Consider the following 55953-nt stretch of genomic DNA (forward strand, 5'->3'; position numbering starts at 1 on the left):
GGCCGAGGACCCGAAGCCGCGTGCGGCTTCCTCCGCCCGACGCGCGAGCGACACCCGGCCCGCCGACCCTCGAATCGCCGACCCCCGGACCGCCGGGCCCGCCTCCGCCGCCCCCGACCCGCACCCCGCGATCCTCGCCGCCGCGCAGGCCGGACGGCACGAGGAGGCCGCGGACATCGCGGCGATGTGGGAGAGCGACGCGCTGCGCGTACACGGAGCGGGGTCGCCGCAGGCCATCCACTGGCTGGAGGTCCGCGCCGACCTCGCCCGCCTCGCCCAGGACCCCGCCCGCAGCTGCGAGCTGTGGATCGCGGTCGCGCGGGCCCGGCTCGCGCGCGGCGAGGAAGCGGCCGACGACGTCGAGGCGGCCGTCGACCGCGCCCACCACCAGTGGGAACAGCTCGGTGACCCGGTGCGCGCCCGCGCGCACGCGTCGGCCCTCACCGCGCTGCGCCGACAGGTCCCCGGCCGTCGCCCAGGAGCCCTGGAGGCGATCCAGCGCCGCCTCGACGCCCTGCGCGGCGCGACGACCACATCCTGAACCCCTGAACCCCTGAACCGGGGACGAGAAGCCGGGTGGCAGGCCCCCCGGGTGGCGGGCCTCAACAAGCCTGCCGCACGTACCCCTTCTCGCCCTCGGGCCGCACGTCACGGTCGCGCAGCACGATCGACAGCCGTCCGCTCCAGGCGCGGCACGCGCGCGTGAAGTCGGTCTTGCGGTACTCGATGACGAAGACCCGGTCACCGTACGCCGAGGCGTACGCACCGCACTCCTCGTAGCGCGCGCACTCCTCGGCGACCGCGAAGTCGAACCCCGTGGCCGCGTGGCGCGACAGCAGCCCGGCCGCGTTCTTCTGGCCCACGGCGAGCCCCGCGGCGTGCGCCCGCCCGGCGATCAGACGAGCGAAGGCGACCGCGTCCGCCGCGTCGATCAGCCCGCCGGAGCGCTCGTAGGAGTCGAGGTTGTCGGGTTCGACCGCCTGGAAGCCGTCGTGGGCGCAGCCGTCGATCCAGCCGCCGACGATCCGGGCCAGCCGGGCCCGTTTCGCGGCCGTCCTGATGTCCAGGAGCGGCTCGTCCCAGTCCTGGTCGATCACCAGGCGCCCGTGCGCGTCGCGCAGCAGCAGCTCCGGGTGGGCGCGCCGCCACCAGTCCAGCGCGTCCGGCTGGGCCTGGAAGGCGTTGACGTAGCAGACGTTGTAGAGCCCGCGCGCGGGAGCCGCGCCCCGGTCGCGGGAGAGCGCCCGCACGCCGGACGGCGGCTTGTACGCGCCGCCGATCTGGTAGTCGAATCCGACACCCGGCGACGGCCGCACGACGTGCGCCGCCCGGCCCGCCGAGGAGCCGGAGGACGGCGAGGGCCGGTCCGCCGACGAGGACGAACAGCCGACAAGCACCAGCGCGAGAACGGCCGTGAGTGCGAGACGGCGGACGAGCGGGAGGCGCGGAGTCCATGCGGCGACGATCACCCCATGACCCTACGCGGCCCCGTCCGCACGCCCCGACGCGCGGCAGAGGCACCCGGCCCGGTCCGCCCCGCCGCGGCCGCGGGAGACGGTTGGTCGGGCCGGGAACAACGCTGCCCCGATGCCCGTTGACATCACTGTGGACACGGACGGAACAGTGTCCTCGGGCCTCATCACTTCGCCCGCGGGGACGATCGTTCGGCTGAAGCCCCGTGGAGCCTCCCGCCGGAGGCGACCGCCCTCCGTGTCCACCTCGAAGCCGCCCCGGCCGTGGTCCCCCGTCGCGGCCGGGGCTTCGGCCTGGAACGGCGGCACCACGACCCCGTATGGTCATGGACACGACGGCAATCACGGATTCGGTCCGCACCCTGGCATGATCGAGGGCATGGCAGAACGTGTGATCGCCGCGTGTGACGGCGCGTCGAAAGGAAACCCCGGGCCCGCCGCATGGGCCTGGGTCGTCGCGGACAGCGACGAGCAGCCGGTGCGCTGGGAGGCCGGTGCGCTGGGCACCGCCACCAACAACGTCGCCGAACTCACCGCCCTGGAACGCCTGCTGAGCACCGTGAGCCGCGACGTGCCGCTGGAGGTGCGGATGGACTCGCAGTACGCGATGAAGGCGGTCACGACCTGGCTGCCCGGCTGGAAGCGCAAGGGCTGGAAGACCGCGTCCGGCAAGCCGGTCGCCAACCAGGAGCTGGTCGCCCGTATCGACGCGCTCCTGCAGGACCGCACGGTCGAGTTCGTGTACGTGCCCGCCCACCAGGTCGACGGCGACCCGCTCAACGACCTCGCCGACCGCGCGGCGAGCCAGGCCGCGACGGCACAGCAGGACGCCGGCACCGCCTACGACTCGCCGCTGCCGCCGCCGTCCACCCCGTCCGCGCCGAAGGCGCGCAAGGCGACCGGCGCCCGAAAGCGCCCCGGAGCCTCGGCCGCGTCCTCGTCGTCCCCGTCGTCCTCACGCATGCTCAAGGCGAAGTACCCGGGCCGCTGCCGCTGCGGCCGCTCCTACGACGTGGGCGAGCAGATCGCCAAGAACCCGGACGGCTGGGGCCACCCGGAGTGCCGCGTGACCGCCTGAAGGCGCGTACCACCGCCCCAAGGGCGCGGACCCGCGTACTAGAGTTCGGGAAGTGATCACTCACCGGGACATGGGGGAGAACCGATGACAGCCCAGAAGCCGCGCTGTGCCGTACTCGACGACTACCAGGACGTCGCCCGCCGGCACGGCGACTGGGCGCGTCTGGCCGGGCGCGTCGACGTCCGTTTCCTGAACCGGCACATCACCTCGCACGACGAGCTCGTCGCCGAGATCGACGACTGCGAGATCGTCGTCGTGATGCGCGAACGCACCCCGTTCCCGGCCGAGTTGATCGCCCGCCTGTCGAAGCTGAAACTGCTGGTGACCTCCGGGCTGCGCAACGCGTCGATCGACGTGGAGGCGGCGGCCGCGCAGGGCGTGACGGTCTGTGGCACCCCCAGCAACTCCGAGCCGCCCGCCGAGCTCACCTGGGCGCTCATCCTCGGCCTCGCCCGCCACATCACCACCGAGAACGAGGCCCTGCGCACCGACGGCCCCTGGCAGAGCACCCTCGGCGCCGACCTCTACGGCGCCAGACTGGGCCTGCTCGGCCTCGGCAAGATCGGCACCAGGGTCGCCCGCGTCGGGGCGGCCTTCGGGATGGACGTCGTGGCGTGGAGCCAGAACCTGACCGCCGAGCGGGCAGCCGAGGCCGGGGTGCGCCTCGCCGCCTCCAAGGAGGAGCTCCTCGAGACCAGCGACTTCGTCTCCGTGCACCTCGTCCTCGGCGACCGCACCCGCGGTCTGATCGGCGCCGACGAGCTGCGGCGCATGCGCCCCACCGCCTACCTGGTCAACACGTCACGGGCGGCGATCGTCGACCAGGACGCTCTGCTGCGGGCCCTGCGTGAGGAATGGATCGCGGGCGCCGCGAGCGACGTCCACGACACCGAGCCGCTGCCCGCGGACCATCCGCTGCGCACCGCCCCGAACTTCCTCGGTCTGCCGCACCTCGGCTATGTCACCCGGCGTAACTACGACGGCTACTTCCAAGGGGCCGTCGAGGACATCGAGGCATACCTGGACGGCGCCCCGGTGCGCGCCCTGGGCCGACCCGCCTGACGGCGCGATACGAACGCGCCGAGCACGTGTGCGAGTTGCCGTGGCACACTGCACGCGACCGAACCGCACGGCCAGCGACGATGGAGCCCGCCCATGACGGCACCCGCACCCAAGCCCCGGATCGACACCAGCAAGGCGCACCCGGCCCGCGTCTACGACTGGCTGCTCGGCGGCAAGGACAACTACCCGGTCGACCAGGCCGTCGCCGAGAAGCTGCCGTCCGAGGCGAAAGACGCGGCCCGCCAGAACCGCGCGTTCATGCACCGGGCGAGCGCCTGGCTCGCCGCGCAGGGCGTCGACCAGTACCTGGACATCGGCACCGGCATCCCCACCGAACCCAACCTCCACCAGATCGTCCAGCGGACCGTCCCCGCCGCGCGTGTGGTCTACACCGACAACGACCCCATCGTGCTGCGCCACGCGCAGGCCCTCCTCGTCAGCAGCCCCGAGGGCACCACCGACTACATCCAGGCCGACGTCCGCGATCCGGCCGCCATCCTCGAACACGCCCGCAGGGTCCTCGACTTCGAGCGGCCGATCGCACTGTCCCTGATCGCGCTCATGCACTTCGTGCCGGACGACGCGGATCCGTACGGCATCGTGTCCACGCTCGTCGGGGCGCTGCCCTCCGGCAGCCTCCTCGTCATGACGCACGGGGCATCCGACGTGTTCCCCGACGTGGCGGACCAGGCCACCGACGAGTACACCAAGGGCGGCATGGTGCTGCGCTTTCGCAACCGCGACGAGGTGGCCCGGTTCTTCGACGGGCTCGACCTCGTCGAGCCCGGTCTGGTCACCGGGCCCGAGTGGTTCCACGACGAGCCCGCGCCGCGCCCCGAGCCGAGCGCCGTGTACGTGGGCGTGGCCCGGGTGCGCTGACCGGCCGCCGGGGCGGCCTACGCGAGCTGCGACCGGGCGGCGGCGACGGCCTGCTCGGCGTAGCCGCGGCCGAACAGCACCGCGTGCACGAGGAGCGGGAAGAGCTGGTGCAGGGGCACGCGGTCGCGCCACCCGGGGGCCAGTGGCGCGGCCTCCTCGTAGCCGTCGAGGATCGCGCCGAGGTGGGGTGCGCCGAACAGGCGCAGCATCGCCAGGTCGGTCTCCCGGTGCCCGCCGTGGGCCGCGGGGTCGATGAGCCGGACCCGCCCGTCCTTGCCCCACAGCACGTTGCCGTTCCACAGGTCGCCGTGGAGCCGCGCGGGCGGCTCGGCGGGCCCGGAGAGCGCGGGCAGCAGGTCGCAGACCCGCTCGACGTCCCCAACCTCGGCAGGGTGCACGAGTCCGGCGTCGAAGGCCCGGCGCAGATACGGCAGCACGCGGTGCTCGGCGTACCACGAGGGCCAGTCGCCGCCCGGGACGTTGCGCATGGGAGCGAGCCCGATGCGGGCCTCGCGCGGTCCGCCGGGCGGGGCGGCGCCGAACGCCGGGGCACCCGCGGCGTGCAGTGCGGCCAGCTCGCCGCCGAACCGGTGCGCCGCCGCCGAGCTCGCCGGACCCGTGGCCACCCGGTCGGTCACCAGCCAGTGCCGGTCGTGCCCGTGCACCCGCGGCACCAGCACGGCGCCCGCCCCACCCAGCCACCGCAGCCCCGCCGCCTCGGCTTCCGCCGCCCCGGCGGCGTCAGCGTGTTTCACCATCACGACACTCCCGTCGTCGAGAGGGACCTGCGCGAGCTGCCCCGACAGGGGCTGCGCGGCGACGGCGCGTCGGCCGGTGAACTGCGCGGCGACAGCTGAGGGATGCGGCATGCCTCTCAGCGTAGGGGGCGTGGGCAGGGCCCCGCCCGTGTCCGTATCGGCGGCCGGGTGCGTCCTCCCTCCGCACGGCGGCCGCGCCGCAGCGCCTTCGGCTACGCGCTCTGCGACGGTGTCGAGTCCGGCATCAGGTCGTGCAGCTTCGAGACGTCCACGGACTGGTCCGAGGGCGGCGTCTTGTCCGGGACCGGCTTGTCGTAGTCGCCGAGCGTCATCGTGATGTCCACGCCCGGCCCCTTCTCCGTCGCGCGGACCAGGCGGTGCGGGGCGTCGGACGTCACGTCCAGGGTCACCGTGGTCCTGCCCTGGTGGCCGGTCAGCGGCACGACCTTCTCGCCGCCCACCTCGGTCGGCTTGCCCTTCGTGAGATGGTCCTGCGCGTCGCGGCCCGAGCCCTGCTCCAGCCGGCCGCGGAAGGCGTCCAGGTCGCAGGTGTTCGCGAGGCCGCTGAGCGCCGGGTCGTCCGTCGTGCCGTGCAGATACCGTCCGTCGAAGACCTGGGCGGCCAGTTCGCCGGGGCGGCCCGGCACCTGCGTCTTCCAGAACGTCGTATCCGGCTTCATCCAGACCTGGTCGCCCCGCTTGACGAGCCGCACACTGCCGCCGTCCGCGCCGCCCGTGCCCATGCGCAGAAACCCCGTGCAGTCGCCTTTGTCGTCGAGGCGCAGGTCGAACACCCTGGGTGTGCGGGTGTCGCGGGGGGTGCGGGCGTGGTTGGTCAGGACCAGGTGGAGGGAGTGCGCCTTCAGGAGCGCGGTCCTCGCGTCGTCGGCCAGCTGCTGGGCCGACGGGTTCGTGTCGGCGCCCAGGGCGGCCGGGCCCGCCGTGAACACCGCGGCGCAGACGACTGCCGCGGTCACCGGAGCGCGGGCCGCCCTGCGCAGCGCGGTCGAGGTCGGTCGGGACATGGCGTCACCTCGCCCTCCCGGACGCGTCGAGCGCCCGAAACACCAGTAAATTGTATGTTTTTTCGGGAGGGCGTGTCGTGGCGGGGCCGATGCCCGGCCGCCACGATCAGGTCAGCTGCTCTTGCCGCACACGCGCAGCCCCACCGGTGTGCCGTACGGCAGGTGGCCGTGCGTGTCCGCCACTCCCTTGCCGGTGCCGCTGTCCACGGCGTACGCGAGGAAGCTGGAGGCCGGCGGGTCGGCGGGTGGCCGCCCGTACGTGTACGCGTACTCGATCGCCCGGTGCGCAGAGCCGTCGGAGTCCAGGCGGCCCGGGTCGGGGGCCCGCCCGCCGAGCGCGAGGAGGTCCGGCGGGGACGCGGCCTCTCACGTCATCCCGTGCGGCGACGGTACGCATGCGCGGGGCGGTGGACGCGCGCTGCGGGCAGCCTTCAACGACTGTCCGTCGGCCGTTCGACATCGGAGGGGAAAAGGGCAGTTCAGGACTCCGGGTGCGAGGTTCTCACTGGCCCTCGACCGCGGCCGTCATCATGAGGGCGACGGCGGCGAAGCCCGACAGTACGGCGACGGCGGGCAGGACGAGCGTGACCCGGTCGCTGCCCAGGCGCCACGCGATGGTGGCGACGCAGACGACGCCTGTCACCAGCAGGATCGTGGCGGCCCATATGAGCATGCTGCTGCCTCTCTCGTGCCCGGTCGTGCCGTGGGACTGAGCGCTTCCTCGGTCTCATCCTCGGGCGAGAGGCCGCCTCCCGCACGCCGGGGCCGACGACGAGACCGCGGGGCGGCGCGGCTCAGCAGGCCCGGAGCAGGCCCGCCTCCAGAGTCGGGGAAGGGCGCAGCGTCTCGGTCAGGCGGGTCGCCCGGATGACGCGCAGGTGCACGGGGTGGTCGCAGATCAGGCACCAGCGTCCGCCGTTTTCGCGCACTCGCGAGCGCAGCGCCACCAGCAGCCCGAGACCGGCGGCGTCCAGGAACGTGGCGTGGCGCAGATCGACCGCGAGGGCGGGGGAGGGGCCGGTGGCGAGCCTGATCAAGCGGGGGCGCAGCGCCAGGGTCGCGGCGATGTCGATCTCGCCGGCCAGCTCGACCACGGTGAAGCCGCTCTCCGGGTGCCGGTGCCGGCGGGCCCGGAAGGGGGCTTCGTCGGGATGTCGCACATCTCGCCGCATGATGATCCCTGCCCGACTGGGTGGCGCCGCGCATATGCGGCGTGACAAGTCCATTGTTGCCCAGACGGGATCGACAAGTGTGCGAATTTGACGTTGTGCGACGGGAATTGTGTACGCCGCTAAATTACTGAAGCGTAACCTTCATGGGGCTACCCACGGTAACGCCGGGTGGGTAGCGTCCGGCGACGCGTGGCAACGGTGGGACGCCGCTTGCCGCGCACCTTTTCCGAGTCGCCTGGAGGTTCGCCATGCCCGCATCCGTCCGTCTGCTGGCCGCGGCGACGGCCGTCGCCGCCTGTGTCGGAGTCCAGGCGGTGCCCGCCTCGGCCGCCACCACCGCACCGGCCGAGGTCTCCCGCGGGGTCGCCATCCCCGCCTTCTACGACCCGCCGCACCGGCTGCCCGACGCCAACGGCGCCCTCGTGCGCAGCGAACACCTGCCGCTCGCCCTGAGCCTGCCGGGTCTGTACGGACCGCTGCCGGGCACCGCCACACGCATCATGTACCGCACCACCGACTCCGGCGGCCGCCCCGCCGCGGCCACGGGCGCCTACATCGAGCCCACCGCCCGTTGGCGCGGCGCGGGGCCGCGCCCACTCGTGGTGCTCGCGCCCGGCACCATGGGGCAGGGCGACCAGTGCGCCGCCTCGCTCGGTCTGCAGCATCCGATCACCTTCAACGGCCGTACGCTGTCCGTCGGTTACGAGGACCTCGCGATCTACCGGCTGCTCGCCAGGGGTGTGGCGGTCGTGGTCACCGACTACATCGGGCTCGGCACGACCGACCGCCTGCACACCTACGTCAACCGTGTCGACGAGGGGCACGCCGTTCTCGACGCGGTGCGCGCCGCCCGCGCCCTGCCGCATGCCTCGGTCACCGCCGCCTCGCGCGTCGGCCTCTACGGTTACAGCCAGGGCGGCGGCGCCACCGCGTCGGCCGCCGAACTCCGGGCCTCGTACGCCCCCGATGTGCACCTGTCCGGCACGTACGCCGGGGCGCCGCCCGCCGACCTGAGCGAGACCACCAAGGGCATCGACGGCACCGATCTGGCGGGCGCCCTCGGCTGGTCCCTCAACGGGTTCCTGCAGTCCGACCCCGACCTGCGACCCGTCGCCGAGGCTCATCTGAACGACAAGGGCCGCGCTGCCCTCAAGGACCTGTCGACGATGTGCGTGGGCGACGCGATCCTCGCCTACCACTCCGTGCACAGTTCGTCCTGGACCACGGACGGGAAGTCCCTCGCCCAGGTCATCGCCGCCGAGCCGCGCCTGCGGGCGTTCCTCGCCGAGCAGCGCATCGGCCGGATCGAGCCGTCCGGGCCCGTGCGGGTCGCCACCGGTGTCCACGACAACCTCGTCCCGCACGCCCAGGCCCGCCGGCTGGCCGTCGACTGGTGCGGCAAGGGGGCGCAGGTCACCTACGTGCCCGTGCGCGTCCCCAGCCTCGGGCGGGCCCTGATCAACCACTTCGTCCCGCTCGTCGCCGACCAGGGGCCCGCCATCCGCTGGCTGACCGACCGCCTCTCCGGCAAGCCCGCCACCTCCGACTGCGCGAGTCTTCCCGCGCGGCCCTGAAAGCGTCCGGGAGACCGGCACGGGAGAATTGCCTGACTCAAGTCAGAGAACTGCTACCGTGGTGTCATGGACGCCGCGCACATCGACCGGGTACGCCACTTCAACCGGACCGTGACCGAACGGGTGGGCGTGCTGCAGAACACGTACCTGGGGCGGGATCGCCCGCTGGGCCAGGCCCGGCTGCTGTGGGAGATCGGCGAACAGGGGCAGGACGTGCGGCGGCTGCGCGAGCGCCTCGGCCTCGACTCCGGGTACGTGAGCCGCCTGCTCGCCGCCCTGGCCGCCGACGGGCTCGTGATCGTGGAGGCGCACCCGCGCGACCGCCGGGTGCGTACGGTACGGCTCACGGCGGCGGGCCGCGCCGAGCGGGAGGTCCTCGACGAGCGCAGCGACGACCTGGCGTGCGCGCTGCTCGAACCGCTCGCCCCCGAACAGCGCGAGCGGCTGGTGGCCGCCATGGCGGAGGTCGACCGGCTCCTCACCGCGTCCGCGGTCGTCGTGGAGCCGGCCGATCCCGGCCATCCGGACGCCAGGCACTGCCTGGAGCGGTACTTCGCGGAGCTGGGCGACGCCTTCGACACGGGCTTCGAACCGGAGCGGAGTCTGCTGCCCGACGCGGGTGAGCTGAGGCCCCCGCACGGTGAGTTCCTCATCGCCCGGCTGCACGGCGAGCCGGTCGGCTGCGTCGGGCTGAAGCTCGCCGATCCGCGGGCGGCGGAGGTCAAGCGCATGTGGGTCGCGCCGCGGGCCCGCCGCCTCGGGCTCGGCCGCCGCTTCCTGGTCGCCATGGAGGAACGGGCCGGGGCGGCGGGCCGCTCTCTGCTGCGTCTGGACACCAACAAGGCGCTGGACGCGGCCCGTTCGCTGTATCTCGCCCACGGCTTTCGCGAGGTCGCCCCCTTCAACGACGAACCGTACGCGCACCACTGGTTCGAGAAGAGCATCGCTCCCGGAGCGTGACGTGTGCCGCGTGCGCCGAGGTGGTCAGCGGCCGCGCCGCCTGCTGGCGTAGAAGACGGCACGCGCGGCCCGCACCCGCTCGGCCTGCCGGTCGCAATTGCGGGCCAGGGCCACGGCCGTGCGCAGGACATCGGGGTCGGCGAGGCGCCCGCTGCCGTCCGGCGGGACGCGCCACAGGAACGAGTGGTGCTGCACGCCCGTGATCCCGTCGGCGCCGGGCGAGGGCATGTGCAGGTCCTCGCCCGTGGACACCATTCGGGCGTCCTCCGCGTCCGGCCAGTCGGCCGCCGTGCCGGGCTCGGTGAGAATGTAGAAGACGGGGCGCGGCTTCGCGTGCTCCTCGAGCACCGGAACCTTCTCGGCGAGATCGCCCAGCTCCCACAGGACGGTGAGGCCGAGCGGCTGCGGCACCCGCAACGCGTCCCACGCCTTGCCCGCGGGCAGGCGGGCCAGATAGGGGGACTCCCGCCAGGCGGCATATGCGTCCTCGGGCCGCCTTTGGCAGGAGGCAAGCCACTGCGCTCCGTCCATCGGGTGACCGTACGTCATTTCCCCACTCCTGTCAGGGGATTTGGTCCCGTTCCCACTGGCGAGGTGCTGCGGCGCCATACCAGGAACGCTCTGAAGGTATGAGCCTATGGCAATTGCCAAGATCCTGAGCGGGTTTGACGAGATGTCAGTGAGGCGAGTGCCGCCATGGGTGCGCGGGGCGCCGTCGCGAGGCGCGTCGGCTCCGGCGCGTCCGGGGCCTTGACGGCGAAAAGGGCCCCACCGAAACTCGACCCCACCGCGCAGTGGCCAAGTGGTTCATCCACTTGTCCACTGCTCCTCCCCATCGTCTGCTCCCACCGTCCCCACGCGACCCATGAATCGAGGTCCCCGTGACGATCGGTCAGGACAGCCGGGCGTCGGCCACCGCTCCCTCACGACCACCCTCTCGCGCTGGGCCGCCGCCGCGGGCGCCTTCCTCATCGGATACGGCATCCACGCCACCGGCTCGCTCGCCCTCCCGCTGAGCCTGACGGCCGTCGTCTTCCTGCTCGGCATCGCCCTGATCCGTACGGCCCCGGAGACCCGCGACCAGGAACTGCCCGCCTGAACCACGGAGAAAGTCGCGAGACGAGGGGCCGCGCTGTCGCTGTGTCTGTGTAACAGCCATGTACGGGACGTGTGCCGGTCGGAACGGCTCGTACGCCCCAGAGGTCTCTCAGGTCGGAAGTGATCGTCAAGGCCCGCCCGGCACAGCAGCGAGCGGGCGCCGACCCTGAAGAGGCCCCATGCGCGTCAAGAAGCTCTCCCTCCTCGCCGTCGCCGCGGCCGCCGGTCTGTCCCTCACCGCCTGTCAGGGCGGCGGCTCCGACGGCAACGCCTCCGGTGCCGACTCCTCCGGCGGCACGAGTTCCACGCCCTCGTCGTCCTCGACGTCCTCGTCCTCCTCGTCCTCCTCGTCCTCGACGGGATCGTCGTCGGGGCAGAGCTCCAGCGGCGGCACCGCGTCCTCGGACCCGGCGAAGGCCGCCGGCACCCGCACCTGCACCACCTCCCGGCTCGGCTTCAGCAGCTCCGGCGGCATGGCCGAGGGTGAGCTCATCGTCAACCTGAAGAACACCGGGCCGACCGCCTGCGCCCTCAAGGGTTTCCCCGGCGCCGACCTCAAGGGCAAGGACGGCACCGTCAGCGCCGCCCGCAGCAAGCTCGCCCCGCCGCTGGTCACCGTGAAGCCCGGCGAGGAGACACGCTTCACGCTGCACTACCCGGCCAACAACTCCGGCGGAAGCGGAGTGACCTTCACCACCCTCGTCGTCACCCCGCCCAACGAGACCCACTCTCACAGCCTTCCCGTGCGCATCAACGTGCCGGTCACCGACGGCTCCGGGTCCGGCTCCATCACCGTCGATCCGGTCGGCACGGGCAAGTAGTTCTCAAGTAGTTCTCCTCCGCTGGTTCTCCTCCGCCTCTCCGTGCGCGCCAGAACCGCACCTCTTTGCGAATAGCTGAATTGCGAAAATTGGCAATTCATTGGAAGGTGTGGGGGCTGTGCGTGAGATCTCGGGAAGAGGTGGACGTAGTCGTGTCGGTTCCGCCGTACGAGGCCGAGGCCGGGCCCCAAGCCGGGCCGGAAGCCGGGGCCGGGTTGTGCCGGACGCCCGGTCGTCCGGCTCCGGCACATGTCAGGGTGCGCGACAGCGTCCCCCGCATGGCCGAGGTCTCCGGAGCGGAGGCGCTGTGGCTGATCGAGGGGAGCACGCTCGGACGCCTCGTCTACGTACGCCGGGACGGCGCCGCCGTTCGGCCCGCCCGCCACGTGTGGGGGACGGGCCGCCTGATCGTGCGCGCCCCCGCTGCCGCCGACACGCTGCCGCCCACCGTCTCCTACCAGGTCGACGAGGTGGACGCGGCCACCGGCGGCGGCTGGAGCGTCACGGCGACGGGCCCCGCCGACCTCGTCACCGAGCCGCACGAGATCGCCCACTACCGCCGCACTCTGCCCGGCTGGGCGCACGGCCCGCACGACACGCTGCTCCGCCTGCGCCCCCAGACGGTCACCGGATTCCGGCTCGCCCCCGCGCCCGGCGCCCGGGTCGGGGCACGGGCCGCGCGGACGGACGGGACCCGATGAGCGCCACGGCCGAGCCCCTGCCGAAACGCCACGCCCTCACCGTGCCCGCCGAGGGGCCGGCGGTCAGGACGGCGCGCGAGACCGCGCAGATGGTGCTCGCCGAGTGGGGTGTGGACGCCCGGCACCCGGCCGTGGACCTGGCACTGCTCATCCTGAGCGAACTCGTCACCAACAGCGTCCGGCACGCCGCCGACAGCTCCCCCATGGTGACGGTGGTCTTCGCGGGCGGTGCCGACTGCCTGGCCTTCGGCGTCCATGACCGCCACCCCCATGTCCCGCCCCTGCGGCCACCCGACGCCACCGCCCGCCGCGGCACCGGCCTGGTCACCGTGACGGAGCTGACGGCGGGCCTCGGCGGCACCGCCGTCGCGCGGCCCGACGACGACGGTGGCGGCAAGACCATCTGGATCACGCTGCCGCTGTGAGCCGGTGCCGGCGAGCGGGAACCCGCGGCCGTACTTGGCTACGCTCGCGCCCATGCCCGAATCCACCGTGTCGTACCTGACCGCCCGAGACGGAACCCGCCTCGCCTACCGGGAGACCGGCACCGGACGCCCCCTGATCCTGCTGCACGGCTTCATGGCGGACGCGACGCTGTGGCTGCGCGCGGGCCACGCCGACGCGCTCGCCGCCCACGGACACCGCGTGATCATGCCCGACTTCCGGGGTCACGGCGGCAGCGACCGCCCGCACGACCCAGCGGCCTACCCGAAGGACGTGCTCACCGACGACGCTGTCGCCCTCGTCGACCACCTGGGCCTGACCGACTACGACCTCGCCGGGTACTCCCTGGGCGCCCGCATCGTCGTGAGGATGCTGGTGCGCGGCGCGGCACCGGCCCGCGCGGTCGTCGCCGGACAGGGCCTGCGGCAGATCCAGGGGGCAGGGGGCGGCGCCGGTGAGCTGCTGCGCCGTGTCGTCAGGGCGACCGGGCCGTTCGAGCCGGGCTCCGCGGAGGCCAGGACGCAGTACTGGATGCGGGAGTTCGGAGCCGACCAGGTCGCCCTGGGGCATGTGCTCGACTCCCTGGCGGCCACGGACGCCGAAGATCTCGCCCGCATCCAGGTGCCGACGCTCGTGGCGTGGGGCTGCGAGGACGCACGGGCGGCGTCCGCGGCCGACCTGGCCGAGGCGCTTCCGCACGCCGAGCGGGCCGTCCTGCCCGGAGACCACGGCACGGCGGCCGCCGCGCCCGAACTGACCGCCGCGCTGATCGACTTCCTCGCCCGCGCGTGACACGGCACACGCCACGACCGGGACCAAGATCGGCCCCCGCAGTCTCCGGGACGGCGGGGACAGGCGAGAATGGCTCCATGCCGACGATGTACCGGACCCCGAGGAGGCACGGCAGGTGAGCGCACCGCTGTACCAACTCAAGGCGGAGTTCTTCAAGACGCTCGGGCACCCGGCCCGCATCCGGGTGCTGGAGCTGCTCAGCGAGCGCGAGCACGCGGTGGCCGAGATGCTTCCCGAGGTGGGCATCGAACCCGCCCATCTCTCGCAGCAGCTGGCCGTGCTGCGCAAAGCGAACCTCGTGGTCACGCGCAAGGAAGGCTCCACCGTCTACTACTCGCTGACCAGCCCGCACGTGGCCGAGCTGCTGCGGGTGGCCCGCACCATCCTGTCCGGCGTCCTGAGCAACCAGGCGGAACTCCTGGCCGACCTGCAGGCAGGCGGGGAGACCGAGAGGCGACGCTGACGCAGGGGGACGGGCGGGAACCGGGCGCCTGACCCGCCGGAAGGTTCCTGCCTGTGCCCCGCGCTTTCGGCCCTCCCCTCCGGCCGCGCCGTCAGCCGACGACGAACGGCAGCCGTGTCGCCGTCTCGCCCAGCTCACGGCGCTCGGGGTCGGTCGGGGCTCGGCGGCCCGTGCCGACCAGCAGCGCGTCGCGGTCGGTGAGGGCGGCGGGGAACGAGACACCGGCGATCTTCTCCAGCATCGCGCGGGCGCGGGCGAGAGGTTCGGTGGAGGGGCCCGGCATCCGGGGGAGGTGCGCGACCAGGTCGAGGTGGTGCAGCGTCCACTCCAGGACGTATGCGCAGAGGTAGTCGCCCGCGGTGAGCACCGTGTCCTGTGTGGACACGCGCATGGCCGGATCGGCGAGTGCGGCGGCTCGCCCGGCCGCCGAACCGACGTCGTCGAGATGGAACAGGAGCAGTCGCGGATCCTCGTAAGCGGCCGCGAGCCGGACGATCAGCGCGTCGAGCGGATCGTCGCCGCTCGGCGGCGCGTCGGTCAGCCGCCAGTAGGTCACCGCGTCGTGGGTGGGCTCCGCGTCGGTGGGGGTGGCCAGGGTGATGACTACGTCCTGGGAGTCGAGGACCAAGTGGCTGACGAGGTCCCGGACGAGCCAGCCGGCACAGCCCGATGGCCGGGCGAAGTCCTCGTCGGCGAGACCCGCGACGGCGCCGCGCAGGGCGGCCCAGGACGAAGAGAAGAGCTCCACGGCGCCACGCCAGCGTGGCGCCGTGCAGGCGGCCAATCGCCACCGACCAACTGTGCGGCTGCTCGGCTGGTCAGCAGCTCAACCGTTCGCTCCGGTCAGCAGGCGCCCTCGTCCGTCCAGGGGCCCCAGTCGGTGTCGGTGGGCGTCTCGTTCTGTGTCCACCACTTGGCCTTCCAGGCATGGCCGTTGTAGGTCACCTCGTCGCCCTTGACGTAGACGGCGCTCGCGTCCCAGGCGGCGGCCGTGCACCCGCCGGTGGGCGAGGGCGTGGCCGTGGGGGTCGGCGTGGACGTCGCGGTCGGGGTCGGGGAGGTGCTGGGCGGGGTGGCACCGGCGAACTGTACGGAGAACTTGGTGAACTCCCAGTCCGTCTGCGGAACGCTGCTGCAAGTGCCGGAGGTGCGGCCGTTGTTGTCCGGCGGGCTGCACTGCCGGTCGCGGTTGACGGACCAGAAGGTGAAGCGGTCCATGTGGTGCGACGTGGCGTAGTCGAGCACGGTCTGGAAGTCGGACGGCTGGAAGTACTCGCCGCTGTCGCTGCGGCCGTTCATGCCGGAGAAGCCCTCGTGGGCGTAGGCCTCCGACTCGGTCCAGCCGAAGGTGGACTGCAGTATCTGGTTGAACTTGGTGAGCGCGGCGGTCTGGGCCGAGGCGCCGGAGAAGCCGCCGTCGAACGGCATGATGGAGAAGTTGTTCGGCGTGAACCCTTGAGACTTGGCCTCGTTGAGCATCTGCTTGCCGAACCAGCCGGTGCCGTCCGTCGTGCCCGCCGTGGTCACCGAGACGTACAGGCCGGGGTTGTTCTGCTGGAGGATCTTCGCGGCGCCGATCTCGTGCGCGATCGCCGTCGAGTTCTCGTACTCCGGCTCTTCCAGGTCGAAGTCGATGGCCTTGAGCCCGTACTTGTCGATGACCTGCTGGTAGGCGGCGGCCGTGGAGGCCGCGTCGGAGCATGCCTGGCCGAGCTTGGTGCCGCCGTAGCCGCCGATGGAGACGGAGACGTCGCCGCCCTTGGCGCGGATGGTCTTGATGACGTCGCCCACGGCGGTGTCGGAGGAGACGGGCGCGGTGCCGCCCCAGGTGGGGGAGCAGCCGCCGCCGCTCGGCGCCAGGATGAACGCCAGCTGGAACGCCTTGATCCCGGTGGCGTCCATGACGGTTGCGGCGTCCGGCGGGTCGTTGTCGAGCGGCATCAGATAGGGCGCGGCGGCGTACCAGCGGCTGCTGAGCGCGTCGCCGGTGGCGGCCGTCGAGGTCGCGCCGGACGCCTGGGGGACGGCGAGCGCGGCGATCCCGGCGGCGGTCATGGCGGTGGCCGCGGCGGTACACAACGCCGTGCGCAGTCGTGGCTTGGGCATACGGAGTCTCCTGTCGCTGGGCGGAGGGGCCGTGCTGGTGGTCGTGCGAGCGGTGCTTCAGCTTTGGACGACTGCGTGGACACGTCAATCCGTTGGCCTAGACCATTACGAAGATTTGGTCTGAACCATTGGGGGGTGTGAGGTGACGACGAGCTGACCGGAAAGGTGGTCGCATCACCGGGCGCTCGGGCCTTCAGGCGCGCGAGGGGCGGAGGCCCGGAGCTCCGGCGATCGTCGCGATCGGCGAGGCGGGGTGGTCAGTGCGACCGGGCGACGCGCAGCAGGTGCAGGGCGGGCTCGGGCAGTTCACGCCCCTTCGGCCACACCGCGTGCAGCGTGCGGTGCAACGGGACCGACGGGTCGACCGCCACCTCGACCAGGCGGTTGCTCTCCAGGTCCTCCCGCACGGCCAGCGCGGAGAGCACCGCGGGGGCGACGCCACGGGCGGCGGCGCTGCGCAGCGGGGCGGTCGAACCGAGCTCCAGGACCGGGACCGCGATGCCGTCGTATTTACGAAGTGCCTTCTCCAGCGTCTCCCGTGTACCGGAGCCCGGTTCGCGCACCAGCAAAGGGGTGTCCGCGAGCTCGGGGCCGGTCAGCGGGGTGCGGCGTCGTGACCACGGGTGGCCCGGCGCGACCACGATGGCCAGCCGGTCCCTGCCGACCGCCGATCGGTGCAGATCGTCGGGGACGCGGGGCCCCTCCACGAAGCCCAGGTCGCAGTCGCCGCGCCGCACCGCCTCGATCACGCCCCAGCTGTTGGTCACGGTGAGCCCCACATGGGCGTCCGGCGCGTGCTCGCGCAACGTCACCAGCCAGCCCGGCACCAGCTCCTCCGCGACGGTGAGGCTCGCCGCCACGTGCAGCCGGTGATCCTGCCGTGACCGCAGCGCGGCGGCCCCCTCGACGAGAGCCGCCGCCTCCGCCAGGACGGAGCGCGCCCAGTCGGTGACCACGGAGCCCGCCGCCGTGAGCCGTGAACCGGACGTGGACCGGTCGACCAGGTGCAGGCCGAGCCGTCGCTCCAGCGTACGCATCCGGGCGCTCGCCGACGGCTGGCTGATGCGCAGCCGGGCCGCCGCCCGGCCGAGGCTGCCCGTCTCCGCGACGGCGACCAGCAGCTCAAGGGCGTGCAGGTCGGGCAGCGGGCGGGGCGCGTCGGCCGGCGGTCCCGGTCTCTCCATGCGGCCAGCATACGGGTGCGGCCATAGAGAAACCCTATGACCTGGTCATCACTTGGTGTCTACCGGCGCTGACGCGGCTCGCGGAGGCTGTGATCATGAGCTGGAAGACGGCCGGGGACACGGCCAGGCAGACGAGCGCGGCCACCGACGAGCGCGACGACGACACAGGGCCGCGCGCACCGGAGCCGCCGAAGACGGCTGTGGCCTCGGGGATGCGTGGCTCGGCCCTGGGAGCCGGCGGCACGGTCTCAGGGGCGGGTGGAGAGGCCGGCCCGCGTCGCACCCGCGCCGGGCTGCGGCGGAGCGCGCCCGGCCTCGGGCTCGCGGGCGTCGGCGTCGTGGCCGCCCATGCCGTGCATGCCCTGGTGCCCGCCGTCCCGGAGCTGACCGCGGCGGTCGTCCTGGGGATCGTCGCCGCGCACCTGCCCGGCGTACGGGGCCTGGTCACCGGCCCCGGCCGGCCCGGGCTGGCCGCCGCGGGCAAGCGGCTGATGCGCGTCGGCATCGTGCTGCTCGGCCTGAAGCTGAGCATCGGCGACGTGCTGGGCCTCGGCTGGCCCGCGGTGCTCATGGTCCTGGGCGTGGTGGCGGCCACGTTCTTCGGCACGCTCTGGCTGGGCCGCAGGCTCGGTCTGCCCGGCGACCAGCCATTGCTCATCGCCACCGGCTATGCCATCTGCGGGGCTTCGGCGATCGGCGCGGTCAGCGGCGTCCTCGGACGCGAGGACGGCAAGGAGCCGAGCGGCCGTGAGGCGCGCGGCTCGCACGTCGGCGACGTCGCCACATCCGTCGCCCTGGTCACTCTGTGCGGCACCCTCGCCATCGCCGTACTGCCGTTGCTGCGCGTCCCGTTGGGCCTTGACCCGACGGGCTTCGGGCGCTGGGTCGGCGCGGGCGTGCACGACGTGGGGCAGGTGGTCGCCACCGCGCAGACCGCCGGGCCCGCCGCCCTGAACGAGGCCGTCCTGGTGAAGCTGATGCGCGTGGCGCTGCTGGCGCCCCTGGTCGCCGGTGTCTCACTGGCGCAGCGCCGCAGCGCCCGCCGCGCGGGTGCGGACGAGGCCACGGCGACCGCCACCCGCAGGCCCCCGCTCGTCCCTCTCTTCGTGCTCGGCTTCCTGGCAGCGGTGGTGCTGCGCAGCGTGCTGCCGCTCGGCCCCGGCGTGCTGGAGGCCGCCGACGTCGCGCAGCAGATCCTGCTGGCCGCTGCCCTGTTCGGCCTGGGCAGCGCCGTGCACCTGCCCAGCCTGACGCGCTCGGGAGCCCGCACCGCGGTACTCGGCCTCGCCGCCTGGATCGTGGTCGCCACGGCCAGCTACGCGGGCGTCCTGCTCACCACCTGACGCGACGGACACCATGCACGCGCGCCATGCCGACGCGACAGCACGCCGATGCGGCGGCGCCGCATCAGACGGTGTAGCCGCCGTCGACGGCGAGGTGCTGACCGGTGATGAAACCGGCTCGGTCGGAGGCGAGGAACGCGACCGCCTCGGCGACGTCCTGGGCGCGGCCGAAGCGGCGCAGCGGAATGTTGCGGCGGGTCACGGCCAGCGCGTCCGCGTCCAGCTCACCGGAGTCGACCAGGCGGGCGGCGTTGCCGTCGGTGAGCATGCCGGGTCCCACGCAGTTGAACCGCACGCCGTACCGCCCCTCCTCGGCCGCGAAGGCCCGTACGAGCGCCTCGACGGCACCCTTCGTGCCGCTCGACAGCCCGTCGCGCACCGGATAGCGGTGGGTGGCGGCCGTGGTCACGGCCACGCCGCTCCCTCCGCTCTCGCGGAGCGCGGCCAGGGCCGGGTGGGCGAGGTTGTAGAACGCTTCCGCCTCGGCGTGGAGTTGTTCCCGGTAGCGGGCGGGCGGCACCCGGCTGAGGTGGATCAACGGCACGTGCGGTCCGGCCGCGTGGACGAGGGTGTGCAGGCCGCCGAACCGGTCGCACGTGTTCCGGACCGCGGCGTCGGCCTCCCGCTCACTGGTCAGGTCTGCGGCAACCGCGTGCACGGGCAGGCCGTCCGCCGTCAGCCGTGCGGCCAGGGCGTCGGCCGCTGACCGGTTCGACCGGTACGTGAAAACCACCGCACTGCCCCGCCGCGCCAAGGTGGCCACCACGGCCGCGCCGATCCCACCGGTCCCGCCCGCGACCAGCGCGGCCCCCGCCCGCCCCGCGAACTCCCCGGCGCGCTGCTCCCGCGCCGAACCGACCGCCACGCCCGGCACCTCCCCGCGTCTCTCGTTCCTCCCCGCCGCCCGCTCCTGCGTGTGTAGCGGCAACAGCCGAAGAGTTGAAGAGGCCCGTACCCGGCCGTCAGTACCCGGCCGTCACCCGGGTCGTCAGTACCGGGTCGTGCTTGAACTCCTCGGGGAAGCCCGGCCCGTCGAAGAGCCGTGCGCCGTCGTCGCCCGCGCGGGCGATCGGGGCCGCCCCTGTCCGGCGGCGCCGAACGCGAAGATCACGGTCACGGTCCTGGGGCCGGGTCTCCAGGAACGGCCCGAGTGGCGCAGCGCCATGACTCCGTTTCAGCGACTCGACCGGCATGGAACTTTGATCTGCTTTTACCAACATTTGTCAATGTGCTCGACGGATATCTTCACCGAAGTCCCAAGGCGGCCGGAACCGGCCCCTCACCTCGCGAGGAGCAGAGCCGATGACACGCGACAGAAGCCGGGCGCGACGACGAGCGGTGGCGCTCGCGGCCGCACTGATCGGACTCGGCGCCGGGTGCGCCGCCCCCGCGGGAGGCGGTCACGGCGGTGCTCACGGTTCGTCGACGAAGGCGGGCGCGAGCGGCCGCCCGGCGCCCGGGGCACCTCACGCCTTCACACTGGCCGCGTCCGGCGACGTACTGCCGCACACCTCGATCATCGACCGGGCCCATCGCGTGGGCGCGCAGCCGCGTGCCGCCCGGATCGACGGCGGTCACGGCGTTGTTCACCTTGGCGCGTACACCGCGGCGGTTCTTGGCGAATTTACGGTGGGCGTCCTGGGCCGAATACCCGAGGGCCTCGTACATGTCGGCGACGTGCACGTCGGTATAGACGAAGTCGACCTGGCGGAAACGGCTCAGGCCCCAGGCCGCCAGGTCGTTGATGCGTTGAGCCGAGAAATAGCTGTTGCCCGGGGACACCCCGATCACCGCGTGATCGCCTTCTTCGCAAATCACCTGGCAGTGCGGAGTGTAGGGCCGAACGTGGAACAGCCGGGCCGCGGAAGTGTCGTACGTGGTTCTTTCCTGCGGCGTGAACGGCTGGAGCTCGATGACGGTCGCAGCTGTCAACTTGGAGGAAATTCCATTCGTGTCGCTATCCCCGATGGAGCCTCGTGCCCCTGGTGCGGCGACGACTGAAAGTTGTAGCCCGGCTACGGAACGGAGTCAACGGTGATTTCCGGCGAAGTGGACCCGAGGAGATGAACACTTGGTGACGTCCGCGATCTCCACCCACGGCTCCACCCGCGGGTCCATGCGGCGAACGGCCGCCGTCAGCAGGCTTGATGCCATGACATCGACCGAGTGGATCACCGACATCGCCCTCGTCCTCATCGTCTTCCGGCAGCTGCGGGAAGGCCGTCTGGACCTGAAGTCCTTCCTCGTCCCCCTCGGGATCGTGGCCTTCGTGGCCTACACCTACCTGGACTCGATCCCCACCGAGGGCAACGACCTCGTCCTCATCGGCACCCTGACGGCCGCGGGCGCCGTGCTCGGCGTCGTGGGCGGCATCTACACCCGCGTCCGGTCCGCCGCAGGCCACCTGTTCATCAAGGCGGGCGCCGTCTCGGCCGCCCTGTGGGTGCTCGGCATGGGGGCACGCATGGGCTTCCAGATCTGGGTCGAGCACGCCGGCGGCGCCGACACCGTGGCCCGGTTCAGCATCACCCACCACATCACCACCGACCAGGCATGGGTGGCCGCGTTCGTCCTGATGGCGCTGACCGAAGTCGTCACACGGCTCGCCACGATCTTCGTACGCGGCCGGATGGTGGCCCGCGGCCAGTCGGCCTCGGCCCCGGAAGTGGCCCGGGAGCCCGTGCCCAGCCGCATGGCCTGACCGTGCGTTATCGTCGGGCCGTGCCCGTGACCGCGACCGAGAGCGACCCGACTGCCCAGGACGCGCCCCGCGTCCCGCGGTCCATCCCCGGGCACGACCCCCGCGTGCAGTGGGTCCTCAACATCGCGGTCATCGTCGTCGGCGCGTTCACCATCCGGCCCATGGGCCTGTCCGGCCGCGGCCTCGCCGTCGCCGCCCTGTTCGCCGTCAACTGCGTCGTGATGCTGGCCAGGGCCCTCCCCGAGGGCAAGGTGCCCCAGCGCGTCGCCGTGGTCTGGCTGGGGTTCGGCTGCGTCGCCGCGGCCGCGCTGATCGCCGCCACCCATGACGGGACCGGCTATCTGTTCGCCTACTTCATCGCCGGACACATCGGTTTCCGCCTTCCCGCCAGGCGGGCCCTCGCCCTGGCCGCCCTGTGCAGTCTGCTGTGCGGCGGCGCCCTGTACTTCCGCATCGGCCCAGGCTACGAGGCGTTGCCCTGGGTGGTCGGACTCACCACCGGAATCCCCGTGCTGGTCGGCATGGTCAACGGCAGCCAGCGCCGCGCCGTCCTCGCGGCCATCGCCGCGGCCGAGTCCGCCGAGCGCGCCGCCCGCGCGGAGGCACGCGCCGCCGTCCTGACCGAACGCGGTCGCATCGCCCGCGACGTCCACGACGTACTCGCCCACTCCCTCGCCGGGATCAACATGCAGCTGGAGCTTGCCGACGCCCTGCTCGACACCGGCGACCTCGACAAGGTCAGGGAAGCCAACGACAAGGCGCACAGCATGGTCAAGGAGAGCCTCAAGCAGGCACAGTGGACCGTGCACGCGCTGCGCGCGGACTCCCTGCCGCTCGTGGAGAGCCTGACCGCGATGCTCGATTCCACCGGCCACCGCGAGAGCCTCACCGTCACCGGCACGGTCCGCGAGGTACCCGCCCAGGTCACCCAGAACCTGCTGCGCATCGGGCAGGAAGCACTGACCAACGCCGCGCGCCACGCCCCCGGCGCCCCGGTCGCCGTCGAGCTGACGTTCACCGCGGACGCGACCGAACTGAGCATCCGCAACGGGCCCGCCACCCGCGCGGCGACCGCGGGCGTCGGCAGCGGCATGGGCCTGATCGGCATGCGTGAACGCGTCGCCCTGCTCCATGGCACGATCAGCGCGGGGCCGATCACCGAAGGACCCGACGAAGGAGGCTGGCACGTGGAGGCAGTGATCCCGGGATGAGCGAACCGAGCGAAACGGCCGTGCCGTTGAAGGTGGTCGTCGCCGACGACCAGGCCGCCGTGCGCGAACCGCTCGCCGCGGTCCTCGCACTGGCCGACGACATCGACGTCGTCGCGGCCGCCGCGGACGGTACCGAGGTGCTGGCCGCCGTGGCGGCGGCCCCCGTGGACGTCGTCCTGATGGATCTGCGGATGCCGGTGATGGACGGCATCGAGACGACCCGCCGCCTGGCCGAGGACCACCCCTCGGTGGCCGTCGTCATCCTGACCACCTTCGCGGACGACGAGTCCATTCTGGCCGCGCTGACGGCCGGAGCCTGCGGCTACCTCACCAAGAACGCCGGACGTCAGGACATCATGCGCGCCCTGCGCGCCGCCGCGGTCGGCCAGTCCGTCCTCGACCGGGAGGTGCAGAACAGGCTGCTCGCCACGGTCCGCACCAAGGCCCCGGCCCCCGTCCAGGAGCTGCCCGCCGACCTCACGCCCCGCGAGCGCGAGGTGCTCGCCCTCATCGGGCAGGGCCTGCCGAACCGGGGCATCGCCGAGAAGCTGTTCATCAGCGAGGCCACCGTCAAGACGCACATCAACAACCTGTTCGCCAAGGCCGGGATCCGGGACCGCGCCGACGCCGTCCGCCGCGCCATCTCCGCAGGTCTGGCCGGGCAGTAGAGCCGTCCTCAAGGCCCTGTGTGCCACGCCGGAACCGAACTCGCTAGACTCACTTGGTAGACACAAGCAATAATGTGGAAGTGGGGCGGACAATGGGCGAGGGGACGGTCCATGACCGCGAATCGGAGGTGATCCGGGCCACCGGAGTCGCGAGCGCCGAGGAAGCCGCATCGGGTCTTGGCACCCAGATCGTGCGCTTCACCCGGCTCGTCGCGGCCCACCGGCACCGGACCAAGATCGAGCGGGGCGCCGGTGAGCGCGTACTCCTGGCCCGGCTGGTGCGCGACGGAGAACAGCGCGCCACCGACCTGGCCGCGGAGACGTTCCTCGACCTGTCGACCGTCAGCCGCCAGGTGCGGTCGATGGTCGAGCGCGGCCTGATCGAACGGCGGCCCGACCCGGAGGACCGGCGCGGCACACTGCTGCGCGCGACGGACTCCGGCAGGGCGGCGTTCGAGGAGTACCGCAAGGAGCGTGACGCGCGCCTCGCGGCGCTGCTCGCACCTTGGCCCGCCGAGGACCGGTTTCAGCTGATCCGGCTGATGACACGCCTCAACGACGACCTGGTACAGGACCAACAGACACGTCACAGCTGCGGTACCCACTCCGAAGCGGCGGCGCAGCAGGGAGCAAGCGAGCATGACTGAGGCCGTGTCGGCGCCACGCCGAGACACCGATACCAAGGCGATATCCGCCTCAGGTGGCTTGAGCCACCGGCAGATCCTGACCATCCTGAGCGGTCTGATGCTGGGCATGTTCCTGGCCGCGCTCGACCAGACGATCGTCTCCACCTCGATCCGTACCATCGCGGACGACCTGCACGGCCTCAGCCAGCAGGCCTGGGCGACGACGGCCTACCTGATCACCTCGACGATCGCCACCCCCCTCTACGGCAAGCTGTCCGACCTGCACGGCCGCAAACCGTACTTCCTGACGGCGATCAGCGTCTTCATCGTCGGCTCCGCGCTGTGCACCTTCTCCACCTCGATGACCGAGCTGGCCGCGTTCCGCGCGCTCCAGGGCGTCGGCGCGGGCGGCCTCATGTCGCTCGCCCTGGCGATCATCGGTGACATCGTGCCGCCGCGCGAACGCGCCCGCTACCAGGGCTACATGCTGGGCACCTTCGCGACGTCCAGCGTCGCGGGCCCGCTCATCGGCGGCTTCCTCGCCGGGCAGAGCAGCATCCTGGGGGTCACGGGCTGGCGCTGGGTGTTCCTCGTGAACGTGCCCATCGGCGTCATCGCCCTGTTCGTCGTCGCCAAGGTGCTCAACATCCCGCACACCCGCCGCGACCGCCGCATCGACTGGTGGGGCGCGGTGACCATCGCGCTCGGCGTCGTGCCGCTGCTGCTCGTCGCGGAGCAGGGCCGCGAGTGGGGCTGGGGCTCCACCAACTCCCTGGCCTGCTACGGGATCGGCGTGGTCGGCATCATCGCCTGGATCCTCGTCGAGCGCCGCATGGGCGATGACGCGCTCATCCCGATGCGCCTGTTCCGCAATCCCACCTTCAGCAAGACCAGCGTGCTCTCCGTGGTCATCGGCGCGGGCATGTTCGGCGGGATGCTGATGATCCCGCAGTACCTGCAGATCGTGAAGGGCGCCAGCCCCACCAAGTCCGGTCTGGAGATGCTGCCGCTGATGGCGGGCATGTTCATCGCGTCGATCGTCACCGGCCAGATCACCGCCAAGACCGGCCGTTACAAGATCTTCCCGGTCATCGGCACCGCCCTCATGGTCGTCGCGCTGCTGCTGTTCCACTACAAGGTCCAGTGGGACACGCAGCTGTGGGAGACCATGAGCTTCATGCTCGTCTTCGGCCTCGGCCTCGGCTGTTGCATGCAGACCCTGATCCTGGCCGTGCAGAACGCGGTGCCGCCGCAGGACATGGGCGTGGCCACCGCCTCCTCCACGTTCTTCCGGCAGATGGGCGCCACCGCCGGTACCGCGGTCTTCCTCTCCGTCCTGTTCAGCGACGTCGGTGACAAGATCGCCTCGGCGTTCCGGGCGGCCGTCAGGACCCCGCAGTTCCAGGCCGCTCTGCACGACCCGGCCGTCCTCTCGAACCCGGCCAACAAGCCGGTCGTCGACATGGTGCAGCACCCCGGCGCGGGCAGCGGCGCCTCCACCGGTGTGCTCAGCGACTCCTCGTTCATCCAGCACCTGGACCCGCGCCTGGCCGAACCCTTCAAGCAGGGCTTCTCCAGCTCCATGCACGTCGTCTTCCTGCTCACCGCCGGAGTCGTCGCGGTCGGCTTCCTGATCATCCTGTGGACGAAGGAAGTCCCGCTGCGCAACATGTCGGGCCTCCAGGCCCGCGCCGCGCAGGAGAACGGCGACACGGCGGAGACGGCCACCGACGCCGCCGCCACCGACATGGCCTCGCAGGCCCCCGCCACGACGTCCCCCGCAGCCGCAGCGTCCGCCGAGCCCGCGGCGCCCGCCGCCGCTGACCCCGCGGCCGACACCTCGGGGGCGGGCGTCAGGGGCCGCATCCACGACGGCTCCGGCGCACCGGTCTGCCAGGCCGTCGTCACCCTCATCGACCTGCACGGCCGCCAACTGGACCGTACGACCACGAACGCGGACGGCCACTACTTCGTCGCGGCGCCCGCGGGTGGCTCCTACGTCCTGATCGCCTCGGGCGGGGCACGCCAGCCGCAGGCCACGACCGTGACCGTCGCCGACGGCCCGGTCGACTTCGACCTGGTGCTCAGCGGCGCGGCAGGACTGTCCGGCACGGTCGTCGCCGACTCGGACGACCATCCGGTGCCGGGCGCCCTGGTCATCGCCACCGACGTGCGCGGAGAGGTCGTCGCCTCGGGCGCGGCCGACGTCGAGGGTGCCTTCGGCTTCGCCGACCTGGTCCCCGGCGACTACACCCTCGCCGTGAGCGCCGAAGGACACCGCCCCACCGCCATCCCCGTGGAGGTCACCGACGGCGGCGCCAACCGGTACCAGGTACACCTCGACCCCGGCGCCCGCATCCGCGGCACCATCCGCAACAGCGCGGGCGAACCCGTTCAGGACGCCCGCGTCACGCTGCTCGACGCCGCCGGGAACACCATCGCCTCGACCGTCACCGGCCCGGACGGCGTGTACGTGTTCAACGACCTGGACACGGGCGAGTACACGGTCATCGCCGGCGGCTACGCGCCCAACGCCGTGCCGATGCGGGTGGACGGCGAGGGCAAGCACGACGCGGACGTGGACCTGAGTCACTGACGCCGTACAGCCGTACAGCCGTACGCCCGTACACCTCGCGAGGCGGCACACCGGCCGCCCGACGGGACCGCCCGACGGTCCCGTCGGGCGGCCGTCGCCCTTCCGGGAACGACGAGAACCCCCGGCACGCCGGCGAACTCGCAGGCCGGAGAGGATAGGGCGGTGAGCACTGCACCGGCGGAGATCCTCTCCGCCCTTCTTCTTGTGGCGGTACTGGCAGGCGCGGTCATGCGACCGTGGGGCCTGCCGGAGGCGGCCGTCGCGGTCCCGGCCGCCTCAGTCGTCGTCGCGGCAGGAGCCGTCTCCCTCGACGACGCGGCGCGGCGGCTGGGCCGCCCGTGCGCCCGGCAGGAGCGCACCGGTCGCGTCGAGCGGGAGGTCCTCGCGGCCGCCGAGGGCGCTGAGCTGCTCGTCCTGGCCCGCGACGGCGACCGCGGCCGTCCCGGCCCCCACAGCCTGGGCCCGGCGAGCCGCTTCGTCGTCGACCACGCCCCCTGCCCCGTACTCCTCGTCTGGCCGCAGGCCGCCCCGGGCATCACGAGCGTGCCACCGCTCAGCGGCGAATGAGGCCGAGGTCGGTGGCGGCCGCGACGGCGGCGGTGCGCGAGTCGACGCCGAGTTTGGTGTAGACGCGGGCCAGGTGGGACTTGACGGTGCCCTCGGTGAGGTGCATCCGGCGTCCGATGGCCTGGTTCGACAGGCCGTCGGCGACCAGGGACAGCACTTCCGTCTCGCGCCGCGTCAGGGCCGTGCCGGGCGTCCGCAGCCGCTGCATGAGCCGCTCGGCGACCGCGGGCGCCAGGGTGGTGCGGCCCGCAGCGGAGGTCCGCACGGCGGCGGCCAGGTCCTCCGGCGGGGCGTCCTTGAGGAGGTAGCCCGTGGCACCCGCCTCGATGGCCGGCAGAGTGTCGGCATCGGAGTCGTAGGTGGTGACGATCAGCACCCGCGGCGCGCCCGGTCGGGCGGTGATCAGCGCCGTCGCCTCGGCGCCGCCCATGCCCTTGCCGAACTGAAGGTCCATCAGGACGACGTCGATGTCGCCTTCGGCGGCACGGGCGACCGCGTCCTCGGCGGTGGCGGCTTCGGCCACGACAAAGAGGCCGGGCTCGGTCTCCAGAACGGCGCGCAGTCCCGCGCGTACGACCGGGTGGTCGTCGGCGAGCAGAAGTCGGATGGGGTCGGCGTCGGTCACGGGCGGGCCTCGGACTCGGTGTCGGTGGTGCTGGACGCGGTTGGTGCGGTCGGCGTGGCCGGTGCGCTCGTCGTGGTGGGCGCGGGGAGGGGCAGCCGGACGGTGAGGGAGGTTCCGTGACCGGGGGAGGAGTCGACGATCAGTTCGCCCCCGAGCGCGTTCGCACGGGCCCGCATGGCGGCAAGGCCGAAACCGCCGCCGTCCGGCCCCGGAACGGGCAGCTTGCCGGGGTCGAACCCGCACCCGTCGTCCACGACGGTCAGTACGCAGTGGTCGCCGAGCCGGGAGAGGACCACGTCCACGGCCGTGGCGCCGGCGTGGCGCACGGAGTTGGCGAGTGCGGACTGGGCGACCCGCAGCAGAGCCACGTCGTACGCGACCGGCAACGGCACGAGATCCCCGACCAGACGGAAGCGGACCGTGAGGTGGTGCCGGGCGCCGGTGGTGGCGCAGAGCCGTTCCAGCGCATCGGCCAGCGTCGTGCCGTCGAGGGTCGGCGGGGTGAGTTCGGCGACGAAACGCCGCGCCTCGGCGAGGTTGTCCACGGCGGCCTGGCGAGCCGCCTCCACATGCCGGGCCGCCGTGCCCGGCTGACCGGGAAGAGCACGCTCGGCCGCCCGCAGCAGCAGCTGGATGCTGGAGAACCCCTGGGCGAGCGTGTCGTGGATCTCGCGTGCGAGACGCTCGCGTTCGGCCAGCACCCCCGCGGTGTGCTGGGCGCGGGCCAGGTCCGCCCGTGTGGCGGTCAGCTCCTCGATCAGCCGCCTGCGCTGCTCGCTCTCCCGGTACAGCGCCTGGTACCCGCGCACCACGGCGACGGCCACGGCGCCGCCGAGTGCCGGCCCGATCATCATGGCCGCGCTGAACGCACCCTGATGAGCCGCGAATCCGACAGCGGCCGCGACCGCCGTGACCGCCACCGCGGCGGGCCCGACCCGGCGAGGCAGCAGATGCAGTTGAAGGAAGTACAGCGGGAACGCCACCCACACGGCGTCCGCGGAGAGGACCAGCAGGACCACCCACACCGCTCCCACCGCGGTCAGCCACCAGGCGGCGACGGACCGCGAGAGAGCGGCCCGGGGCAGCAGCGGTCCGACGGCGTACACCAGCGCACAGGCCACCGCGGCGGCGACGGTCAGCGCGGCACGGGGCGCGCCGTCGGCGACGGCGCGGCCGGCGGTCAGGGCGAGCAGCCCGACGACCAGCAGGTGCAGGCACCACGTCAGGGCGCGTGTGGTCGGGGTCGGGGCGGGGGCGGAGATGTTCACAGTACCCACCAGGTTACGGAGGCCGGGGCGCCGGGGCCTCTGCCGAAAGTTGTAACGCGGACGCTGTCTCGTGGCGCGCGAAGCCCCGTCCTGCGCCAGAAGCGCCCAAGGGGGTGCGGCGGCGACGGTGGAGTCCTACCGCTCGCCGCACGTGGGAAAGGAAAACCCGAGGCCGTGTTCGTCGCCTGGAGAGACCTGAAATTCGCCAAGGGGCGCTTCGCCCTGATGGCCACCGTGATCGTGCTGATCACTCTGCTGGTCGGACTGCTGTCCGGGCTGACGGCCGGTCTCGGTCGGCAGAACACCTCGGCGATCACGCACCTGCCCGCCGACAGGATCGCCTTCCAGGCCCCGAGCGGCGGTGACGGCCTCTCGTACGCGAATTCGACGGTCACCGCCGAACAGTGGCGGCAGTGGGCGAAGGCGCCCGGTGTCGAGAGCGCCGAACCGCTCGGTATCACCACGACACGGGCCACGGCGACGGACGGCACCACCGGTACCGACCGCAGTACCGGCGTCTCGGTCTTCGGAGTACGCTCCGGCTCGCACCTGGCCCCGGCAGGCGACGCGATCGACGACGGCACCGCGGTGCTGTCGCGGGCGGCGGCGGACGATCTCGCGCTGACGGAGGGCGACACGCTCACCCTGGCCGGACAGCGGCTGACGGTGGCGGCCGTCCGCGGCGACGCCTACTTCAGCCACACCCCGGTCGTCTGGACCAGCCTGAAGACCTGGCGGGCGACCGCTCCGCCCGCGCCGGGCGGCGGCACGGGAACCGGCGCGGCCGCGACGGCGACCGTCATCGCGCTGAACACCACCTCAGCGGCCGACACGGCGGCCGTCGACGCACGGACCGGAACGAGGACGGTCCCCACCGGCGACTCGCTCTCCGCGATCGGCTCCTACACATCGGAGAACGGCTCGCTGCAGCTGATGCGCGGATTCCTGTTCGTCATCTCGGCGCTCGTCATCGGCGCGTTCTTCACCGTGTGGACCATCCAGCGCAGCGGTGACATCGCCGTGCTCAAGGCGCTCGGCGCCTCCACCCCGGGCCTGCTCAAGGACGCCCTCGGCCAGGCGTTCGTGCTGCTGGTCGGCGGCACACTGCTCGGCACGGGCGCCGCCGCCGCGCTGGGCGCGCTCGTGGCAGGTTCGGCGGTGCCGTTCCTCCTCGCCCCCGCCACCCTGCTCCTTCCGGCCGCCGCCACGATCCTCCTGGGAGCCTTGGGTGCCGCCCTGTCCGTCCGCCGCATCACGTCCGTAGACCCGCTGACCGCCCTCGGGAGCGCCCGATGACCCTCAACCTCACCGACATCACCCTCACCTACCCCGACGGCGACACCCGCCTGACCGCACTCGACGACATCACTCTGGAGGTGCCCAAGGGCAGCCTGACGGCGGTCGTCGGCCCCTCGGGATCCGGGAAGTCCAGCCTCCTGGCGGTCGCGGCGACCCTCATCACCCCGGACCGCGGGACCGTCACCATCGACGGCACCCCCACCACCGGCATGAGCCGTGGCGAACTGACCACCCTGCGCCGCCACACCATCGGCATCGTCTTCCAGCAGCCCAACCTCATCGCGTCGCTCACCGCGGCCGAACAGCTCCAGGTCATGGCCCGCATCGACGGCCGGTCGCCCGCCAGGGCCCGGCCCCGCGCCATGGAACTGCTCGACGCGGTCGGCCTGGCCGACCAGGCGGCCCGCCGCCCCCACCAGCTCTCCGGCGGCCAGCGCCAGCGCGTCAACATCGCCCGCGCCCTGATGAACGATCCGACCGTGCTCCTCGTCGACGAGCCCACCAGCGCCCTGGACCACGAACGCGGCGCCGCCGTCATCGACCTCATCACCCGCCTCACCCACGAGCGTTCCACCGCCACGATCCTCGTCACCCACGACCGCGCCCACCTCACGGCGGCCGACCGGATCGCCGAGGTCCACGACGGACGACTGCGCGAGCCCGCCGGCTCTCCCCACTCCTAGCCCGGCCCGCGGCCCGTGCGGCGGGCTCTGCCGGACGCGGAGCTCCAGGTGCGGTCGCTGTCGTTCAGGCGGCGTAATCGGCGACGTCCGTGTGCAGCGCCTTCAGCAGCCAGTCGTGCGCCGACCCCGGCGTCGGTTCCGGGCGCTGCCCCGCGGGGGTGACCACCTGCTCCACCAGCTCCCAGTACGCGTCGATGCGCGGGTCGTCCGCGAGCTGCCGCGCCAGACGCCGCCGGAAGTCCGGGGTGTCGTGCCGTCCGCGCGCGCACGCGTAGGCGTCGACGAAACCGTCCAGCGCCTCTCCGCCGCCCGGCGCCCGCCCGGCGCGCAGTTCGGCGCCCGCCAGCTCGTAGGCCGACGCCAGCCCGCCGTAGAGCACAGCCACGTCGCGAGGTCCCGCGTCCTGGTGGGCCGCGGGCTGGGCGGGCCGGACGTCCGGCGTGCACGGGCGGGAGACCATCGCGTGCAGACGCGCGAAGGCCAGGACGTTGAGCGGCCCGGGGGACTGTGGAACCTCCGGGACCGCGGCGTCGAGAAACGCCGACGTCGCCTTCGCGGGCATACGAGCGGGCAGCCAGGCCCGCCAGAACCTGACCAGGGTCCCGGTGCTCGGCGGACTGCTCATGGCGCCGACGAGCCGCAGCCGTTCGGCGCGCTCCCCGGGAGGGCACTCCTGGACCAGTCGGAGCGCGGCCTCCTGCCAGCGCAGCGCGGCGAGCTGGGAGCCGACGCTGCGCAGCCGGGAGGCGACCGCGCCCTCGAAGGCGCCCCCGGCGCCGGCCTCGCCCCCGCCCTCGTCCAGCTCGTCGAGCGCCCGACACACCTCGGGCAGCGCGAGCCCCAGGCCGCGCAACGCCCTGATCAGCCGCAGCCGCTCCAGCGCCTCGGGCCCGTAGCGACGGTGCCCGCCGCCGCTGCGCGGACGCTGCGGGAGCAGCCCGCTGTCGGAGTAGAAGCGAACGGTCTTGACCGTGGTGGCCGCGCGCTCGGCGAGTTCGCCGATGCTCCACGACGCGTCATCCGGGACCAGCACATGAACCTCCCTCCCCGAAGTCTTTCATCACCTCTCCCGTCCCCACCCACCTCCTGCCCCTCACCTCGCGCCCGCCCGGCCCGTACTTGAATCTCCCGCGGGGGGAGTTCCTAACCTGCCGGTGTCCGAAGCCGAGAGCCGCGCACGAGAGTCGCGCAGGGGAGTGGTCATGAGCGTATTCGTCCTGGTACCAGGGTTGTTCACGGGCGCCGATGTGTGGGCGGAGGTGGCCCGCCACCTGGAGTCGTCGGGCGCTGAGGTGCACACCGTGCGGTTCAGCGCCGGCGCCGGGGCGGGGGTCACCCTGGAGACCCATGTCGAGGAGGTCGTCGAGACCATCGACCGTGTGGGCACGCGCAGCGACATCGTGCTCGTGGCACACGACTACGGTGCCTACCCGGCCCTCGGCGCGACCGACCGCCGCGCCGACCGCGTCCGCCGCCTCGTCCACGTGGACGCGCCACCGCCCCTCGACGGCACACCGGCCCTGGCCGTCGTGCCCGACCAGTCACTGCGCGCCCGGCTCGCGCGGGCGACACCGCCGCACGGTGACGCGCTGGCACCGCCCGCGGCACACGAGTGGCAGCACTGGGGCAGCACCAGGGGCATACCGGCCGGCGGCACGGAGCGCCTCACGGCCATGTCGGCACCGCACCCCGTCGGCACCCTGACGCAGCCCCTGAGACTCACCGGCGCGGCGTCCGCCGTCCCCACCACCGGAGTCCTGTGCCACTACAACGGCTCCACCATGGAGATGCTCCGCATGCTGGTCCGCTTCGGCACCCCCGCCCTCCAGCCGCTCCTGCGCCCGGACGTGACCTTCTTCGAACTGCCCACGGGGCACTGGCCGATGCTCTCCTGCCCCGATACCCTCGCCGAGGTTCTCGTACGAGCGGCGGCGGGTGAGGGCGAACGCCTCGCCACACCGCCGGACGACGGACAGCCCGAGGCGCCACGGTCCTTCCTCATCGACGCGCCGCCCGTGCCCCGGGAGCGCCGCAGCAGTCCCGACCTCGACCTCTACGTCCCCGGCGCCTGCGACGCGGGCCTGCAAGGACCCCTCCCGGCGGTGGTCTTCGTGCACGGCGGCCCCGTCCCGAAGGGCATCGGGCCGACCCCCCGCGACTGGCCGGTCATCACGGGCTACGCCCACTACGCGGCCTCCCGCGCAGTGGTGGCGGCGACGCTCGACCACCGCCTCCACGACGTGACGGACTACCCGACGGCCGCGGCTGACCTGGCCGAGGCGGTCGAGGCCGTACGGGCCGATCCCCGGGTCGACGCGGACCGTATCGCCCTGTGGTTCCTCTCCGGGAGCGGCCCCATCACCGCCGAGTGGCTGAGCAGTCCGCCCGCGTGGCTGCGCTGCCTCGTGGCCGCCTACCCGATCATGTCACCGCTGCCCAACTGGGGTGTGCCCAGAGGGCGTTTCCGCCCCGCGCGGGCGCTGTCGGCCGACAGCGCGCGGCTGCCCGTCGTCATCCTGCGGCCGGAGCGGGAACAGCCCGTGATCGCCGCGACGGTCGACGAGTTCCTGGAGGCGGCCGCCACCCACGGCGTGGCGGTCGACGCCATCGACGTCCCCGGGGCCCGGCACGGTTTCGAGGGCCTCGACCACACCGACGCCGCCCGCGACGCCGTGCACCGCGCGATGACACAGGCCCTGCGCCACCTCACCGGTACCGGTGGCTGAGAAGGCGCGAAGACAGCGGCGGCATCCACGCCCGGGTCGGTCAAGTCTGGCTCCCCACGCGGGAAACGCGGCACCATGGGCTCGGACCGAGCCCGACGGGACGCGCGTCCCGCGCCAAGACAGGGAAGTGGGAGCCACCGGTGGACGAGACGACGTGGGACTGGGAGAGCGAGGACTTCGGCGCCTCCCACCGGGGCCGGGCGGCGGCCGTGCTCGCCGACGGGAGCGAGCCCAAGGCCCGCCTCTTCGACGTCGGGAGCGGCAGCGAGATCCCGAGTTCGAGCGACTGGTGGGTGTACCACGGCAGGCACGGCGCGCCGCTCGCCACCGCCGTGCGGGCCGTGTGCCGGTGCGGCTGGAGCGCGCGGCGGTCGCAGCCGCTCGACTGGACGGAGGTCGATCCGGACGCCCCCTACGCCCATGACCTGCCGGGCGCGTACGCCGACTGGGAGCACCACATGGCCGACGTCGAGGCGCGCACGGTCCCGCTGCCCGCCGACGTCTCCGGCCTCCTCGAACAGCTGGAGGAACGGCTGTCGGCACTCGCTGACGACGCGCCCCTGGCGGCGCTGCGCACCGTGGGCATGCTGGAGCGTCTGGCGAGGGAAACCGGCCGTATGGCGGCGTTCACCACGGCCGCCGACCCGGCGACGGTCGCCACCGGCCTGGGCATCACCGAGCAGGCCGCGGCCTCGCTGCTGCGCCGGATGACCGGCCGGTGGTGCTGAGGGGGCGTCGGACGGAACCCGAAAGACGCCGGAGGGACGACCGCCGCGGTGTGGCGAGCGGCCGGGCGGGCCTCGGCGATACCCTCACGGGTCCGAGGACGGGAACGGGAAGTAAGGGACATGGCGCATCCGGGAACGACGGCGGTCCTGGCGGTCTTGCCGGAGGCCGAACCGCTTCTGCGCCTGGCCGCCGAGGTGGCCGCGGGGGTGGTGCGGCCGGGCGTTCCCGCCCACGCCGCGCTGCTCTACCCGTGGCTGCCGGCCGACCGCGTGGGCGCCCCCGACCTCGACCGCCTGCACGCGGCGCTGCCGACCGGCGACGTCCGGATCCGGCTGACCGAGGTGGAGCAGGAGGACGGGTTCGTCGCGGTCCCGGTGCCCGGACTGCGCGCCATGGCCACCGCGGTGCGCTCCGCGTTCCCGGCGCAGGTCCCCTACGGCGGGCGCTTCGGCCAGGACCCGCCGGCGCATGTCACCGTGGCGATGGGCGCCGGTCCCGCCACCGCCGCCACCGTCGCCCGCCGCGTCGGGGCCCGGCTGCCGATCGTCGCTCGGATCACCGCCCTGCACGCGGTCGTGCTCACCCCCACGGGCTGGCAGATCCTCGCGGAACTGCCGCTGTCGTCCAGGGCTCGCCGACCCGGCGCGGGGCGGTGATCGACCGACCGAAGGCCCGTCGCTCAGTGGCCGAAGTCGAACCAGTTGACGTTCACGAAGTCGGCCGGCTGGCCGCTGGAGAACGTCAGGTAGACATCGTGCGTTCCGGTCACGGAGCTGATGTTGGCGGGGACGGTGCGCCAGGACTGCCAGCCCCCCGTGTTGGCGACCGCGAAGCTGCCGATCGGGGCGCTGGTGGGGCTGTCGAGCCGCACCTGCACCAGCCCGCTCACTCCGCTCGCGGCGCCGCTGGCGACGCGCCCGTAGACCTGTGTGGCGGGCGTCGAGCCGAAGTCGACGCCCTTGTACAGCGCCCAGTCCCCGTTGGAGATGTAGCCGATGTCCTGCCCGCCGCCGGTGTCGCTGGTGGTCTCGGTCCTGATGCCGGACTGGCTGTCGTACGACTCCGCTTGGATGGTGCTGTAGGCGTCCCGGCCGCCGGACGGCGGGGGAGTGGTGCCGCCCCCGCCGGACTCCAGCACCTGGACGTAGTCCACGGCCATCGGGTGCCCGGGCTCGGTGGCGCCGGTCGGGCCGCCGCCGAAGGCCGAGGGGAAGCCGCCGCCCATCGCCACGTTAAGGATCACGAAGAAGCCGTGGTCGGTGGCGTTGGCCCAGGTCGTCGCGTCCATCTGGTCGGCGGTGACCGTCTGGTAGGTGACGCCGTCGACGGAGAAGTGGATCGCCTCCGGGCTCACCGAACGGTCCCACTCCATCGCGTACGTGTGGAACCCCGCCTGGCAGGTGGTGCCGGGGCAGGCGGTGGAGTTGCCCAGGCCCGTGGTCTCGTTGCAGGGGCCGCCGGGGCTGGTGCCGCAGTGCATGGTGGCCCACGTCTTGTCGATGCCGTTGACGTTCTCCATGACGTCCAGCTCGCCGACGCCCGGCCAGTTCTGGTAGTTCCCGCGGAAGGGCGCGCCCAGCATCCAGAACGCGGGCCAGTAACCGGCGGCCGCGGTGCCGGTGACGTTCGGCATGTGGATACGGGCCTGCACCCGCAACTTGCCGCCTGCCGGGGGCTGGAAGTCCGTACGGGTCGTCTCGATGCGGCCGGAGGTCCAGTGCCCGGAGGCGTCGCGACGGGGGGTGATCAGGAGGTTGCCGTTGCCGTCGAGGGAGACGTTGTTCGTGCTGGACGTCATCGACTCGACTTCACCGGTGCCCCAGTTGGCGGCGCCGCCCGGGTACGAAGTCCCTCTGTCGTACTGCCAGTCGGAGGTGTTCACGCCGGATCCCGCCGGCCCGTTGAAGTCGTCGAGGAAGACCTGCGTCCAGCCGGAGGGCGGCGTCGGGGCGGAGGCGCTGGCGGAGGGCGCCGCGGCGGTGGCGAGCGCCGCGGACAGACCGAGCGCGGCGACGACGGCGACGAACGTCCGTCGCAGCGGCCGGGACCGCAAAGGACGGGCGCCCGATCTTGATCTCGATATGCCGGAGGATACGTTCATGAAGAGCCTCTCGGGGTGCGGGTACGGGTACGTGCGGATGGTGCGGGTGTGGTGCGCGAATGTGTCGGCACGGACACGCCGTGAGAGCGCTCCCACGCGGTGATCGCGTGTCCTTCGGTGGGGCGTTCTCGCGGTGCCGCCAATGTCCTCTGCACACAAGCGACCGTCAACCCTTGAAGCAAGGAAATCCCAGGGGTTGCACAGGACTTCACAACCTGAAGTCATGGGGAGCGGTCACCGGGAGCGGCCGTGGGCGTCGCGACGCCCACGGCGCCCGGCCTGTCACAAGGCCGGGCGCCGTGCGGCCGCCGTGGGGCGGCGGGGTCAGGCCGTGGTGACGACCCTCACCGGTTCGTCCGGCGCCGCGCTGTGCCGCTGGGCCCAGTTTTCCAGGGCGGTGCGGCAGGCATGGTCGAGGTGATGGAGCCCGGTGAGGTCCAACTCGACGGGCCGGTCCCGGGGGAGACCCTCGAGCGTGTCGAGGATCTTCGGCAGTCGCAGGAAGGTGGCGTTGCCGGACAGGCGGGCCTGAACGGGACCCGCGCCCTTGTCGACGACGTCGAGCTTGAGGTGCGAGGCGTCCCAGGCGGCCTTGACGATCGAGAGGGCGAGACCGATCAGGACGCCCTCGAACATGTTGACCGCGACGATGGACACGGCCGTGACGGCGAGCACGAGGACCTCGCCGCGGTGCCCGTCCCAGAGCCGCCCGATCGCGCGCAGCGGCAGGAGCTTGGCGCCGGCGTGGACGAGCAGCCCGGCCAGGGCCGGGACGGGGATGTAGGTGAGCAGACCGGGCAGCAGCGCGGCGAAGAGCAGCAGCCACAGGCCGTGCAGCACACGCGAGACCTTGGTCCGCGCCCCGGCCTGGACGTTGGCCGCGCTGCGCACGATCACCGCGGTCATCGGGAGCGCGCCGAGCACTCCGCACACGGTGTTGCCGGTGCCCTGGGCGATGAGCTCCTTGTCGTACGCGGTGCGCGGCCCGTTGTGCAGGCGGTCCACGGCGGCGGCGCTGAACAGGGACTCGGCGGACGCGATCAGGGTGAAGGCGACAACCGTGGCGAGCGGTCCCGGCCCGGCGAGTTCGCCGAAGGCGTCCAGCGACGGGGGCTGCACCGCCCCGAGCAGGCCGCTGACCTCCACGCGTGCCACCGGTGCGTCGAGTGCCACGGAGACGAACGTGGCCAGAGCGACCGCGGCCAGTGGACCGGGCACCGCACGGGCCTTGGGCGGCAGGTGCTTCCACAGCACCACGACGGCGACGGTCCCGGCTCCCAGAGCGAGTGAGGCGAGCGAGTGCGAGGAGTCGAACGCGCCGATCAGCGCCTGGGGAAGACGGGCCAGCTTGGCCGGACCCGTCTGCGGGGCCGCCTCGCCCACGACCGGATAGAGCTGGCCCGCTATGAGGACGAGGCCTATCCCGGCGAGCATCCCTTCGACCACGGACACCGATATCGCCCGGAAGTAGCGGCCCGCTCCGCAGGCCCCCATGGCGATCTGGAGCAGCCCGGTGGCCAGGACGATGACGCCGAGGACGGGCAGGCCGTACTCCTTGACGGCCTCGTACACGAGAACGGTCAGACCGGCGGCCGGCCCCGACACCTGGAGGCTGCTGCCGCGCATGACGCCGGTGACGAGACCGCCCACGATGCCGGTGATCAGGCCGAGTTCGGCCGGGACGCCCGAGGCGACGGCGACGCCCACGCACAGGGGCAGGGCGACGAGGAAGACGACGAGGGACGCGGTGAAGTCCCGCTTGAGGTGGGGGAATCGGAGCATCAGGCGGTTCACAGGACCTCGAAGGTGTCGGTGTCGGCGCGGTGTTCGCGTACGCCTCCGGTGTGGACTTCGTAGTACCAGCCGCGCAGCCGGATCAGATCCTGTTCGAGGCGCTGTCGCACGCACGGATAGGAGCGCAGTCTGAGCAGCTGGGCCAGGACGTGCTGCTGCACGGCGTCGGCGACCGTGGGATCCGACGGGTCGTGGCCGGTGGGTGGGTCGGCGGCGTGGGCGAGCCACTCCTTGACGGCGGGAACGGCCTGGAGGTCCTCGCCGCGTACGAGGGCGCCGATGGCGCCGCAGTGGGAGTGGCCGCACACGACGATGTCGCGCACGCCGAGCACCTGCACGGCGTACTCGATGGTGGCGGCCTCTCCGCTGGGGCGGCCGTCGGGATGAGCGGGGACGATGTTGCCCGCGGTGCGCAGTTCGAAGAGTTCTCCGGGGCGGGCGCCGGTGATCAGGGCGGGTACGACGCGTGAGTCGGAGCAGGTGATGAAGAGGGCCTGGGGCTGCTGGCCCTGGGCGAGGGAGGCGAACTCCTCAGGGCGCCTGCCGAAGGTCCGGGCGTTGTCGATGAGGGGCTGCATGGCGTGTTGGCTTCCTCCTGGCGCGCCGTGGGGGGCGCGTCGGGCGGGCAGGACGGATGTCGCAGGTGTCGCAGACGTCAAACAAGTGCCAATGAAAGGTCAATCAATGGTCAAGAGCGAGATTAGCCGTGCGTGCGCGATCGTCGGGGCGACAGCGGGTCGCGGACGGGAGGCCGCGTGAAAATCGCCCCCGTTTGGCGTGAACGCCACGGTCGGCGGTCGCGCGGCTCCGCACCCGCGCGCGGGCGCGCGCCTCCCTTGTCTGGCCCCGAACTTGTCTGATCAAGTTTGGGGCAGGTTCTTCCACTGGTCAGTAATTTCCCGTACTCATGTTCCGTTCGTTGCGCACAGTCAGGCCGTGGAGCGGTGCTTCACGGCACCCCATCAACGGGACGAGGTACCACGTATGCGACAGCGCTGGAGATCCCTCGGCGGGCTCCTCACCCTCCTCGGTGCTCTGCTCGTCTTTGCTCCGGCCTCCGCCCGGGCAGCCGCCACCAGCGGCAACCTGATCGTCAACGGCGACGCGGAGAGCGGCGGTTACTGCACCGACGACTGGGCCGCCGCCACCACGGTGCCCGGCTGGACCACCGAGTCCGGCGGCCTGAACGTGATGTGCCACTCGGTCGCCTCCTTCGGGCTGCCCGACGACGGCAAGACCCCCGGCAAGTCCTTCTTCGGCCCCGGCAACTTCGGCGACGGCGCCATGACGCAGACGGCCGACGTGTCCTCGGCCGCCGCGGCCATCGACGGCGGCACGGTCCACTACGACCTCTCCGCCTGGCTCGGCGGCTGGACCGTCTACAGCGGCCACGTCGCCGTGAGCCTGCACTTCCACGACGGCCAGGGCCGCCCGCTCGGCGCCGCCGAACTGCCCACCGTCTCCGCGACGGACCGCGGCCTCGGCACCAAGTTCCTCTCGCGCGGAGCCTCCGGAGCGGTCCCGGCCAAGACCCGCTCCATCCAGGTCGAGGTCCAGTTCCTCTCCACCAGTCACGAGACCGGCTACCTCGACAATCTCTCCCTCACGCTCGACACCCCGGTCACGGCCCCGGCGCCGCTCGCGCCGCCCGTCTCCCGGGTCCCGGGCTACGACCACGTGTTCACGGTCATGATGGAGAACACCGACTACTCCGAGGTCATGAACGATCCGGCGGACACGCCGTTCATGCACAGCCTCATGTCCCAGGGCGCCACCCTCACCGACTACCACGGCGTCTACCACCCCAGCGACGAGAACTACCTCGCCATCGCGGGCGGCGACACGTACACCAAGGGCGCCACGTACTGGCCGAACATCAATGCGCCGCAGCGCAACCTGGGCGACACCCTCGAAGCCGCGGGCAAGACCTGGAAGGCATACGAGCAGGGCATGGGCACCCCCTGCAACACCAAGAACGACCACGACAGTTACTACGAGCCCGACGACGCGCCCTTCATCAACTACACCGACGTCAGCGGAGATGCCGCCCGGTGCGCGTCCCACCTGTTCGACACCACGCAGCTGACCACCGACCTCCGCTCGGCGGCCACCACCCCCGACTTCTCGTGGATCGCGGCCGACGACTACTACGACGGTGAGGCATCGGGCAACGGCAGCGCCACCAGCCTGCGCACCCAGGACGGCTGGCTCAAGCAGACCCTCGCGCCGGTCCTGGCCTCCCCGGCCTGGACGCAGCAGCGCTCCCTGCTCATCCTGACCTGGGACGAGAGCGAGAGCGAGGGCTACAACCACGTGGTCACGACGGTCCTCGGCTCGCAGAACACGGTCCCCGCCACCACCAGCAGCCCGGCCCACTACGACCACTACGGCATAGCCCGCACCATCGAATCGGCCCTCGGCCTGCCCGCCCTGACGGCCAACGACAAATACGCGACCCCGCTCAACGCGGCCTTCAGCCCCGCCACCGCGACATCCCCGACACTCGACGGCGACCTGAACGCCGTCGCGGACGGCGGCAACGTCACCTTCCGTTACGCGGTCCCGTCCGCCTCCCAGGTCCACGCCAAGAACTGGATCGGCATCTACCCGGCGGGTGTCACCCCCGGCAGCCAGTCCTCCCTGACCTGGTCCTACGCGCCGAACGCCAGCGGTGCCCTGACCTTCTCCACCAGCAAGCTGAACGGTCCGGGCCGCTACGACGTGTACTACCTCAGCGACGACGGCTACACGGCCCTCGCCGGCCCCTTCTCCCTGACGGTCGGCTGACCGAGCCCGGCACACGACGGGCGCACCTGGGCGTCGTCCTCCCGGCCACCGACCGGGAGGACGACGCGGCGCCCGTACGGCCGTCAGGCCGCCCCGGCCTCCGCCTCGGCCACTGACTGCGGGCCCACGAGCCGGGCCCCGGGCCGCGGTTCGGGTTCGGACCTGGCATCCCAGCCCCGGGTGACGCGTACGTACTGGTGGACGACGGACGCGGTCGCCGCGAGCAGGAGCGGCCCGAACAGCCACGGGCGGGCGGCCATGTGCGTGGGCAGGTAGCGGTACGAGACGAGGAGCAGGACGAACACGGCCGAGCCGTGGACGGTCAGGCGGGTGGCGGCGCGGTCCCACAGCGCCCAGCCGTCCGCCGTGGCACGCAGGGCGGCGTCGATGGTGAGCGCGAAGACCGCTCCGGCCAGCAGGTCCGTGCCGTAGTGGTAGCCGAAGCCGAGCGTCGCGGCGAGAGTGGCGACCAGCCAGAAGGCGCCCGCCCAGCGCACGGGGCGGGAACCCTTGCGGGTGTGGATGAACAGTGACGTGGCCCATGCGGTGTGCAGGCTCGGCATGCAGTTGCGCGGTGTGATCTGGTCGAACGGGAACGGGTGCGGGACGCCGATCGAGGGAAGCGTGTGCGGCCACACGTCGGCCGCCGCCCACCGCCCGCCCTCCGCGCCGTAGGCGAAGACCGGACCGACGACGGGGAAGAGCATGTAGACGACCGGTCCGAGCAGCCCGATGGCCAGGAAGGTGCGGACCAGATGGTGGCGCGGAAAACGTCTCTCGACCGCCACGTGACGCAACTGGTAGAGGCCGACGAGCGCCGCCGCCAACGGCAGTTGCCCATACACCAGATGGAGAAAATGGCTGCCGAACGGCCCGGACGCCTCGACGATCCGGCCGGCCACCCACGACGGGTCTCCCAGCGCGTGATCGGCGGTGGCCGTGTACGCGTCGAGCACCGAGGGGCGCGTCTTCGACGTGATCAGCAGCCATGTGTCGCCGATCTTGTGCCCGGCCACCAGCAGCAGGCCGAGGCCCGCGCCCTTGAGCAACAGCGCGCGTTCCTCACCACGGCGCAGCGCGATGCCGGCCGCCGCGCAGCCCATCAGCACCCACAACGCGCCGTTCCCGAACTGCGGGGAGGCTCCGATCGCCCACCGCACCAGCAGGAAGACACCGTCGATCCCCACCGCCGCGGCGGCCGCGATGAGCCGCTGCCGCCAGGTGAGCACCACCATCGTCAATGCCAGGCCGGCGTACAGCAGCGGCCCCGAGCGGGGTGTGAGGACCAGCTCCCGCGCCGTGTTGACGACCGGCCCGTGCTCGCCGTAGTGGTGCGCCGCGAACTCCAGCGCGATGAGGAGCCCGAGCGTCGCCGCCCCCGCCGCGGCCCACAGCATGGTGTGTGACCGGTGCCACGCGGTTCCGGTCGGGTCGGACCGGCGGGGCGAGGATATGAGAGGTGGTGTGGGCTTCACGTATCCGACTCAATGCTGAATGCGGGCGAAACGGGCCACGGACAGCGCCCGCCGGACAGGCTTGCGGTGAAGAACTGACAAACGTAGGTGGTCACAAGCTCGAACATATTAACGGCACAGGGCCCTCACGGGCGACGAAGATTCCGGAATTGCCCGCCGCGGGACCGGACGGGATCGCACCCCGGAAATGAAGAGCTCATGTCAATGTCACCTCGATGCCGTCGTGTGTTGAGGCGGCGGGTCCACTCTCTGCGAGGTCATTCCGTGCGTGGAGAGGGGATCGGGCGATGCGCAGACTCGGCAGGCGGTCCAGGTGGCTGGTGGCGTCGGGGGTGGCGGCGGCGATGGCGGCGGGTCTGGTGACCGCGGCCTCGGTCCGTGCGGAGACGGACGGGAACTGGCCCTACGGGGGCGGCGGCAAGAGCAAGGCCGTCGTGCTGGCGGCCGTCGGCGACATCGCCTGCCAGCCGGGCGAGGCCGAGGAGGGCGAGAAGCCCACCGACCTGTGCTCCCACACGCGCACCGCGGCGATGGTGGCCACCGCCGACCAGGTGGAGGCGATGCGTCCGGATCTCGCCGCGATCATGGGGGACGAGCAGTACCAGACGGGCCGGTACGAGGACTTCATGGGGTCCTTCGACCGGACCTGGGGCGCGTTCAAGTTCCTGCAGCGTCCCGCGCCGGGCAACCATGAGTTCTACACCTCGCACGGCGAGACCGGCGTCGAGGGCACCGGCTACTTCGACTACTACAACGGCTACCAGGTCAACGCCGACGGCACCCCGAAGCTGACCACGTTCACCGACGCCAAGGGCAACACCTTCACCCAGCCGCTGCCCCAGCCGCACGGCCAGGCCGGCACCACCGGCGAGGGCTGGTACTCGTACGACGTCAACGGCTGGCACATCATCTCGCTCAACAGCCAGTGCAAGGTGATGCCGGGCGGCTGCGACCCGAACGGCTCGTGGATGCGGGCGCAGACGGACTGGCTGTCCGCGGACCTGAAGGCCCACCCCGGCGCATGCACCCTGGCGTACTGGCACCAACCGCTGTTCAGCGCCTCCGGTGACGTCAGCCGCGAGGGCAAGGTGTCGAAGGAGTGGTGGAAGCTGCTCTACCGGCACCACGCCGACCTCGTTCTCAACGGGCACGAGCACCTCTACAGCCGCTTCGCTCCGATGAATCCCGACGGTGCGGCCGACCCCGCCCACGGGATCCGGGAGTTCATCGTCGGTACCGGCGGCGAAGGGCTGGACAAGCTCGCCCCCTCGACGCCGAAACCCGCGGCGGCGACGGACCAGTTCTACGGCGTCATGAAGTTCACGCTCACGCCGGGCGGTTACAGCTGGAGGTACGACTCGGCGATGAAGGATCCGGACGCCACCACCGGGGCGTCTTCGTACCACGACACGGGGTCGGGGCACTGCCACTGAGCCCCCTCGCCCCTGACTCCGTTCCGCGGAGTCAGGGGCTTCGTTGTCTCCGGGGGTCTTGACAACTCTATTGGTCTGGACCAGTTTTGCGCTCAACAACGGCGGCCGTCGTTTCTCACCCCCGTACCCCAGTTCCTCCCGGAGGCACCCGTGGACCGTGCACGTCATGGCAGACCAGGCGTCCGCCGATGGCTCGGCGGCGTACTGGCCGCGACCTCGGCCGCCGCGCTCGGCGTCACCGCGCTCGCCGCGCCCGCCCAGGCCGCCGACGTCAACGTCGCCAAGAACGCAGGCTTCGAATCGGGCCTGACCGACTGGACCTGTACCGCCGACAGCGGTACGGCCGTCTCCTCACCCGTGCACAGCGGTGCGGGGGCGCTCAAGGCGACCCCGACGAGCCAGGACACCGGGCAGTGCTCGCAGACCGTCGCCGTCAAGCCCGACTCGACGTACACCTTGAGCAGTTGGGTCCAGGGCTCCTACGTGTACCTCGGCGCCAGCGGCACCGGCACCACCGACGTGTCCACGTGGACACCGAGCGCGTCCTCCTGGCAGCAGCTGTCCACCACGTTCACGACCGGTGCCGACACCACGTCGGTCACCGTGTATCTGCACGGCTGGTACGGACAGAGTGCCTACTACGCCGACGACGTCAGCGTGTTCGGGCCCGACGGGGGCGGCGGCACCGACCCGGTCGGCGTCCCCGCCGTGCCGACGGGCCTCGCGGCGGGCACGACGACCTCCTCGTCGGTCGACCTGTCCTGGACACCGGTGGCCACGGCCACCGGCTACAACGTCTACCGGGACGGCACGAAGGTCGCCTCCGTGACCGGCGCGTCGGACGAGGTCACCGGCCTGACCGCCGACACCTCGTACAGCTTCCAGGTCAGCGCCACCAACGCGGCCGGCGAGTCCGCCAGGTCGACGGCCGTGGACGTACGGACGGCGGCCGCGGGCGGCGGTGGCGGAGGCGGAGGCGGAACCACCGTGCCCGCGCACGCCCTGACCGGTTACTGGCAGAACTTCGACAACGGCGCGACCGTGCAGAAGCTGCGCGACGTCTCCTCGCAGTACGACATCATCGCGGTGGCGTTCGCCGACGCCACGTCCACGCCCGGCCAGATCACGTTCAACCTGGACCCGGCCGTCGGCTACGCCTCCGACGCCGACTTCAAGGCCGACATCGCCGCCAAGCACGCGGCGGGCAAGTCCGTCATCCTCTCTGTCGGCGGCGAGAAGGGCAGCATCACCGTCAACAGCGACGCCTCCGCGACCGCGTTCGCCGACAGCGCGTACTCCCTCATGCAGGAGTACGGGTTCGACGGCGTCGACATCGACCTGGAGAACGGCCTGAACTCGACCTACATGACCAAGGCGCTGCGCGCCCTGTCGGCGAAGGCCGGACCGAACCTGGTGCTGACCATGGCGCCGCAGACCATCGACATGCAGTCGACCTCCGCCGAGTACTTCAAGACGGCACTGAACGTGAAGGACATCCTCACCGTCGTCAACACCCAGTACTACAACAGCGGTTCCATGCTGGGCTGCGACGGCAAGGTATACAGCCAGGGCTCGGTCGACTTCCTCACCGCACTGGCCTGCATCCAGTTGCAGGGCGGCCTCGCTCCCTCGCAGGTCGGGATCGGTGTACCGGCGTCCACGCGGGGCGCGGGCAGCGGCTACGTGAACCCCTCGGTCGTGAACAACGCCCTGGACTGCCTGGCCCGCGGCACCGGATGCGGCTCGTTCAAGCCCGCGAAGACCTACCCGGGCCTGCGCGGTGCGATGACCTGGTCCACCAACTGGGACGCCACGGCGGGCAACACGTGGTCGAACACGGTCGGCCCGAAGGTGCACAGCCTGCCGTAGCGGGTGACGGCGGGGCACGCCGTGGTGGGATGCCGCAGTCGCACTCCCACCACGGCGACGCACCCGGCGCCCCTCGCGACAGCCGCAGGGCCAAGGATCACAAAGTCACCCGACGAGTGGAGTCGATCCTGGCCGCCTGGGACGGACGCCGTGGGAGAGCGCGTCCCGAACACCTCACCCCGCGTCCGTGACCGGGCCGGCACCCCGGCGAACAACTCGAAGCCGTCCTCCACGCCTACGAGCTCGTGACACCGGCGCACCGGGCGAGCACCTTGCCCGTACCGAGGAGCATCGCAACGGTCTCGTACGCGGTCTCGCAGCCCGAGGCCGCCGTCCACCGCCCGGTCACCGTCACGCTCGCCGGTCCGCGCGTGGCATGATCCAGATCCGGTCCGGTGACCGTGCGCGCGAACCGCGCGCCGCGGGGGAAGGGTTCACAGATGCACGCCGTACTGCACGCACTGTCGATCACCGGTTCGATGACCTGGGAGATCACCTGGGCCCTGATCCTGGGCTTCGCCCTGTCCGCCGTCGTCCAGGCCGTGGTCCACAAGTCCACCGTGGTCTCGCTCCTGGGCGACGACCGGCCGCGCACCCTCGCCGTCGCCGCCGGCCTGGGCGCCGCGTCCTCGTCCTGCTCGTACGCGGCGGTCGCGCTGGCCCGCTCCCTGTTTCGCAAGGGCGCGAACTTCACCGCCGCGATGGCCTTCGAGATCGCCTCCACCAACCTGGTCGTCGAGCTCGGAGTGATCCTGGCCCTGCTGATGGGCTGGCAGTTCACCGCCGCGGAGTTCGTCGGCGGGCCGATCATGATCGTCCTGCTCGCGGTCCTGTTCCGTGTCCTCCTGCGAGACGAGCTTGTGCGCGGCGCGCGCGAACAGGCCGAACGCGGACTGGCCGGCTCGATGGAGGGGCACGCCGCGATGGACATGTCCGTTCAGCGTGAAGGCTCGTTCGCGCGGCGCCTGTTCTCCCGCGAGGGATTCACCTCCACCTCGCACGTCTTCGTCATGGAGTGGGCGGCGATCCTGCGCGACCTGATCGTCGGCCTGCTCGTCGCGGGCGCCATCGCCGCCTGGGTTCCCGACTCCTTCTGGCGCACCTTCTTCTTCGACGGCCACCCCCTCGCCGCCAAGCTGTGGGGCCCGGTCGTCGGGCCGCTGGTGGCGATGGCGTCGTTCGTGTGCTCCATCGGCAACGTGCCGCTGGCGGTGGTGCTGTGGAAGGGCGGCATCAGTTTCGGCGGCGTGGTGGCGTTCATCTTCGCCGACCTGCTGATCCTGCCGATCCTCAACATCTACCGGAAGTACTACGGCGCCAGGACGGCCGCCTTCCTCCTGGGCACCTTCTACCTCGCCATGGTGGTCGCCGGGTACATCGTGGAGTTCGTCTTCTCGGGACTCGGCCTGATCCCCGACCAGGCCGACGCGAAGATCCCCACAGCGGGCATCAGCTGGAACTACACCACCTGGCTGAACATCGCCTTCCTCCTGCTGGCCGCGGCCCTCCTGGCCCGCTTCTGGCGCACCGGAGGACCGCCCATGCTGCGCATGATGGGCGGCTCACCCGACCCGGGCCACGACCACGCCGGGCACCATCACTGAAGCGCCGCGTCCGCAGGGCCGGGTATGCGACCTGCGGGACCGCTTCGCACGCCGGTTCGTTATCCTCTACGCGGCCGGGAACGCCTCCGTTCCGGGTGTCATCGACGACTTCTGGACGGGCAGTGCGAAGCGGTCCGTCCGGATCGGCTGATCGGATGTCCTCCTCCATGAGCAGCAAGAGCAACAAGGCCGCCGCACAGGAACGCCGGGCCCGTCTGGCCGCGGCCCGAGAGCAGGCCAAGCAGGAAGAGGCACGCCGCCGCCTGGTGCGCCGCGCCGCGATCACCGGTGGCGTCGTGGTGCTGGCCGCGGGCGCCACGATCGCGGCGGTGGCCGTGCACGACTCCGGCGCCAAGTCCGGCAAGTCCACGGCGGCCAGCTCGTCCGACGACGGCAAGATCAAGGACATCCCCAGCACGCCGCTGACCCACGTCAAGGGCGCCACCTCGAAGCCGCCGTGGGCCGCCCCCGCGGATGCCGCGGCACGAGTGAAGGCGGCCGGGCTGCCGATGCTCGGCGAGGAGGGCTCGGCGGAACACATCCACGCCCACCTCGACGTGATCGTCGACGGCAAACCGGTGACCGTACCGGCGTTCATCGGCATCGACCAGGCGCACCAGCAGATCAGCCCGCTGCACGCGCACGACGCCACCGGTGTGATCCACATCGAGTCGCCGAAGCAGGCCGACTTCACCCTCGGTCAGTTCATGACCGAGTGGAACGTGTCGCTGACCAAGAACAACATCGGCGCCCTGACCGCGGGCAACGGCAACACGCTCCGTGTCTACGTGAACGGCAAGGAGCGGACGGGCAACCCGGGCGCGATCAAGCTCACCGATCACGAGGAGATCGCGATCGTCTACGGCAAGGCCGGGGCGAAGATCTCGGTGCCCAGCAGCTACAAGTTCCCCTCCGAGTAGCCGCGCGGAGCCCGACGTGTCAGTGCAACGCGGCGTCGGGCTCGGTCAGCCGCCACGAGGCGAACTCGAGCGTCAGTCCGGCGCGGGTCGGGGCGCAGCAGTACGGGCCCGCCTGCGTGCGCGCGCTCGGTGCGAGCGGAGTCAGACGTATCAGCCGCCACGGCTCGTCCTCGACCCGGGCCCGGACGGCCACCGCGTCCCCGATCCGCGAGGCTCGTACCGTCACCTCCCGGCCCGCCCAGTCGGGCACAGGCGTACTCGACCAGTCGGAGTACCCGTCGGTGACGACGGCGCCGAGGCCGAGCGCACCGTCGGCGAACTCCAGGCCCGCCTTGATCCACCGCTCGGCGGCGACGCGGACGAACAGCCCGGCCTGGTCGAACTGCTCGGTGAAATCAGCCTTGACGGTGACCTCGACGGCCTGCTCCCGGCTCCAGTCGGCGAGCAGCGCGTGCTCGTCGTCGTGAACGAATCCGTAGCAGGTCCGCCGCCACGCGTCGCTGCCTTCGACAGCGGTCACCAGCAGTCGCCCGTCCGCTTCACGGGTCGCGGCGGGCTGAGTGGTCCAGGTCCCGGACGTCCAGGGCACGTTGATGGTCATGGCAGCTGATCCTACGTTTGACCACCACGAAGAGACCTGCCGTCAGGGCCGGTACGAGGACGGAGCCGAAGCGGCGCCCACGCGCGCGCCCTCGGGGCGAGTGCCCGGCAGACCCGATGGCCGCGGTTCACGGGCTGCGGCCGGGTGGAGACGGCCGCCGGCTCGTTCGACGCGTCATGGCCGGTGCCGCCCGGCGGGCAGCGACGTGGCCGCGGTGGGGCCTGAAGCTCCACCGCGGCGCACCTCGAACTCAGCTCTGCCGCAGGGGCGGCATCGGCAGCGGCATCCCGTAGGCGGTGGCACCGGCGCCGACGCCGCCCTCACAGGTGTTCGGCGGTACGGTGCCCGAGCCTCGCGAGGACGGCTTCTCGGCGGCCCAGAACATGTAGCCGAGCATTCCGGAGCTGCTGCCCGCTCCGTCGGGCGCGACGCTCTGTGTGAACGAACCCGTGGAGTTCTGCAGCGAGTTCGCGAAGTCCGTGCACTCGGGCAACACCTTGCGCTGGTCGCTGATGTAGACGGAGCCGGTGAACTTGGCCGGCGCGAGCGGCGGCACCGGCGGAGAGTAGGTGGGCTTGCCGTCCACGTGCTCCTGCCAGTTGGCGATGGCCGAGCTGGTGGAGGGCTGACGGGAGGGCACCATCGCGTTGGCGTAGTCGAGGACAGGAGTGTCGGTGCGCAGCCAGTCGCTGGTGGCCTTGCGGTTGATGTCGATGAGCCAGCGGTCACCGGCGGCGGTGTCGATGGTGAGCCGGGCTGCCGGGTCGGCACCCGTGGCGTCGTACGGGTGCACGGACCGGTAGGCGTCGATGAAGGATTGCAGCCCGGCCAGGTCGGGGCCGGTGTTCTGTTCGTAGTCGATCTCGATGCCGACGCCGAGCCGGGAGGCGACGGCGGCGGCGTTCAGTCCGAGCTGCGTGGGGTTCTCGGCGAGAGCGGAGTCCCAGTCGTCGGTGTAGGTGATGCCGCCGATGGAGAGCATCACGCGGATTCCGCGCGAGGTGAAGTAGTCGACGATGTCGGGCGTCATGCCCTTGGGCACGCCGCCCGCGGTCGTGGCGTCGTCCGTGTGATGCAGCAGTTTCAGCGGATTGACGAAGCTGAGGACGACGAGGTTGACGGACGGCCGCCCGTCCCCGCGGTCGATCAGCCAGTGGTTCTTGGAGTCGAACTCGCTCACGTCCCGCACCGTGCCCCAGACGCAGGCGTCGTCACCGCAGTGCCAGGCACCGTAGATCTGCGGCGGGGTGAGAGTCGTGGCGGCCGAGGCGGGCGAGGCCAGTGGGGTGATGAGAGCAGTGAGCAGAGCCAGTACGCCGAGAAGTCTGAGACGCATCCGGTCCTCCGTGGCCGAAGGGAAGGGGGCGGCGCCGGAAGCGTGGCAGGTACAGACCAAGTCGGCAAGAGGGCCCGAGCCGGCCGGCACGGACCGCGGCCCGCGCGGCGGCGCGGACGGGGTCCGCGAACCCCGTCTGCGCCGCAGCCGCGGTCAAGGCTCGACGAGAGCCGTCCGGCCGCACCCGGCGGACGCCCTCAGCGCAGTCCGGCGAACAGATCGTTCTCGGGGAGGGCCGCACCGGTGGTGTCCTGGACGCGTACGAAGGTCTCCACCCCCATCAACTCGGTGAACCTCTCCCGGCCCATCCCGAGGAAGAAGATGTTCTCGCTCTGGCTGGCGTGCGCGGCCAGCGCGTCGAACTTCTGACCGCCGAACGCGGTGGTGTCGACCCAGGTGCTGATCTCGTCGTCGGGCAGCCCGATCTCGGCCATGGCGGCGGTCTCGGCGGGGTCCGGCTCCGGAGCGTCCCCGCCGAACTCGCGCATCAGCTCCTGGAATCGCCGCATCATCGAGTGGGGCGCCGTGGTCCAGTACACCTTGGGCGTGAGCGACGTCGTCGCCAGTGCCGCCATCGTGATGCGGTTGGCCTGGATGTGGTCGGGGTGGCCGTAGAAGCCGTTCTCGTCGTAGGTGACGACCACATCGGGCCGGTAGCGCCGCATCAGTTCGGCGAGCCGCGCCGCGCCTTCCTCGACCGGGGTCTGCCAGAAGGATCCGGCCGCGCTGTTGCTCGGCCAGCCCATCATCCCTGAGTCGGCGTAATCCAGCAGTTCAAGGTGGCTGATCTTGAGAATCTCGCAACTCGCCTCAAGTTCTTGCCGTCGCAGGCGGGCGACGGCCGCCGGATCGTGTCCGGCCTCGCCCGGCTTGACGCCCCCTGGCCCGTCACCGCATCCGCCGTCGGTGCAGGTGACGAGAACGGTACGTACTCCCTCGGCCGCGTAGCGGGCGAGCACGCCTCCCGTACCGGTGGCCTCGTCGTCGGGGTGAGCGTGCACGGCCATGAGCGTCAAGGGGCCGTTGTTCATGGAGCAGTCCTCCTGTGTGCGGTCGACGCGTGTCGTCGACCGAGGCGGGGCGTATGTGTCTACGAGCAGTGCGGTGCCCGCGCGCCGGTCTTCTCGCCCGTGCAACAGCGTCGCCCGGACGTGCTGTTCCCGACGCCGCAGGATCAGCGGACGGTCGTGCCGACAGGAGGGGTCGGCCGCCAGGAACCGGCCGTACCCGCGAGGCGGTTCGTGGCGAGGGCCGTCAGCCCTTCCGCAGTTCCTCGGCGAGCATCACGATGATGCCGCTGGGGCCGCGGACGTAGGCGAGCTTGTAGGTGTCCTGGTAGGTCGCCACACCGCGCAGTGGACGGCATCCGTGCTTCGCGGCGGTCTCCAGGGCTTTGTCGATGTCGTCGACGGAGAAGGCGACGCGATGCATGCCGATCTCGTGGGGAAGAGTGGGTTGCGTCTCGATCGCTTCGGGGTGGATGTATTGGAAGAGTTCGAGGCGACCGTGACCGTCCGGGGTCTGGAGCATCGCGATGTCGGCGTGATTGCCGTCGAGGCCGACGGCGGTGTCGGCCCATTCGCCGCTCACCCTGTCACGGCCGAGGACCTCGAGCCCGAGGTCGGTGAAGAAGGAGATCGTCGCCTCAAGGTCGCGAACGGCGATACCGACGTTCTCAAGTCTGATGGCCATGCGCCGCATGCTACCGAGGCGCGAGCGGTGGGCGGGGCCGGCGGACGGTCACGGGCCGGACGTCGATCTGCTGGAAGACGGGCGGGTACGCCGTGCTCTGACGCGCCGCTCGTCGCCCGCGCGGGCGGAGGGTGCGCGTGGCGGACCGGAACCCGGGGGAATGCGGGGCCCTCGCACGCAGTTACTTCAGATGGTGTAACAATGCATGCTCACATACCAACCGGTTAACCCCATGACCACCGAGGAGTCCTCCGTGACCGGCACGACGCCCGCCTCCCGCGCGGCCCGGATACTGGCCCGCCCGATCGCGCTCAACGGCCTCACCGTCCCGAACCGGATCGTGATGGCGCCGATGACCCGCATGTTCTCCCCCGGGGGCGTACCCGGCGACGACGTGCGCTCCTACTACGCGCGCCGAGCCGCCGCGGGCGTGGGCCTCATCGTCACCGAAGGCACGTACGTCGGTCACGAGTCGGCCGGGCAGAGCGACCGGGTGCCGCGGTTCCACGGCGAGCGGCAGCTGGCCGGGTGGGCCGAGGTCGCCGAGGACGTTCACGCGGCGGGCGGCACCATCGTCCCGCAGCTGTGGCACATCGGCATGGTCCGCAATCAGGGTGACGCCCCCCACCCGGACGCTCCCGCCGTCGGCCCCTCCGGCCTGACCACGGCGGGCGCCGAGGTCACCGGCAAGGTCATGACCCAGCAGGACCTGGACGACGTCGTCGGCGCGTTCGCGCAGGCCGCCGCGGACGCCGAGCGCATCGGCTTCGACGGTGTCGAGCTCCACGGCGCCCACGGGTACCTCGTGGACCAGTTCCTGTGGGAGGGCACCAACCGCCGCACCGACGCCTACGGCGGCGACCCGGTCTCCCGGACGAAGTTCGCCGCGGAGATCGTCGCGGCGGTCCGTGAGAAGGTCTCCCCGCACTTCCCGGTCATCTTCCGCTACTCCCAGTGGAAGCAGCAGGACTACACGGCCCGGCTCGCCGACACCCCGCAGGAGCTGGAGGCCATCCTCGCGCCGCTCGCGGCGGCCGGCGTCGACGTGTTCCACGCCTCCACGCGCCGGTACTGGCTGCCGGAATTCGACGGCTCCGACCTCAACCTGGCCGGCTGGACGAAGAAGCTCACCGGCAAGCAGGTCATCAGCGTCGGCTCGGTCGGCCTCGACGGTGACTTCGTGAACGCCTTCCGGGGCGAGGGCTCCCCGGTGAAGGGGATCGACAACCTCCTCGACCGACTGGAGGCCGAGGAGTTCGACATGGTCGCCGTCGGCCGTGCGCTGCTCCAGGACCCCGAGTGGGCCGTCAAGGTGCTCACCGACCGCTTCGACGAGCTGAAGCCGTACGACCCGGCGGCGGCCAAGACGCTGAGCTGACCCGGCGACCTGGGCGGGCACCGGGGACGGGGCCGCCTCCATGCGGCCACTTCGCACAGGTCGTCTGCCCAGGTCAGGAAGGTGGAGTGGCAAGACTGTCACGACATGTCGGGTTTTCCGGAATGGCGCCGGGGTACACGGCGGTGTGTACTGAGGACTGTCCGCCGGCGCCACCGTGAGGATGGCCGCCAGGGCAACAGAACGGTGCGATGGCCATGAACCACAGGACGGCGGAGCCGGGCTCTGCCACAGAAGTCGTCTACGCCGGTTCGGTGTTCGGCGCGCCGTGCTGGGTGAGCCTGACCGGCCGCGATCTGGAAGCGACGCAGGAGTTCTACGGGGCGGTCCTGGGGTGGCGGTGGCGCCGCGCCAGCCTGGGCGACCGGTTCCGGATCGCGCTCGCGGACGCCGTACCCGTCGCCGGGGTCGCCGCGGTCGCCACGACCTGGCAGATCGCGGTGGCCTGGACGCCGTACTTCGCGGTGCCCGACGCGGACGAGGCCGCCGCGCGGGCCCAGGCGCGTGGCGGCACGGTGGCGGTCGGGCCGCTGCGGCTGCCGCCCGGCCGCGGGGCGCTGCTGGCCGACAGGGCGGGCGCGACGTTCGGGATCTGGGAGGGCGAACTGGTCGGCGGCTGGCAGGCGTGGCAACAGGCGGCACCGACCTTCATCACCCTGCACACGCGCGACGCGATCGACGCGGCCATCTTCTACGGCGAGACGCTCGACTGGGCCTCGGACCGCCCCGGAAGCTGCGAGGTCGAGTACGAGGGCGACGAGGTCGTGCTGCGGCGTCAGGGCCGTGTGGTGGCGCGCCTCGAATCGGGCGCGGTCGAATCGGCCCCCGACCCCTCGGTCCGACCACACTGGCAGGTCCACTTCAGGGTGGCCGATGTGGCCGGGTGCGCGCGGGCAGCGGAGAAGCTGGGCGGAAGCGTGCTGGCGGAGGACGAGCGAGAGGCCGTGCTGTGCGATCCCGACGGAGCCCAGTTCACGGTGAACGCGCGCCGGGAGGACTGAGCGTCCGGCGCGTGGTCTCGACCTGGACGAGGCTGCGCTGTGATCACGCGCGCCCTTGCGTCGCATCGAACCACCTGCCGCCGAGAACTGCCTGAACCCGAACCGACTTGATTAAGTACTACTAGATTGGGGAGAGTTGGCAGCAGGTGCGGGTGTGGTGACGAGCGGGCGCCCAGTGGGTGGGCGCGGGGCGGGAGCATCGCGTGGCAGACGGGGACGCAGGAAGATCCGCGAGCACGATGACGGACCGCGTCCGTCCCCGGGCCACCGACCTGGTGGGCCGCGACGCGGAGGCCGATGCCCTCCACGACGCCCTGGACGACGCCCGCCGGTCACGGGGGACCGCGGTGTTCGTCGTGGGGGAACCCGGGATAGGCAAGACCAGACTGGTCACCGAGACGGCCGACCGGGCACTGGAGTCCGGGATGGTGGTTCTCAAGGGACGTTGCACGGCCACCGGCCCCTTCGTGCCCTACCGCCCGCTGAGCGAGGCACTGCTCTCGCTGGCCCGGACGCTGGAGGAGCCGCCCGCCGAACTCGGCCCGTACCTGCCCGTGCTGGGGCGTCTGGTACCCGAGTGGTGGACCGGCGAGGGCGTCGACCGGTCGCCCGTCGTTCTCGCCGAGGCCGTTCTGCGGCTGGCCTCCGCGCAGGGCAGGGGCCGCGGATGCCTCCTGGTCGTCGACGACCTGCACGACGCGGACCCGGAGACGCTGGCGATCATCGAGTACATAGCGGCCAACCTGGCGCATCAGCCGGTCGCCGTCGTCGCCACCGTACGCTCCGCCGCCTGCGCCGCGTCGGAACTCGCGAACGCCGTGGTCCAGCGCCGTGAGGGCCGACTCGTACCGATCGGCCGCCTCTGCGAACCGGACACGCACCGGCTGGCCGCCGCCTGCCTCGGCTGCCGCCCCGAAGAACTCCCGGTTGAGGTCTCCAGACGCGTCTTCGCGGACAGCAGCGGCATTCCCTTCGTGGCCGAGGAACTCATCCGCAGCATGCGGACAGCCAGGGAACTCCTCTGCCAGGACGGGAGGTGGCGGCTGGCGGGCTCCCCGCGCTCACGGGTGCCCTTCACGCTGGTGCGGGCGATCGAACAGCGGGCGGCCCGCCTCGGCCCCGGGGGAGCACGCATGCTGTCGGCAGCCGCCGTCCTCGGCCGCGGTTTCCCCCTCTCCGTGGTGCAGCGGTGCACCGATCTGGACGACAGCACCCTGCTGAGCTGCCTGCGCTCCGCTGTCGCGGACGGGCTCCTGGTACCGGACGAGCGCGGGCCGGACTGGTACACGTTCGAACACCCGCTGGCCGAAGAG

Annotated in this window: 54 protein-coding genes and 1 pseudogene (1 of these 55 only partly in view); 32 read left to right on the forward strand and 23 right to left on the reverse strand. The window is 72.0% G+C overall.

Annotated features, from left to right (window positions below; translation table 11 throughout):
* Positions 1-541, forward strand: a pseudogene (locus OFY01_RS18000) (hypothetical protein); the annotation flags it as partial.
* A gap of 61 nt (positions 542-602) precedes the next feature.
* On the opposite strand, the gene OFY01_RS18005 reads toward OFY01_RS18000, so the two are convergent.
* Entirely contained in the window at positions 603-1469 is an 867-nt protein-coding gene (locus tag OFY01_RS18005) for an endo alpha-1,4 polygalactosaminidase (protein WP_266601135.1), read from the reverse strand.
* Between the two features lie 370 nt (positions 1470-1839).
* Here OFY01_RS18005 and OFY01_RS18010 point away from each other — a divergent pair, with 370 nt between their 5' ends.
* The 3 genes from OFY01_RS18010 to OFY01_RS18020 all read left to right on the forward strand — a co-directional run bounded on the left by OFY01_RS18010 (position 1840) and on the right by OFY01_RS18020 (position 4491).
* Positions 1840-2550, forward strand: coding sequence for a ribonuclease H family protein (locus tag OFY01_RS18010; RefSeq protein WP_266601137.1), 711 nt, complete (start codon positions 1840-1842; stop codon positions 2548-2550).
* An 84-nt stretch (positions 2551-2634) separates the two neighbouring features.
* Entirely contained in the window at positions 2635-3612 is a 978-nt protein-coding gene (locus tag OFY01_RS18015) for a D-2-hydroxyacid dehydrogenase family protein (protein WP_266601139.1), read from the forward strand.
* 93 nt (positions 3613-3705) lie between these two features.
* Positions 3706-4491, forward strand: coding sequence for an SAM-dependent methyltransferase (locus tag OFY01_RS18020; RefSeq protein ID WP_266601141.1), 786 nt, complete (start codon positions 3706-3708; stop codon positions 4489-4491).
* Positions 4492-4508: 17 nt separating this feature from the next.
* Here OFY01_RS18020 and OFY01_RS18025 read toward each other — a convergent pair whose 3' ends face one another.
* From OFY01_RS18025 to OFY01_RS18045, 4 genes are all read right to left on the reverse strand, one after another.
* Positions 4509-5360: a fructosamine kinase family protein gene (locus OFY01_RS18025; protein WP_266601143.1), complete on the reverse strand. Its 852-nt coding sequence runs from the start codon at positions 5358-5360 to the stop codon at positions 4509-4511.
* A gap of 101 nt (positions 5361-5461) precedes the next feature.
* A complete protein-coding gene (locus tag OFY01_RS18030; RefSeq protein ID WP_266601145.1) occupies positions 5462-6274 on the reverse strand; it encodes a LolA-like protein in 813 nt (270 codons plus the stop codon).
* A gap of 502 nt (positions 6275-6776) precedes the next feature.
* On the reverse strand, positions 6777-6947 hold the full coding sequence (locus OFY01_RS18040; RefSeq protein WP_266601147.1) for a hypothetical protein: 171 nt from the start codon (positions 6945-6947) through the stop codon (positions 6777-6779).
* 121 nt (positions 6948-7068) lie between these two features.
* Positions 7069-7434, reverse strand: coding sequence for an STAS domain-containing protein (locus tag OFY01_RS18045; RefSeq protein ID WP_266601149.1), 366 nt, complete (start codon positions 7432-7434; stop codon positions 7069-7071).
* Between the two features lie 260 nt (positions 7435-7694).
* Here OFY01_RS18045 and OFY01_RS18050 point away from each other — a divergent pair, with 260 nt between their 5' ends.
* Together OFY01_RS18050 and OFY01_RS18055 are read left to right on the forward strand one after the other, a co-directional pair.
* On the forward strand, positions 7695-9020 hold the full coding sequence (locus tag OFY01_RS18050) for a lipase family protein (RefSeq protein WP_266601151.1): 1326 nt from the start codon (positions 7695-7697) through the stop codon (positions 9018-9020).
* A 66-nt stretch (positions 9021-9086) separates the two neighbouring features.
* Entirely contained in the window at positions 9087-9980 is an 894-nt protein-coding gene (locus OFY01_RS18055) for a bifunctional helix-turn-helix transcriptional regulator/GNAT family N-acetyltransferase (protein WP_266601153.1), read from the forward strand.
* A gap of 24 nt (positions 9981-10004) precedes the next feature.
* Here OFY01_RS18055 and OFY01_RS18060 read toward each other — a convergent pair whose 3' ends face one another.
* Positions 10005-10529, reverse strand: a complete 525-nt coding sequence (locus tag OFY01_RS18060; protein WP_266601155.1) for a hypothetical protein — start codon at positions 10527-10529, stop codon at positions 10005-10007.
* A gap of 316 nt (positions 10530-10845) precedes the next feature.
* Between OFY01_RS18060 and OFY01_RS18065 the strand changes: the two genes are divergently transcribed.
* From OFY01_RS18065 to OFY01_RS18090, 6 genes are all read left to right on the forward strand, one after another.
* Complete coding sequence (locus OFY01_RS18065) at positions 10846-11079, forward strand: hypothetical protein (RefSeq protein ID WP_266601157.1); 234 nt, start codon at positions 10846-10848, stop codon at positions 11077-11079.
* A gap of 178 nt (positions 11080-11257) precedes the next feature.
* A complete protein-coding gene (locus tag OFY01_RS18070) occupies positions 11258-11899 on the forward strand; it encodes a DUF4232 domain-containing protein (protein ID WP_266601158.1) in 642 nt (213 codons plus the stop codon).
* A 278-nt stretch (positions 11900-12177) separates the two neighbouring features.
* The gene (locus OFY01_RS18075; RefSeq protein ID WP_266601159.1) at positions 12178-12600 is read left to right on the forward strand and encodes a pyridoxamine 5'-phosphate oxidase family protein; all 423 of its coding nucleotides are present in this window, start codon (positions 12178-12180) and stop codon (positions 12598-12600) included.
* Positions 12597-13025, forward strand: a complete 429-nt coding sequence (locus OFY01_RS18080) for an ATP-binding protein (protein WP_266601160.1) — start codon at positions 12597-12599, stop codon at positions 13023-13025. The genes OFY01_RS18075 and OFY01_RS18080 overlap by 4 nt, the downstream gene beginning before the upstream one ends.
* A gap of 52 nt (positions 13026-13077) precedes the next feature.
* A complete protein-coding gene (locus tag OFY01_RS18085; RefSeq protein ID WP_266601161.1) occupies positions 13078-13836 on the forward strand; it encodes an alpha/beta fold hydrolase in 759 nt (252 codons plus the stop codon).
* 115 nt (positions 13837-13951) lie between these two features.
* Positions 13952-14299: an ArsR/SmtB family transcription factor gene (locus OFY01_RS18090; RefSeq protein ID WP_266601162.1), complete on the forward strand. Its 348-nt coding sequence runs from the start codon at positions 13952-13954 to the stop codon at positions 14297-14299.
* A 91-nt stretch (positions 14300-14390) separates the two neighbouring features.
* Here OFY01_RS18090 and OFY01_RS18095 read toward each other — a convergent pair whose 3' ends face one another.
* The 3 genes from OFY01_RS18095 to OFY01_RS18105 form a co-directional block, all read right to left on the reverse strand.
* Complete coding sequence (locus OFY01_RS18095) at positions 14391-15047, reverse strand: maleylpyruvate isomerase N-terminal domain-containing protein (RefSeq protein WP_266601164.1); 657 nt, start codon at positions 15045-15047, stop codon at positions 14391-14393.
* 95 nt (positions 15048-15142) lie between these two features.
* Positions 15143-16405 carry a carbohydrate-binding protein gene (locus OFY01_RS18100; RefSeq protein ID WP_266601166.1) on the reverse strand — a complete coding sequence of 421 codons (1263 nt, stop codon included), beginning with the start codon at positions 16403-16405 and terminating at the stop codon, positions 15143-15145.
* Positions 16406-16662: 257 nt separating this feature from the next.
* Positions 16663-17589 carry a LysR family transcriptional regulator gene (locus OFY01_RS18105; protein WP_266601168.1) on the reverse strand — a complete coding sequence of 309 codons (927 nt, stop codon included), beginning with the start codon at positions 17587-17589 and terminating at the stop codon, positions 16663-16665.
* Positions 17590-17801: 212 nt separating this feature from the next.
* On the opposite strand from OFY01_RS18105, the gene OFY01_RS18110 reads away from it, so the two are divergent.
* On the forward strand, positions 17802-18932 hold the full coding sequence (locus OFY01_RS18110) for a YeiH family protein (protein WP_407700373.1): 1131 nt from the start codon (positions 17802-17804) through the stop codon (positions 18930-18932).
* A 64-nt stretch (positions 18933-18996) separates the two neighbouring features.
* Here the strand turns inward: OFY01_RS18110 and OFY01_RS18115 are convergent, their stop codons facing one another.
* From OFY01_RS18115 to OFY01_RS18125, 3 genes are all read right to left on the reverse strand, one after another.
* Complete coding sequence (locus OFY01_RS18115; protein ID WP_266601172.1) at positions 18997-19797, reverse strand: SDR family NAD(P)-dependent oxidoreductase; 801 nt, start codon at positions 19795-19797, stop codon at positions 18997-18999.
* A gap of 97 nt (positions 19798-19894) precedes the next feature.
* Positions 19895-20125, reverse strand: coding sequence for a hypothetical protein (locus tag OFY01_RS18120; RefSeq protein WP_266601174.1), 231 nt, complete (start codon positions 20123-20125; stop codon positions 19895-19897).
* A gap of 52 nt (positions 20126-20177) precedes the next feature.
* A complete protein-coding gene (locus OFY01_RS18125) occupies positions 20178-20864 on the reverse strand; it encodes a tRNA-dependent cyclodipeptide synthase (RefSeq protein ID WP_266601176.1) in 687 nt (228 codons plus the stop codon).
* A 220-nt stretch (positions 20865-21084) separates the two neighbouring features.
* Here OFY01_RS18125 and OFY01_RS18130 point away from each other — a divergent pair, with 220 nt between their 5' ends.
* The 6 genes from OFY01_RS18130 to OFY01_RS18155 all read left to right on the forward strand — a co-directional run bounded on the left by OFY01_RS18130 (position 21085) and on the right by OFY01_RS18155 (position 27301).
* Positions 21085-21633: a hypothetical protein gene (locus tag OFY01_RS18130; RefSeq protein WP_266601178.1), complete on the forward strand. Its 549-nt coding sequence runs from the start codon at positions 21085-21087 to the stop codon at positions 21631-21633.
* Positions 21634-21737: 104 nt separating this feature from the next.
* The gene (locus OFY01_RS18135) at positions 21738-22844 is read left to right on the forward strand and encodes a sensor histidine kinase (protein WP_266601229.1); all 1107 of its coding nucleotides are present in this window, start codon (positions 21738-21740) and stop codon (positions 22842-22844) included.
* Positions 22841-23512: a response regulator gene (locus OFY01_RS18140; RefSeq protein ID WP_266601180.1), complete on the forward strand. Its 672-nt coding sequence runs from the start codon at positions 22841-22843 to the stop codon at positions 23510-23512. Before OFY01_RS18135 ends, OFY01_RS18140 begins: the two co-directional genes overlap by 4 nt.
* A gap of 80 nt (positions 23513-23592) precedes the next feature.
* Positions 23593-24159 carry a MarR family winged helix-turn-helix transcriptional regulator gene (locus OFY01_RS18145; RefSeq protein WP_407700370.1) on the forward strand — a complete coding sequence of 189 codons (567 nt, stop codon included), beginning with the start codon at positions 23593-23595 and terminating at the stop codon, positions 24157-24159.
* Positions 24152-26734 carry an MFS transporter gene (locus OFY01_RS18150; RefSeq protein WP_266601182.1) on the forward strand — a complete coding sequence of 861 codons (2583 nt, stop codon included), beginning with the start codon at positions 24152-24154 and terminating at the stop codon, positions 26732-26734. Before OFY01_RS18145 ends, OFY01_RS18150 begins: the two co-directional genes overlap by 8 nt.
* A 162-nt stretch (positions 26735-26896) precedes the next feature.
* Complete coding sequence (locus tag OFY01_RS18155; RefSeq protein WP_266601184.1) at positions 26897-27301, forward strand: universal stress protein; 405 nt, start codon at positions 26897-26899, stop codon at positions 27299-27301.
* On the opposite strand, the gene OFY01_RS18160 is transcribed toward OFY01_RS18155, so the two are convergent.
* Positions 27288-27926, reverse strand: a complete 639-nt coding sequence (locus OFY01_RS18160; RefSeq protein WP_266601186.1) for a response regulator — start codon at positions 27924-27926, stop codon at positions 27288-27290. The two genes, OFY01_RS18155 and OFY01_RS18160, sit on opposite strands and share 14 nt — an antisense overlap.
* Complete coding sequence (locus tag OFY01_RS18165; protein ID WP_266601188.1) at positions 27923-29194, reverse strand: sensor histidine kinase; 1272 nt, start codon at positions 29192-29194, stop codon at positions 27923-27925. Before OFY01_RS18165 ends, OFY01_RS18160 begins: the two co-directional genes overlap by 4 nt.
* Positions 29195-29368: 174 nt before the next feature.
* On the opposite strand from OFY01_RS18165, the gene OFY01_RS18170 reads away from it, so the two are divergent.
* Complete coding sequence (locus tag OFY01_RS18170; RefSeq protein ID WP_266601190.1) at positions 29369-30490, forward strand: ABC transporter permease; 1122 nt, start codon at positions 29369-29371, stop codon at positions 30488-30490.
* Positions 30487-31176, forward strand: a complete 690-nt coding sequence (locus OFY01_RS18175) for an ABC transporter ATP-binding protein (protein WP_266601192.1) — start codon at positions 30487-30489, stop codon at positions 31174-31176. Before OFY01_RS18170 ends, OFY01_RS18175 begins: the two co-directional genes overlap by 4 nt.
* Before the next feature lie 64 nt (positions 31177-31240).
* Here the strand turns inward: OFY01_RS18175 and OFY01_RS18180 are convergent, their stop codons facing one another.
* On the reverse strand, positions 31241-32209 hold the full coding sequence (locus OFY01_RS18180; protein WP_407700371.1) for a helix-turn-helix domain-containing protein: 969 nt from the start codon (positions 32207-32209) through the stop codon (positions 31241-31243).
* 169 nt (positions 32210-32378) lie between these two features.
* Between OFY01_RS18180 and OFY01_RS18185 the strand changes: the two genes are divergently transcribed.
* The 3 genes from OFY01_RS18185 (at position 32379) to OFY01_RS18195 (ending at position 35287) form a co-directional block, all read left to right on the forward strand.
* The gene (locus tag OFY01_RS18185; protein WP_266601194.1) at positions 32379-33902 is read left to right on the forward strand and encodes an alpha/beta fold hydrolase; all 1524 of its coding nucleotides are present in this window, start codon (positions 32379-32381) and stop codon (positions 33900-33902) included.
* 140 nt (positions 33903-34042) lie between these two features.
* On the forward strand, positions 34043-34630 hold the full coding sequence (locus OFY01_RS18190; protein ID WP_266601196.1) for a hypothetical protein: 588 nt from the start codon (positions 34043-34045) through the stop codon (positions 34628-34630).
* Between the two features lie 120 nt (positions 34631-34750).
* Positions 34751-35287 (forward strand): 2'-5' RNA ligase family protein, encoded by a 537-nt coding sequence (locus OFY01_RS18195; RefSeq protein WP_266601198.1) that lies wholly within the window; start codon positions 34751-34753, stop codon positions 35285-35287.
* Positions 35288-35310: 23 nt separating this feature from the next.
* Here OFY01_RS18195 and OFY01_RS18200 read toward each other — a convergent pair whose 3' ends face one another.
* The 3 genes from OFY01_RS18200 to OFY01_RS18210 form a co-directional block, all read right to left on the reverse strand.
* Positions 35311-36732, reverse strand: coding sequence for a glycoside hydrolase family 16 protein (locus tag OFY01_RS18200; protein ID WP_266601200.1), 1422 nt, complete (start codon positions 36730-36732; stop codon positions 35311-35313).
* A gap of 324 nt (positions 36733-37056) precedes the next feature.
* Positions 37057-38514, reverse strand: coding sequence for a SulP family inorganic anion transporter (locus OFY01_RS18205; protein WP_266601202.1), 1458 nt, complete (start codon positions 38512-38514; stop codon positions 37057-37059).
* An 8-nt stretch (positions 38515-38522) separates the two neighbouring features.
* On the reverse strand, positions 38523-39104 hold the full coding sequence (locus tag OFY01_RS18210; RefSeq protein ID WP_266601204.1) for a carbonic anhydrase: 582 nt from the start codon (positions 39102-39104) through the stop codon (positions 38523-38525).
* Positions 39105-39510: 406 nt separating this feature from the next.
* Between OFY01_RS18210 and OFY01_RS18215 the strand changes: the two genes are divergently transcribed.
* Positions 39511-41313, forward strand: a complete 1803-nt coding sequence (locus tag OFY01_RS18215) for an alkaline phosphatase family protein (RefSeq protein ID WP_266601205.1) — start codon at positions 39511-39513, stop codon at positions 41311-41313.
* Positions 41314-41396: 83 nt separating this feature from the next.
* On the opposite strand, the gene OFY01_RS18220 is transcribed toward OFY01_RS18215, so the two are convergent.
* Positions 41397-42710: a phosphatase PAP2 family protein gene (locus OFY01_RS18220; protein ID WP_266601207.1), complete on the reverse strand. Its 1314-nt coding sequence runs from the start codon at positions 42708-42710 to the stop codon at positions 41397-41399.
* 365 nt (positions 42711-43075) lie between these two features.
* Between OFY01_RS18220 and OFY01_RS18225 the strand changes: the two genes are divergently transcribed.
* The 4 genes from OFY01_RS18225 to OFY01_RS18240 all read left to right on the forward strand — a co-directional run bounded on the left by OFY01_RS18225 (position 43076) and on the right by OFY01_RS18240 (position 48614).
* On the forward strand, positions 43076-44221 hold the full coding sequence (locus OFY01_RS18225; RefSeq protein ID WP_266601209.1) for a metallophosphoesterase family protein: 1146 nt from the start codon (positions 43076-43078) through the stop codon (positions 44219-44221).
* A 150-nt stretch (positions 44222-44371) separates the two neighbouring features.
* Positions 44372-46090 carry a chitinase gene (locus OFY01_RS18230; RefSeq protein ID WP_407700372.1) on the forward strand — a complete coding sequence of 573 codons (1719 nt, stop codon included), beginning with the start codon at positions 44372-44374 and terminating at the stop codon, positions 46088-46090.
* 440 nt (positions 46091-46530) lie between these two features.
* Positions 46531-47694, forward strand: a complete 1164-nt coding sequence (locus OFY01_RS18235) for a permease (protein WP_266601211.1) — start codon at positions 46531-46533, stop codon at positions 47692-47694.
* Between the two features lie 167 nt (positions 47695-47861).
* Positions 47862-48614, forward strand: a complete 753-nt coding sequence (locus tag OFY01_RS18240) for a hypothetical protein (protein WP_266601213.1) — start codon at positions 47862-47864, stop codon at positions 48612-48614.
* Positions 48615-48633: 19 nt separating this feature from the next.
* Here the strand turns inward: OFY01_RS18240 and OFY01_RS18245 are convergent, their stop codons facing one another.
* The 4 genes from OFY01_RS18245 to OFY01_RS18260 all read right to left on the reverse strand — a co-directional run bounded on the left by OFY01_RS18245 (position 48634) and on the right by OFY01_RS18260 (position 52243).
* A complete protein-coding gene (locus OFY01_RS18245; RefSeq protein WP_266601215.1) occupies positions 48634-49215 on the reverse strand; it encodes a DUF1349 domain-containing protein in 582 nt (193 codons plus the stop codon).
* Positions 49216-49465: 250 nt separating this feature from the next.
* Positions 49466-50551, reverse strand: coding sequence for a glycoside hydrolase family 18 protein (locus tag OFY01_RS18250; RefSeq protein ID WP_266601216.1), 1086 nt, complete (start codon positions 50549-50551; stop codon positions 49466-49468).
* Positions 50552-50748: 197 nt separating this feature from the next.
* Positions 50749-51582, reverse strand: coding sequence for a PIG-L family deacetylase (locus OFY01_RS18255; protein ID WP_266601218.1), 834 nt, complete (start codon positions 51580-51582; stop codon positions 50749-50751).
* 223 nt (positions 51583-51805) lie between these two features.
* Positions 51806-52243: a VOC family protein gene (locus tag OFY01_RS18260; RefSeq protein ID WP_266601220.1), complete on the reverse strand. Its 438-nt coding sequence runs from the start codon at positions 52241-52243 to the stop codon at positions 51806-51808.
* Between the two features lie 232 nt (positions 52244-52475).
* Between OFY01_RS18260 and OFY01_RS18265 the strand changes: the two genes are divergently transcribed.
* The 3 genes from OFY01_RS18265 to OFY01_RS18275 all read left to right on the forward strand — a co-directional run.
* Positions 52476-53621, forward strand: coding sequence for an NADH:flavin oxidoreductase (locus tag OFY01_RS18265; RefSeq protein ID WP_266601221.1), 1146 nt, complete (start codon positions 52476-52478; stop codon positions 53619-53621).
* A gap of 215 nt (positions 53622-53836) precedes the next feature.
* On the forward strand, positions 53837-54640 hold the full coding sequence (locus OFY01_RS18270; protein WP_266601223.1) for a VOC family protein: 804 nt from the start codon (positions 53837-53839) through the stop codon (positions 54638-54640).
* Between the two features lie 239 nt (positions 54641-54879).
* Positions 54880-55953 carry the 5' portion of a helix-turn-helix transcriptional regulator gene (locus OFY01_RS18275; protein ID WP_266601225.1) on the forward strand. 1866 nt of this gene lie beyond the right edge of the window, so only the first 1074 of its 2940 coding nucleotides appear in the window; the start codon lies at positions 54880-54882; its stop codon lies off the right edge, out of view.

Origin of the sequence: Streptomyces beihaiensis (assembly GCF_026274175.1) — a bacterium.
In the GTDB taxonomy this organism is placed as follows: domain Bacteria; phylum Actinomycetota; class Actinomycetes; order Streptomycetales; family Streptomycetaceae; genus Streptomyces; species Streptomyces beihaiensis.

What these genes read in the sequence shown, in the direction of transcription:
- OFY01_RS18270 (WP_266601223.1), top strand. Translation starts at nt 53,837, where the DNA reads ATGAACCACAGGACGGCGGAGCCGGGCTCTGCCACAGAAGTCGTCTAC.
- OFY01_RS18130 (WP_266601178.1), top strand. Translation starts at nt 21,085, where the DNA reads ATGACATCGACCGAGTGGATCACCGACATCGCCCTCGTCCTCATCGTC.
- OFY01_RS18080 (WP_266601160.1), top strand. Translation starts at nt 12,597, where the DNA reads ATGAGCGCCACGGCCGAGCCCCTGCCGAAACGCCACGCCCTCACCGTG.
- OFY01_RS18260 (WP_266601220.1), bottom strand. Translation starts at nt 52,243, where the DNA reads ATGGCCATCAGACTTGAGAACGTCGGTATCGCCGTTCGCGACCTTGAG.
- OFY01_RS18030 (WP_266601145.1), bottom strand. Translation starts at nt 6,274, where the DNA reads ATGTCCCGACCGACCTCGACCGCGCTGCGCAGGGCGGCCCGCGCTCCG.
- OFY01_RS18010 (WP_266601137.1), top strand. Translation starts at nt 1,840, where the DNA reads ATGATCGAGGGCATGGCAGAACGTGTGATCGCCGCGTGTGACGGCGCG.
- OFY01_RS18075 (WP_266601159.1), top strand. Translation starts at nt 12,178, where the DNA reads ATGGCCGAGGTCTCCGGAGCGGAGGCGCTGTGGCTGATCGAGGGGAGC.
- OFY01_RS18100 (WP_266601166.1), bottom strand. Translation starts at nt 16,405, where the DNA reads ATGCCCAAGCCACGACTGCGCACGGCGTTGTGTACCGCCGCGGCCACC.
- OFY01_RS18240 (WP_266601213.1), top strand. Translation starts at nt 47,862, where the DNA reads ATGAGCAGCAAGAGCAACAAGGCCGCCGCACAGGAACGCCGGGCCCGT.
- OFY01_RS18085 (WP_266601161.1), top strand. Translation starts at nt 13,078, where the DNA reads ATGCCCGAATCCACCGTGTCGTACCTGACCGCCCGAGACGGAACCCGC.
- OFY01_RS18220 (WP_266601207.1), bottom strand. Translation starts at nt 42,710, where the DNA reads ATGCTGTGGGCCGCGGCGGGGGCGGCGACGCTCGGGCTCCTCATCGCG.
- OFY01_RS18120 (WP_266601174.1), bottom strand. Translation starts at nt 20,125, where the DNA reads ATGCCGGTCGAGTCGCTGAAACGGAGTCATGGCGCTGCGCCACTCGGG.
- OFY01_RS18225 (WP_266601209.1), top strand. Translation starts at nt 43,076, where the DNA reads ATGCGCAGACTCGGCAGGCGGTCCAGGTGGCTGGTGGCGTCGGGGGTG.
- OFY01_RS18185 (WP_266601194.1), top strand. Translation starts at nt 32,379, where the DNA reads ATGAGCGTATTCGTCCTGGTACCAGGGTTGTTCACGGGCGCCGATGTG.
- OFY01_RS18040 (WP_266601147.1), bottom strand. Translation starts at nt 6,947, where the DNA reads ATGCTCATATGGGCCGCCACGATCCTGCTGGTGACAGGCGTCGTCTGC.
- OFY01_RS18070 (WP_266601158.1), top strand. Translation starts at nt 11,258, where the DNA reads ATGCGCGTCAAGAAGCTCTCCCTCCTCGCCGTCGCCGCGGCCGCCGGT.
- OFY01_RS18250 (WP_266601216.1), bottom strand. Translation starts at nt 50,551, where the DNA reads ATGCGTCTCAGACTTCTCGGCGTACTGGCTCTGCTCACTGCTCTCATC.
- OFY01_RS18060 (WP_266601155.1), bottom strand. Translation starts at nt 10,529, where the DNA reads ATGACGTACGGTCACCCGATGGACGGAGCGCAGTGGCTTGCCTCCTGC.
- OFY01_RS18015 (WP_266601139.1), top strand. Translation starts at nt 2,635, where the DNA reads ATGACAGCCCAGAAGCCGCGCTGTGCCGTACTCGACGACTACCAGGAC.
- OFY01_RS18025 (WP_266601143.1), bottom strand. Translation starts at nt 5,360, where the DNA reads ATGCCGCATCCCTCAGCTGTCGCCGCGCAGTTCACCGGCCGACGCGCC.
- OFY01_RS18050 (WP_266601151.1), top strand. Translation starts at nt 7,695, where the DNA reads ATGCCCGCATCCGTCCGTCTGCTGGCCGCGGCGACGGCCGTCGCCGCC.
- OFY01_RS18215 (WP_266601205.1), top strand. Translation starts at nt 39,511, where the DNA reads ATGCGACAGCGCTGGAGATCCCTCGGCGGGCTCCTCACCCTCCTCGGT.
- OFY01_RS18020 (WP_266601141.1), top strand. Translation starts at nt 3,706, where the DNA reads ATGACGGCACCCGCACCCAAGCCCCGGATCGACACCAGCAAGGCGCAC.
- OFY01_RS18065 (WP_266601157.1), top strand. Translation starts at nt 10,846, where the DNA reads ATGAATCGAGGTCCCCGTGACGATCGGTCAGGACAGCCGGGCGTCGGC.
- OFY01_RS18245 (WP_266601215.1), bottom strand. Translation starts at nt 49,215, where the DNA reads ATGACCATCAACGTGCCCTGGACGTCCGGGACCTGGACCACTCAGCCC.
- OFY01_RS18265 (WP_266601221.1), top strand. Translation starts at nt 52,476, where the DNA reads ATGACCACCGAGGAGTCCTCCGTGACCGGCACGACGCCCGCCTCCCGC.
- OFY01_RS18210 (WP_266601204.1), bottom strand. Translation starts at nt 39,104, where the DNA reads ATGCAGCCCCTCATCGACAACGCCCGGACCTTCGGCAGGCGCCCTGAG.
- OFY01_RS18150 (WP_266601182.1), top strand. Translation starts at nt 24,152, where the DNA reads ATGACTGAGGCCGTGTCGGCGCCACGCCGAGACACCGATACCAAGGCG.
- OFY01_RS18255 (WP_266601218.1), bottom strand. Translation starts at nt 51,582, where the DNA reads ATGAACAACGGCCCCTTGACGCTCATGGCCGTGCACGCTCACCCCGAC.
- OFY01_RS18200 (WP_266601200.1), bottom strand. Translation starts at nt 36,732, where the DNA reads ATGAACGTATCCTCCGGCATATCGAGATCAAGATCGGGCGCCCGTCCT.
- OFY01_RS18055 (WP_266601153.1), top strand. Translation starts at nt 9,087, where the DNA reads ATGGACGCCGCGCACATCGACCGGGTACGCCACTTCAACCGGACCGTG.
- OFY01_RS18105 (WP_266601168.1), bottom strand. Translation starts at nt 17,589, where the DNA reads ATGGAGAGACCGGGACCGCCGGCCGACGCGCCCCGCCCGCTGCCCGAC.
- OFY01_RS18195 (WP_266601198.1), top strand. Translation starts at nt 34,751, where the DNA reads ATGGCGCATCCGGGAACGACGGCGGTCCTGGCGGTCTTGCCGGAGGCC.
- OFY01_RS18175 (WP_266601192.1), top strand. Translation starts at nt 30,487, where the DNA reads ATGACCCTCAACCTCACCGACATCACCCTCACCTACCCCGACGGCGAC.
- OFY01_RS18235 (WP_266601211.1), top strand. Translation starts at nt 46,531, where the DNA reads ATGCACGCCGTACTGCACGCACTGTCGATCACCGGTTCGATGACCTGG.
- OFY01_RS18205 (WP_266601202.1), bottom strand. Translation starts at nt 38,514, where the DNA reads ATGCTCCGATTCCCCCACCTCAAGCGGGACTTCACCGCGTCCCTCGTC.
- OFY01_RS18110 (WP_407700373.1), top strand. Translation starts at nt 17,802, where the DNA reads ATGCGTGGCTCGGCCCTGGGAGCCGGCGGCACGGTCTCAGGGGCGGGT.
- OFY01_RS18140 (WP_266601180.1), top strand. Translation starts at nt 22,841, where the DNA reads ATGAGCGAACCGAGCGAAACGGCCGTGCCGTTGAAGGTGGTCGTCGCC.